Raw genomic sequence first — 56,709 nt, forward strand, 5'->3', positions numbered from 1 at the left:
CGACGACCAGGTGCGCACGCGCGTGGCGTTTGCGCTGTCGGAAATATTCGTCGTGGGGGTGCAGTCCATCACCGCGTCGTGGCCGCTGTTTGGCGCGGCGGGCTTCATGGACTTGCTGGCGGAACACGCGTTGGGCAATTATCAAACGCTGCTGACCGCCGTCACCAAGAACCTGTCGATGGGCTGCATGCTGACCTATCGCGGCAACCGCAAGGAAGACCCCAAGACCGGCCGCCACCCCGACGAGAACTATGCGCGCGAGGTCATGCAATTGTTCAGCATCGGCCTGCTGGAGCTAGCGCCCGATGGCACCGTCCGCAAAGAAAACGGCGCGCCCGTCGAAACGTACGACAACGCCGACGTGCAAGGGCTGGCGAAAGTGTTCACGGGATGGGACATCAACGGGCCAGAGACCGATGTGGAATTTCACCGGCGGCCCATGGCGCTGAACAACGCCCAGCACTCGATGGCGGAAAAGCGTTTCCTGGGCGCGGTGATTCCGCCTGGCACGGATGGGCATCTGTCGCTCAAGCGCGCCATGGACGTCATTTGTGCGCATCCGAACGTGGGGCCGTTCATCGGCATGCAGCTGATCCAGCGGCTCGTCACCAGCAACCCCAGCCCCGCTTATGTGGCGCGCGTGTCGGCTGCGTTCAATGACGACGGCAAGGGCGTGCGCGGCAACCTCAAAGCGGTGGTGCGCGCGATTTTGCTGGACCCGGAAGCGCGCAACCCCGATTTGAACGACCCCGCCTGGGGCAAGGTGCGCGAACCCATCCTGCGTTTCTCGGGCTGGGCGCGCGCCTTCGGCGCCACGTCCACCAATGGCGCGTGGGCCATGCCCGACACCACCGACAACACGATCCGGCTGGCGCAAAGCCCGATGCGGTCGGCCACGGTGTTCAACTTCTTCCGGCCCCGATATTCCCCGCCCGTCACCGAGCTGGCCAAGCGGCATCTGGTGGCGCCAGAAATGCAGATCACGGACGAGACCAGCATTGCGGGCTATCTGAACTTTTTGGCGATCTACGCCGACCGGGGGTGGGAAGACTTGCAGACGTCATACGCGCCAGAGATCGCCGTGGCCAACGACCCGCAAGCGCTGGTGGCACGCATCGTGCTGCTGTTGGCGGGCGATGCGTTCAGCGCGCAGACGGCGCGCAGCATCGCCGACGCCGTCGCCACCCTGCCCGCCAGCCGGCCGCGCGACCGCGTGCGCGCCGCGATATTGCTGGTGGCCGCCACCCCTGAATACCTGGTGCAGAAATGACGCAGCCCCACGATGCCGACCGCCGCGCGTTTCTGCTGCGCGCCTGCGCCTTGGGCGCGACGGGTGCAGCCGCCCCCCTGGCATTGAACCTTGCGGCACTGGGCGCCGCCGCAGCGCAGTCTGCACCGCCGTCGTACAAGGCGCTGGTGTGCGTGTTCCTGTATGGCGGCAACGATCCCTTCAATACGCTGGTGCCGTTTGACGATGCCGCGTACCGCGCCTACGCCGCGGCGCGCACCGACATCGCATTGCGGCGCGACACGCTGCGCGCCACCGCGCTGCGTGGCAAGGCGGCCGCGCCGGGCGGCGCGCAGTTTGCGCTGGCGCCCGCGCTGGCCCCGCTGGCACCGCTGTACGAAAACGGCCAGATGGCGGTGCTGTTGAATGTGGGGCCACTGGTGGTTCCCACCACCAAAGCGGAATACATCAGCGCCCGCGTGCCGTTGCCGCCCAAGCTGTTTTCGCATAACGACCAGCAATCGTATTGGCAGGCGCTGGCGCCCGAAGGCGCGTCATCCGGCTGGGGCGGCCGGCTCACCGACTTGTTCGCCAGCGCCAACGCGCAGCGCACGTTCACCGGCATCACGGCAGGCGGCAGCACCGTGCTGCTGGCTGGCCACAAGGTCGCCGGATACCGCGTCGGCATCAACGGGTCCACGCTGATTGAACTGCTGCACCGCGACATGTACGGCTCCAGCGCCTGCACGGCGCTGCTACGCCAACTGATCACGCAGCCGCGCGAGCACCTGATGGAACGCGAGCTATCCCGCATCGCCGCGCAATCCATTGATGCCGACACGCGTTTGCGCGCCGCGCTGGCCGATGTGGCGGTGCCGGGCGACTTCGGCTCGCCACTGGCGCAGCAGTTAAAGATCGTGGCGCGCATCATCGGCGCGCGCCAAGCCTTGGGCGCACGTCGGCAGGTGTTCTTTGTGTCGCAGAACGGCTATGACAACCACACCGGTTTGAATGACACGCACCCGGCGCTGCTGCGGGAACTGGGGCAGTCTTTGGCGGTGTTTCAGCAGGCGTTGACGACGCTGGGCGTGGCGGATCAGGTCACCACCTTCACGGCGTCCGAGTTCGGCCGCACGCTGGGGTCCAACGGCAATGGGTCAGACCACGGCTGGGGCTCGCACCATCTGGTGCTGGGCGGCGCGGTCAATGGCGGCCGCAGCTACGGCACGCATCCCGAGATCGCCCTGGATGGCCCCGGTTTCGTCGACAACGGCCGCCTGCTGCCCACGCTGGCGGTGGACCAGCTGGGCGCGTCGCTAGGCCGCTGGTTCGGCGCCGGCCGCGACGAATTGCGGCTGGTGTTTCCGAACTTGAAGCACTTTGATGCGGATGGGTTGGCGCTGCTGCCCAGTGCATGATGCGACAACACATTCCCGCCCCCGCATCACAGACGACGACGCCTGGCTACCTGGCCGCCAACTTCCGCGTGGCCGCCAGCTGTTTCCAGCGTACGGCTTCGCTTTCAATAAACGCGCCCAATTCGGCGGGCGTACTGTGGCGGACCTCGGCGCCTTGTTCGCCAATCTTCTTCACGACTGCCGGGTCCGCCAAGGCCTGATTCAACGCCTTGTTCAACGTCGTGACCACGGCGGCGTCCGCCTTGGCCGGCGCGAAGATGGCGTACCACTGCGGCACGTCCACGCCCGGCACACCGGCTTCAGCCAGCGTGGGCAAGTCGGGCAGCGCCGCCGTGCGGGTGGCACCCGCCACCGCCAGCGCCTGGATCATGCCGGACTTCAGGTGCGGATACACGCTGAACAAACTGGGGAACATCACCTGCGTGGTGCCGGACAGCGTATCCGTCAGAGCAGGCGCCGAGCCTTTGTACGGCACGTCCAGCATCTGTGTACCCGTCGCCATGTTGAAGAGTTCCCCCGCGATCGCCGGCGCGGTGCCAGGCCCGGCGGACGCAAAACTGAGCCCCTCGGGATGGTCATGGCCGTACTTCACCAGACCCGCCACATCGTGCACTGGCAAGCGGCTGGTCACGACCATGATGGTGGGGGAATCCGCCACCATGCCGATCGGCGTGAAGTCCTTGACCGGGTCGTAGTTCAGCTTCTGCATGGCGGGGTTGATGCCGTGCGTGCCGATATAGCCGAGTATCAAGGTGTAGCCATCAGCGGGCTGGCGCGCCACGTAGTCAGAGGCGATGGCCCCCTGCGCCCCAGGCTTGTTCACGACGATGACGGTCTGCCCCAGCAGTTCGCCCACCTTCTGGCCGACCACGCGTGCCAGCACATCGTTGCCGCCACCGGCTGCGGTAGGCACAACCAGCGTAATCGGGCGTTCAGGATAGGCGGCTTGCGCCGTTGCGCTCAGCGCCAGCAGCAGGGCTGCCGCGCAGGCGGTTTTCAGGGAATGGCACTTCATGATTTTGTCTCCAGAGGGATCATTGGTTTTTGTGTAAGAGGCCTTTTTGCGGGCCGCTTCAAAGGTCAGGACGTATCGCGTGCGTGGTCCGCCGCAACTAGGCGGCGGCGCGCACCTCCTGGTTGCGCTGCGCGCCTGCCAGCACATAGTGGCCCGGCACGTACAACAGGCCCTTCATGATCTTGCGCGCCGTGCGCACCAGGCCGGCCGCGCGCACAACGCCGCTTGCTGGGTCCAGTTCCACATCAATATCCATGGCGCCCGACGGGTGCTCGATCCGCACGCTGCGATAGCCCGTCTGCACGGCCGGGCCGCCGCAATCGTGCGCCACGGTGCCGGGCATGAGGAAGGCGCTTGCCACCCCCACGGCCCCCGTCGCCGCATGCGATCGATGGCACGCGCGCGGCGTGAAATAGCGGGATCGCAAGGCCAGCCCGCCGGTGGAATGTGACGGCGCCAGCAGCACGGGTTTGGGAATGACGCTTTGGGACACATCGCCCAGGCCCATCCGGCGTCCCGCCTCCAGGCGAATACGCTCCATGCGTTCCAGCAACGCGGTGTCGGCATCCAGCTGCGCGGGCGTTTCATCGCCGCGCAGGCCGAAATCACTGGCGCGCATCAGCACCATGGGCATGGCGGCGTCGATCAGCGACACCGCAACACCGTCCACCGTTTCCTGGCGCAATCCGCTGGGAAACAGCTTGCCCGTGACCGCGCCCCAGGCATCCAGAAAATTCAAACGCACGGGCGCCGCGGCGCCGGGCACGCCGTCGATACGCGCGTCGCCTTCGTAGGTCAGGTGGCCACCCGGCGTTTGCACCACCGCTTCGATGATTGCGCCCGTGTTGACGTTGTGCACCCGAACCGGGGTCACGCCTTGGCGCGCCGGGATCAAGCCTTCGTCGATCGCAAAGGGCGCGGCGCCGGACAGCATGTTGCCGCAGTTGGGGCGGGTATCGACCGTGGCGCGGTCTACCGACACCTGCGCAAACAGATAGTCGATATCGCAATCAGGCCGCGTCGAGCGCGACACAATCGCGACTTTGCTGGTCAGCGTGTTGCCGCCGCCAATGCCGTCGACCTGCAAGGCATGGGGCGAGCCCATGGCGCTCAGCAGCAGCTGGTCGCGCTGGACGGGGTCGGCCGGCAGCCAGTCGCCCAAGAAAAAGGGGCCACGCGACGTGCCGCCGCGCATCAGTACGCAAGGGATTACGGTTTCCATGGACGCCATTCTGCGACGGCACGGCTATTATTTGAATTGCAACTTACGGATGGATTAATGCATGGCACGCATCAATTTTGATTTGCAGGAATTGCAGGCTTTTGTGGCCGTGGCGGAGCGCGCCAGCTTTCGCGCCGCCGCCGACGACCTGCACCTGTCGCAACCTGCGCTCAGCCGCCGTATCGACAAGCTGGAAAGCATCCTGGGCGCGCGGCTTCTGGAACGCACGACGCGGCGCGTGGCGTTGACGCAGGTCGGGCGCGTCTTCCTTGAACGCGCGCGCACCGCCATCGACGAATTGGAAAGCGCCGTGCTCAGCATTGGCGACCTGGCCGCGCAGCGGGGCGGGCTGGTGACGGTGGCCTGCGTGCCGTCGGTGGCCTATTACTTTTTGCCGTCCGTCATCCGCGACTACACCGAACGCTTTCCCCGCATTCGCGTGCGCATCATCGACGAAACCGCCAATACCGTGCTGAACAGCGTGGTGACCGGCCGCGCCGACTTTGGCATCAGCTTTTTCGGCACCCAGGAACCCGACGTTGATTTCAAGGCGGTGCTGCGCGAGGACTTTGTGCTGGCGGTGCGCCGCGACCATCCGTTGGCCAGCCGCCGCAGCGTGTCGTGGGAAGCGCTGGCGCAGGAACGCTTCATGACGGTCGCCAAGGAAAGCGGAAACCGTCTGCTGATCGACGACGCGCTGGCCAAAAGCGGCAAACGCACGGTCAGCGCATTCGAGGTCAGCCACATCATGACGCTGCTGGGGCTGGTGGAAGCCGGCCTGGGCGTGGCCGCCGTCCCGCAACTGGCCATGCCGCAGGCGGGCCACGCCACGCTGACCAGCGTCAAGCTGGAACACCCGCGCGTCACGCGAACGCTGGGGCTGATCGCCCGCCGCCCAACAGCTCTATAACCTGATACATCAAGCCGGCAAGTCGGCCAAACGCAAGCCCGCCCCCAACCCCTAGCCTCATGACCCTGACCCACTCCCTGGCTTTACAACCCGCGTCCGACGACGATCTGCCCTTTCTGCTGGCGCTGCGCAAAGCCACCATGCAGGAACACTTGCAGCGCGCGGGTGCGCCGCTGGATGACGAGCACCATCTGGCGCGCATCCGGTACCACTTCGACGACGCCCAGATCGTCTGGCTGGATGGCCGGCCTGCCGGCCTCTTCAAGCATTACCGCGACCCGGCCGGCTGGCGCATTGTGCAGATCCAGATCGACCCGGCGTTTCAAGGCCAGGGCTTGGGCCGCCGCCTGCTGGAAGGCGTGCTGGACCAGGCCGACGCCGAAGGCGCGCCCGTCACCCTTAGCGTGCTCAAGGGCAACCCCGCCCAACGCCTGTACGCGGCGCTGGGCTTCACCCCCATCGAGGAGACCGAGCTGGAGTTTGAAATGCGATACGAGCCGGGCGCCGTCCGGCCGGTTGGCTGAACTCTGCAAATTCTTTTGGCCAGACGGGAATATTCCCGCAACGGCTGGCGTCTGTAGAGGGCAGTCTCCCCCACTTTCCTATCTACGAGGCACAACATGCGCAAACACATCGCCGCCGCCCTGGTTCTTGGTTCCGCCGCTCTGTTCTCGGCCGGCGCCCACGCCCAGGCCGTCAAAACCCAGGACGGCGTCCTGGTCAACAGCGCGGGCATGACGCTCTACACCTTCGACAAGGACGCCGGAGGCAAGAGCGCCTGCAACGACCAGTGCGCCAAGATCTGGCCGCCCGTCGCCGCCCCCGCCGACGCCAAAGCCATGGGCGACCTGACCGTCATCACCCGCGACGACGGCTCCAAGCAATGGGCCTACAAGGGCAAGCCCGTGTACCTGTACGCCAAGGACACGAAACCGGGCGACAAGACCGGTGACAACTTCAAGGACGTCTGGCACGTCATCAAGCCCTGATCCGGATCGCCCGCGCCGCCGTATCCCACCATGCGCGCCGAAGACGAAGCCCTGATCCTCGCCTGCATCCCCAGCCTGCGGCGTTATGCCCGCGGGCTGACGGGCGACCCGCACCGGGCCGATGACCTGGTTCAGGACACGCTGGAGCGCGCATGGAGCCGCTATTCGCGTTGGCAACGGCGCGGTGAACTTCGCGCCTGGATGTTCGGCATCATGCATAACCATTTCATCGACGGCGTGCGCGCCAATGGCAGGCGAGCGGATCAGGCCGCGCTGGGTGACATGCCCGATGCGCCGGTACGCGCCACGCAAACCGATCACCTGGAGGTGCGCGACCTGGACCGCTGCCTGCAAGCCCTGCCGGCCGAGCAGCGGGAAGTGCTGTTGCTGATTTGCGTGGAAGACCTGTCCTACCAGGAAGCCGCGCAGGTGCTGGACGTGCCGATTGGCACAGTCATGTCCCGGCTGTCGCGCGCCCGTGAAAAGCTGGGCGCGCTGATGCAAGGACGCGACTCGGTCAGCCGGCTGCATCGCGTGAAATGACATGAACGACAAACACCTGCATCCGATCCCGACAACGGGTTCCCCCATTACCGAAGCCGATCTGCATGCCTATGCAGACGGCCAGTTGCCCCCTGCCCGCCACGCCGAGGTTGACGCCTTTCTGGCCGCGCACCCGCAGGACCAGACCCGCGTGAACGACTGGCAGGCGCAACGCCGCGCGTTGCACGCCCTGCTCGACCCGGTGCTGGATGAGCCGCTACCGCTGCGTTTGCCGTTGAAACCGCCGGCCCGCGAATTCCCATGGCGCGCGTTGGCGGCGGGCGTGGCCATTGCCGCCGTCAGCGCCAGCGCCGCCTGGATGACGCGCGGGGCCATGGACGCGCGGCATCTGCAAACCGTGCTGGCCATCGCCAGCCCCGAGCGCGCGGCGGGCGGCTATGCCCAACGCGCGGCGATCGCGCACGCCGTGTATGCGCCCGACATGGGCCGCCCGGTCGAAGTCAGCGCCGATAACGAAAAAGGCCTGGTGACGTGGTTGACCAAGCGCATGGGCGCACCGGTGCGCGCGCCGTCCTTGTCAAAGGCCGGTTATGAACTGGTGGGCGGGCGCTTGCTGCCCGGCGGTTCCGGGCCGGTGGCGCAATTCATGTACGGCGCGGCAGATGGCCAGCGCCTGACGCTTTATGTGACGCGAGAAGCCGCAGGCGGACAGACGGCGTTTCAGTTCACGCAGGAAGGGCCGGTGCGGGTGTTTTATTGGGTAGAGGGGCAGTTCGGCTACGCGCTGTCTGGCGCGGTCAGCCGGGATGAATTGCAGCGCGTGTCAGAAGAGGTCTACAAGCAATTGCAGGGGTGAAGAACGGCGTGCGTTCGGCACCCGCGTGTTGAACGACGATTCCAGGCACGCAAGCCGTCGCTTCCGCCCCATCAGCCGCCGCCCTTCTCCCGCGCCTCATGCAGCATGTGCAGCGTAATTTTCCGCACCTCGGCCTTGCTCATCTCGATATGCGAACGCAGCATCCGCGCCGCCTCATCACCCCGGCGCGCCAGCACCGCGCGCAGGATCGCGGCATGTTCATCGTAGGTGGCATCCACGCGAAAATCCTTGGTGAAGTCCAGCCGCCGCACGATGCGGATTTTCTCCGTGACGTCGCGGTGAATCTGCGTCATCTCCGGGTTGCCGGCGGCCGCCACCAATGAACAATGAAATGCCTCATCCAGCTGCGCCACCAGCCGCCCATCCAGAATGCGTTGCGGCGGCGGCACCAGCCACACGTCTTTCAACGCGCCCAGAATGCCGGACTCATCCATGGTTTCGCGCCCACACAACTTATCCACCGCCGCCTGCTCCAGCACCACGCGCACGTCGTACAGGGCTTCGAAGCGCTCGAAGTCGAACGGCCGCACCTGCCAGCCGCTGCGCGGGCGCGCCAGCACGAAACCTTCGCGCTCAAGCCGCGCCAGGCCCAGCCGCACCGGCGTGCGGCTGACCCCAAGACGCGCCACCAGATCCGCTTCGGTGAAGCGTTCTCCGGGCAGCATGCGGAAGTCGAACAGGTCGTCCTTGATGCGCTGATAGACCTGATCCGCCAGCGACCCGGCAAGCGCTGGCGCCTGCCGGATTGCCGGGCTCACCTGCACGGATTCCAGACGCATCATCCCGCCACGGCGCAGGTCGCGTCTTCTGCCAGCACCACCAGCGGGTCGCCAGCATTGACCGGTTTACCCGGCACGCAGCGAATCGCGGTGACGATGCCCGAAGACGGCGCGATGACGGACAGCTCCATCTTCATGGCTTCCACCACCACCAGCGTGTCGCCCGCCGACACGCTCTGCCCCACCTGGACGGGAATCTTCCAGATGTTGCCGCACATGTCGGCGCTGACCAGGCGTTCGCCGTCACGCAACGCCGTCTCGGCTTCGGCTTCGGGTTCAAGGGCGGTCTGCTCCGCCGCAACATCCTCGGTTTTCCACAAGGCCACTTCCGCGTCGAACGCGCTCTTCTGGCGCTTCTGGAATATGGCGATGCTGTCCGCCTGCTCGGCCAAAAACTGCTGGTGCGCGGCGAAGTCGAACACCTCTTCTTCGATGCGCACCGTGGCGCGGCCTTCGCGGAAGTCTTCGCGCAACACGTCGAGCTCGGCTTCGGTCACCGGATAGAAGCGCACCTGATCAAAGAAGCGCAGCAGCCACGGCTTGCCGTCCTGGAACACGGGGTTCTTCAGGAATTTGTTCCAGATGGGCAAGGTGCGGCCCACCAGTTGATAGCCGCCCGGCGAATCCATGCCGTAGATGCACATGTACACGCCGCCAATACCCACCGTGCCTTCGGCCGTGAAGGTGCGCGCGGGGTTGTACTTGGACGTCAACAGACGATGGCGCGGGTCGATCGGCACCGCGCAGGGCGCGCCCAGATACACATCGCCCAGCCCCATGATCAGGTAGCTGGCGTCGAACACGATATCGCGCACGTCGTTACGGCTGGCCAGCCCGTTGATGCGCTGGATGAAGTCCACATTGTTCGGCAGCCAGGGCGCGTTGGCGCGCACGGTTTCCTGATAGCGCTGCACGGCGCCCAGCGTTGCCGAATCTTCAAATGCCATCGGCAGGTAGACGACACGCGTCGGCACCTTCAGCGTAGCCACATCGGCCAGCCCGGCTTCGATTTCCAGCAGCCGCGCAATCAGCGCGCCTTGCAGAATCTGGCGGCTGTCATAACGAATTTGCAGCGAACGCACGCCCGGCGACAGCTCATGCACGCCCGCGATGGGGTCGGCGTTCAGCGCTTCCATCAGCAAATGGATGCGCATGCGCAGCGCCAGGTCGAGCACGTTGTCGCCGTACTCCAGCAGCAGATAACCGTCACCTGCTTGCCGGTACGACACCGACGGCCGCGAGCCTTCCGCCGACAGCGCGGCAACGATCGTCTCTGACACCGTCGCCGGCACCGGTGACGGGGCCGTCGCAGCGGGCGCCACGGACGACAAGGCCGCCACGCTTTGATCCTGCGCGGCTTCCAATGCCACGGCCTGCGGATAGTCGATGCGCACAAAGCGGATGCGGTCGCCCGGTTTCACTTGGCCCACCTTCCACAGCTCGGCGCGCGCAATCGTGACGGGGCAGACAAAGCCGCCCAGGCTGGGGCCGTCGCGCGTCAGAATCACAGGGCTGTCGCCCGTGAAGTTGATGCTGCCAATCGCGTATTCGCAATCGTGGATGTTGGACGGGTGCAAGCCGGCTTCACCGCCGTTCTCGCGCGCCCAGGTGGGCTTGGGGCCGATCAATCGCACGCCCAAACGGTTCGAGTTGTAGTGCACTTCCCAGTCCGCCGCGAAGAAGGTCTCGATGGCTTCGGGCTGGAAGAAGTCTGGCGCGCCATGCGGGCCGTAGAGCACGCCGATTTCCCAGGTGTTGCCATAGACGGGAATCAAATCGGCGGGCGCGCCTTGCGGCTCCGCCACGGGCGGCGTGGCCGTCTGGCCAGCCAGCTCCGGGCGCACCCGCGGCAGCATGTCGCCCACGCGCAGCGTGCGGCCGGCGTGTCCGCCGAACTGGCCCAAGGCGAAGGTCGAGCGGCTGCCCAAATAGACCGGCACGTCCAGGCCGTTGCGCACGGCCAGATAGCTGCGGCAGCCCGACAGCGCGCGGCCGGTGGCCAGCACCTGCCCCGACTTCACCGCGATGGGCTGCCACATCGGCACCGGTTCGCCGTCCAGCGTGGCGGCGCATTCAGCGCCTGTCAGTGCCACGATGGCGTCGCCATGAAAGCGCAGCGTGGGTCCGACGAGCGTGGCTTCGATGCCTGCCGCATCTGGCGCGTTGCCGACGATGCGGTTGGCCACGCGAAACGCGTAGTCGTCCATCGGGCCTGATGGCGGCACGCCGATATCCCAATAGCCCGCACGCCCCGGGTAATCCTGCACGCTGGTGTAGGTGCCGGCTTCCAGCACTTCGATGGCCGCAGGCCGGTACGCGAAGCTTTCCAGAAAGCGCGTGGACAGCTTGCCCGCGCGGAAACGTTCGTCGTCAACGATCTGGCGCAGGTAATCCAGGTTGGTCGCAATGCCGTGCAAGCGAGTGCGCGCCAAGGCGTCCGCCAGCTTGTCCAGCGCGGCGTCGCGCGTGTCCGCGTGCACGATCAGCTTGGCCAGCATGGGGTCGTAGAAAGCAGGCACGTCGGTGCCGGTGGCCACCCAGCCATCGACCCGCACGCCGTCTGGGAAGAACACTTCCGTCAACACACCTGGCGACGGCTGGAACTGGCGCAGCGGGTCTTCAGCGTACAGGCGCACTTCAATGGAGGCGCCCTGCGGCGCGCGCGACATCGCGTCGATATCCAGCGCTTCGCCCGCCGCCACGCGCAGCATGCATTCCACCAGGTCCAGCCCGGTGACGGCTTCGGTCACCGGGTGCTCCACCTGCAAGCGCGTGTTGACCTCAAGGAAATAGAAGCTGTCGCGCGCCGGGTCGTAGATGAATTCCACAGTGCCGGCCGAGCGGTAATTGACCGACTCACCCAATTGCACGGCGGCCGCCAGCAGCGCCGCGCGGGTCGCAGCCGGCAACAAGGGCGCGGGCGTTTCCTCGATGACTTTCTGATTGCGCCGCTGCACCGAGCAATCGCGTTCGCCCAGCGCCAGCACGCGGCCCGCGCCGTCGCCAAAAATCTGCACTTCCACGTGCCGCGCGTTATCCACATACCGCTCAATGAACGCGCCGCCATCGCGGAAAAAATGTTCGCCCATGCGCTGCACGCTGTCGAACGCCACCGTCAGTTCGGCCTCGTTCTCGCAGCGCGACAAGCCAATGCCGCCCCCGCCCGCCGTGCTCTTCAACATCACCGGGTAGCCGATGCGTTCGGCCTGCGACAGCGCTTCGCCCAGGCTGGCCAACAGACCAGTGCCCGGCGTCATCGGCACGCCCGCTTCCGCCGCCAGTTCGCGCGAGCGATGCTTCAAACCAAACTCGCGAATCTGCAAGGGCGTGGGGCCGACGAACGCAATACCCGCCGCTTCGCAGGCGTCGGCGAACTCCGCGCTTTCAGACAGAAAACCGTAGCCGGGGTAGATGGCTTGCGCGCCATGCTCACGCGCGGCGGCCAGCAACAAGTCCATGCGCAGATAGCTGTCAGCGGCCTTCTCGCCGCCCAGCGCCACGGCCACGTCGGCCTCGCGCACGTGCGCGGCATTGCGGTCCGGGTCGGAATACACGGCCACGCTACGGATGCCCAACCGCTTCAGGGTGCGGATGGCGCGGACGGCGATCTCGCCGCGGTTGGCAATCAGAACGGTATCGAACACGATGCGGCTCCCAAGTGTCTTGCGTACAGGGTTATCGGAGATCAGCGGGCAACATTCAGGCTGGCCAGGTAGGCGCGCCAGCCGCCGAAAGCGGTGATGTCGCGCGCACCATCCAGGCCGCGCGGCTCGCAGATGAAGCCCTTGACCAGCCGGCCGTCTTCCAGCTCCAGCGTGCCGATGCCCAGCGGCGCGGGAATCTCGGCCACGAACGCGCCGAATGCCGTCACCGGCACATCCCAAAGCTCCACGTCAATCGGCGCGCCGGACTCGGACTTGACCAGCCCCGGCTTGGGCGGCGTGGTGTTGGCCAGCGCATACAGGCGGTAGTCATCCGCCGTGCGGGTCTTTTCCACCAGCACGGCATGGCGCGAGGTCAGTTGATGGTTCAGCGGCATGCCCGTCAGGTGCGCACCCACCACCGCCACGCGCACGGTGTCGGCAGGCGGCTTGGCGGCATCCACGCCCGCGGGCAACGGCGCACCGGTTGCGCCCAGCGGCAGGCCGCGTTGCGCTTGCCACAGGCGGCCAAACTGCGCCAGCGCGTGGTCTTGCCAGGCCAGGCCGATCAGCGTGATGCCCGACGGCAAGCCATCGGCGCGCATGCCCGCCGGCACCGCCAACGCCGACAAGTCCGCCAGGTTGGCAAAGTTGGTGTACACGCCCAGCCGCGAATTCAGCGTGACCGGGTCGGCCTGCAATTGGGCAATGGTGTAGATGGACGGCGACGTCGGCACCACCAGCGCATCGAACCCCGCCAGCGCTTGATGAATCTGGCGCGTCAGTTCCGCGCGGCGGTACTCGGCCTTGAACGCGTCCACTGCGTTGTAGTTCGCCGCCTGCTCGACAATGCCGCGCACAACGGGGTTGATGACCTCTGGCGTGGCTTTCCACAAGGCTTCAACGGCCGCGAAACGCTCGGCCACCCACGGGCCTTGATACAGCAGCGCGGCCAGTTCATTGAAGGGCGTGAAGTCAATCGCCTCCACTTCTGCGCCCGTGTCTTTCAGCGCGCGCACGGCGTCTTCGAACACGGCAGCGGCTTGGGTGTCGCCGAAGAATTCCAGCGTGGCAGGCACCGCCAGTTTGGGCGCACGCGGCCACGGCAGCGATGCGCCGGCTGGCATGGCGCGCGAATACGGGTCGCGCTCATCAAAGCCGCCCGCCACGTCGGCCACGAGTTCGGCGTCAGCCACCGTCAGCGCAAAGATCGACACGCAATCCAGCGTGCGGCACGCAGGCACCACGCCCGCCGTGCTGAGCCAGCCCTTGGTCGGCTTCAGCCCCACGATGTTGTTGAAACCTGCCGGCACGCGGCCCGAGCCCGCCGTGTCGGTGCCCAGCGAAAACGCCGCGATGCCGCGCGCCACCACCGAGGCCGAGCCCGAGCTGGAACCGCCGCTGACGTACTCGGGGTTGAACGTGTTGGCCACCGCACCGTGCGGCGAACGCGTGCCGACGAGCCCGGTCGCGAATTGATCCAGATTGGTCTTGCCGATCAGGATGGCGCCGGCCGCGCGCAGCCGCTGCACGACGGTGGCATCTTCACCCGGCGTGTACGCGAATTCGGGGCAGGCGGCGGTCGTGGGCCAGCCGGCCGCGTCGATGTTGTCCTTGATGGCGAACGGCACGCCATACAGCGGCAAGCGCGCCATGTCGCCACCCACGGCCTCCAGCATCAGCCGCAGGCCGTCCAGCTGTTCGTCCAGCGTGGCGCGGTCAACCCGCTGAATCCAGGCGTTGTCGGCGGGGCCATCGGGGGTGTCTGCATAAGCGGCCAACAGCACATCGGGCTGCGCGCCGTCTTCCCGATAGGCGGCCTGCCATTGCGCAATCGTCCAACCGACGGGGCTTTTCTGCGTTGCTGCGGCATTCATGCTGGAATCCTTTCTTGTATACAAGTACGGATACCCAAGCAATCGCCGTGCCATGTTGGCGGGCTTTTTCGCTTTCCCTCTGGAACCCCCGGGTAGACGTCACCGAACCCCGTTCCCGCACCATCGCCTCGTCGCATCGCGCGCACCGCAAACGGGCAAGCTGCGCACCTGTTTTGTGCATGCAGCACGGTTTTGAACCGCCCAGCCGCTGCGCAAACACGCCGCACGCATTCACGTAAACACCCCCTCTTCATACAGCGGCGCGCCCCCTGCCGCGCACTTGGCATGCCTTTTGCTTTGATGTCCAGGTTGTCGGGTGTTGTTCAGATCGTTCCTGCCGGCCAAGCCGGCACATTCCATCCAGGAGTCACCATGAAACGCAGACTAGCCCTTAAGCAACTGACCGCCGTGAGCCTGTTGGCCATGTCCGGATGGATGCCTCAGGTATTTGCCGCCGAAGACACCATCAAGGTCGGCATCCTGCATTCCCTGTCGGGCACCATGGCCATCTCGGAGACGTCATTGAAAGACGTCGCGCTGATGACCATCGACGAAATCAACGCCAACGGCGGCGTGATGGGCAAGAAGCTGGAAGCCGTGGTGGTGGACCCGGCCTCGAACTGGCCGCTGTTTGCCGAGAAGTCGCGTCAGCTGTTGTCGCAGGACAAGGTGGCGGCGGTGTTTGGCTGCTGGACGTCGGTGTCGCGCAAGTCGGTGCTGCCGGTGTTCAAAGAGCTGAACGGCCTGCTCTTCTACCCGGTGCAGTACGAAGGCGAAGAGCTTGAGAAGAACGTGTTCTACACGGGCGCCGCGCCCAACCAGCAAGCGATTCCCGCCGTTGAATACCTGATGAGCGAAGACGGTGGCGGCGCCAAGCGCTTCGTGCTGCTGGGCACTGACTACGTCTACCCGCGCACGACCAACAAGATCCTGCGCGCCTTCCTGCATTCCAAGGGCGTCAAAGACAGCGACATCGACGAGGTCTACACCCCCTTCGGCCATTCCGACTACCAGACCATCGTCGCCAACATCAAGAAGTTCGCCACCGGCGGCAAGACGGCCGTCATCTCCACCATCAACGGCGACTCCAACGTGCCGTTCTACAAGGAACTGGGCAACGCAGGCCTGAAGGCCACCGACGTGCCGGTCGTGGCGTTCTCGGTGGGCGAAGAAGAACTGCGCGGCGTAGACACCAAGCCGCTCGTGGGCCACCTGGCCGCGTGGAACTACTTCCAGTCGGTGAAGAACCCGGTCAACGAGGAATTCATCAAGAAGTGGAAGGCCTATGCCAAGGCCAAGAACCTGCCGAACGCCAGCACGGTCGTGACGAATGACCCGATGGAAGCCACTTACGTCGGCATCTACATGTGGAAGCAGGCGGTGGAGCAAGCCAAGACCACCGATGTGGACAAGGTGATTGCGGCGATGGGCGGCCAGAAGTTCAACGCGCCTGACGGCTACACCATCGAAATGGACAAGACCAACCACCACCTGCACAAGCCGGTCTACATCGGTGAAATCAAGGCGGACGGCCAGTTCAACGTGGTGTGGAAGAGCAAGGGCCCGATCCGCGCTCAACCCTGGAGCCCGTACATCCCGGGTAACGAAGGCAAGCAAGGCCTCTAAGCGGAAAAGCAGCCATGCACATCGCGGCAATCGCACACTTCTTGCGTCGTTCCCTTCTTGCGTGGCTGCTTGCCATGCCGCTGCTGGCCGCGCCTGCGGCAGCGGCCGGCGTGGACCCGGCCTTGCTTGCGCCGCTGGCCGGCGACGACACCGACGCCAAGCTGCAAGCGATTGCCGCGTTGGGCCAACTGCCAGAGCCCGCCGCGGCGGCGGTGCTGCAAGCGCTGGGCAATGACCAGCTCTATGCCACCGCCGACGGGCGCGTGCTGATTGGCGACGGTAGCGCACGCGCCACCGACCCCGTCACCGGCGCGGCCGTGGACCTGCCTTCGGGTTCCGGCACCGTCAGCATCAACAACCGCCTGCGCCGCGCCATCGAGGCCGCGCTGGCCGGTTCCCGCTTGTTCTCGGACAAGCCCAACGAACGTCTGGACGCCGCGCGCCGGCTGCAGCAGACGGGCGACCCCGCCCGCTTGCCCATGCTGGAAAAGGCGCTGGCGTCTGAAAAAAATGAGGCCGTACGCGATGCGTTGTTGATCGCGCAGGCCAATCTGGAATTGAAAAGCGCCGACCCCGCCAAGCGCCGCCATGCGGTCGAGCTGCTGGGCAACACACGCAACGCGGCCTTCCGCCCGACGCTGGCCGCGCTGACGCAGGAGCGCGATGGCGCATTTGCCGAACCCGACGCCAGCGTGCGCGAAGCCGCCACCAACGCGCTCAAGCAGATTGACCGGCATCTGGCCACGATCGAATGGGCCGGCAACCTTTTCTACGGCATCAGCCTGGGCAGCGTACTGCTGTTGGCTGCGCTGGGTCTTGCCATCACCTTCGGGCTGATGGGCGTCATCAACATGGCGCACGGTGAACTGCTGATGATCGGCGCCTATGTGACCTACGTGGTGCAGACGCTGTTTCGCGCGTGGCTGCCAGGCTGGCTCGACTGGTATGTGGTGGCCGCGCTGCCGCTGGCCTTCGTGGTGACGGCGCTGGTGGGCATGGCGCTGGAACGCACCGTCATCCGCTGGCTGTATGGCCGGCCGCTGGAAACGCTGCTGGCGACCTGGGGCATCAGCCTGATGCTGATGCAAGGCGTGCGCACGCTGTTCGGCGCGCAGAACGTGGAAGTGGGCAACCCCAGCTGGATGTCGGGCGGCTTCACGGTGCTGGGCGGCTTGGTGCTGACCTACAACCGGATCGTCATCATCGGCTTCGCCTTCTTCGTGGTGTTCCTGGTGTGGGTGCTGCTGAACCACACGCGGCTGGGGCTGTTCGTGCGCGCCATCACGCAGAACCGCCGCATGGCTGATTGCGTGGGCGTGCCCACCGGGCGGGTGGACATGCTGGCTTTCGGGCTGGGCTCCGGCATTGCGGGGCTGGCCGGCGTGGCGTTGTCGCAGCTGGGCAACGTGGGGCCGGACCTGGGCCGCAGCTACATCGTCGATTCCTTCATGGTGGTGGTGCTGGGCGGCGTTGGCCAGCTGGCCGGCACCGTGATCGCCGCGCTGGGCCTGGGCGGCGTCAACAAATTCCTGGAGCCCTACGCGGGCGCCGTCATGGCCAAGATCACCATCCTGGTGCTCATTGTGTTGTTCGTCCAAAAACGGCCGCAAGGCCTGTTCGCCCCCCGCGGCCGGAGCGTTGAATGAAACAGACCGCGCTGACCGATCTGAACCTGCTGGCCCGCCGCCCTCTTTTTTCGGGCCGTGTCTGGACGGCGCTGGCCGTGGCCGTGGCGCTGCTGGCCTTGCTGCCGCTGTTGAATCTTGTCTTCCCGCCCGGCCACGCGCTGCATGTGTCGGCCTATGCGGTGGCGCTGCTGGGCAAGTTCATGTGCTACGCGATGGCCGCGCTTGCGCTTGACCTGGTGTGGGGTTACGCCGGCATCCTGTCGCTGGGCCACGGCCTGTTCTTTGCGCTGGGCGGCTATGCGCACGGCATGTACCTGATGCGCGCCATCGGCCGCGACGGCGTCTACCAAAGCAACCTGCCCGACTTCATGGTGTTCCTGGACTGGAAAAGCTACCCCTGGTACTGGTCCTTCACCGAACACTTCTGGTACGCGATGCTGCTCGTCGTGCTGGTGCCAGGCGTGCTGGCCTTTGTGTTCGGCTACTTCGCCTTCCGCTCGCGCATCAAGGGCGTGTACTTCTCGATCATCACGCAGGCGCTGACGTTCGCCGCCATGCTGCTGTTCTTTCGCAATGACACGGGCTTTGGCGGCAACAACGGCTTTACCGATTTCAAGCGCATCCTGGGCTTTGACATCACCGCGCCCGGCACGCGCGCCACCTTGTACTGGATCACGCTGGCGGCGTTGGCGGGCGCGTTGATCCTGGCGCGCATGGTCACGCAATCGAAGCTGGGCCGCGTGCTGACGGCGGTGCGCGATGCCGAAAGCCGCTTGCGTTTCATCGGCTACGACCCGCTGGGCTTCAAGCTGTTCGTCTGGACCTTGTCGGCCGTGCTGTGCGGCATTGCAGGCGCCTTGTACGTGCCGCAAGTCGGCATCATCAACCCCAGCGAGATGTCGACCGAGACTTCCATTGAAATGGTGATCTGGGTGGCCACCGGCGGGCGCGGCACCTTGATCGGCCCCATCATCGGCGCGGGTGCGGTCAACGGCTTGAAGACCTGGTTCACCAGCGTGCTGCCGGAATTCTGGCTGTATGCGCTGGGCCTGATCTTCGTGCTGGTCACGCTGTTCCTGCCCACCGGCATCGTCGGCCTGGCCCGCCGCATTGCGGCACGCTTTCAGGAGAAGAAGGCATGACCAGCACGCACACCGAATCGGCCATGCTGGATGGCGGCCCCAGCGGCAACGCCGGTTATGGCCGCGTCAGCCCCAAAGGGCTGGACACGAGCCACGGCGCCATCCTGTACCTGGAAGGCATCACCGTCAGCTTCGACGGCTTCAAGGCCTTAAACGACCTGACGCTGGACATTGGCGTGGGTGAATTGCGCTGCATCATCGGCCCCAATGGCGCGGGCAAGACAACGATGATGGACGTTATCACCGGCAAGACGCGGCCCACTTCCGGCACCGCCTACTTCGGCCAAAGCATCGACCTGACTTCGCTGAACGAAGCGCAGATTGCGCACGCCGGCATCGGCCGGAAATTCCAGCGGCCCACGGTGTTCGAACAACACACGGTGTTCGAAAACCTGGAGCTGGCCATGAAGACCGACAAGCGCGTGCGCCCCACGCTGTTCTCACGGCTGACGGGCGAGCAGGCCGACAAGATCGGCGAAACGCTGGACCTGATCCGGCTGCGCCCCGAGGTGTGGCGGCCCGCTGGCCTGCTGTCGCACGGCCAGAAGCAATGGCTGGAAATCGGCATGCTGCTGATGCAAGAGCCGCAGTTGCTGCTGCTGGACGAACCGGTCGCCGGCATGACCGACGCCGAAACGGAACGCACCGGCGAACTATTGAACGAACTGCGCGGACGCCATTCGCTGATGGTGGTGGAACACGACATGGACTTCGTCAACCAGATTGCGGGCGACGGCAAAGTCACGGTGCTGCACGAAGGCTCGGTATTGGCCGAAGGACCGATGAGCAAGGTGCAGGCTGATCCGCGCGTGATCGAAGTCTATCTGGGGCGCTGAGATGCTGGACGTAAGCACAATCAACCAATACTACGGCGGCAGCCACACGCTGCGCGGCGTGTCGCTATCCGTGCGCCAGGGCGAATGCCTGGCGCTGCTGGGCCGCAACGGCGTGGGCAAGACCACGCTGCTGAAATGCGTGATGGGCGTGCTGCCGGTGGCCAGCGGCAACATCGGCTTCGATGGCGCCGACATCACCCGCCTTGCGCCGCATCAGCGCGCCGCGCGCGGCATGGCTTATGTGCCGCAAGGCCGCGACATCTTCGCGCGGCTGACGGTGGAAGAGAACATTCTGATGGGCATGGCGACCAAACCCGCTGCGCGCGCCCGCCGCATCAAGGAAGAAGTGTTCGAACTGTTCCCCGTGTTGAAGAGCATGCTGTCGCGCCGGGGCGGCGACTTGTCGGGCGGACAGCAGCAACAGCTGGCGATTGCGCGGGCGCTGGTGGCTGAGCCCAAGCTCATCATCCTGGACGAGCCCACCGAAGGCATCCAGCCGTCCATCATCAAGGACATTGCGCGCGTGATTCACATGCTGCGCGCGCGCGGCGACATCGCCATTCTGTTGTGCGAACAGTATTTTGATTTTGCGCGCGAGCTGGCGGATCAGTTCGTGGTGCTGTCGCGCGGCGAAGTGGTGGCCAGCGGCGACCGCAGCGCGATTGATGGCGATGACGTGCGCCGGCATCTGTCGGTGTAGGCGTCAGGGGGAAGAGTCGCTTCGCACCGGGGCCGCGGGCAGGCGCTTAAGCCTTCCTTGAGATTGTGCGCAGATTTCAAATCTGCTCCGATATAATCCGGCTCCATGTGCTTCGCTACTTTCCTGACCCGCCCCTCGCTGTGGATCGCGCTTGCCGCGATCCTGTGGGCGTCGTTGGCGCCGTCGATCGCGCAAGCACTGAGCCTGTCTCCGGACGGCCACCACATCCACCGCATCACCGTTGACTATTGCGCAAGCGAAGGCGACGGCAACGCGCAAGGCGCCGTCACGCTGGACGTCCCGCACGACAGCCACGACGCCCAAGACTCTACACAAGCCGACGCCCACGCCGACGGCCATCACTGCCCGCTGTGCCGCAACCCGCACGCAGACGTCGGCATCCTGCCCACCAACATGCCGGTCGTGCCCGCCCCCGTGGGCCGCGCCATCACGTATCCGCCGCTGTTCTTCCTGGCGGCCGCCCCCCTTCATGCCTGGAGCGCGGCCCAGCCGCGCGCGCCCCCCGCGAACTGACCCGGAGCACGTCTGCCGTCTGACGACGGCACGCTTGCGCCCGCCCCTCGCGTCTCCCCGCTGCACGCCCCCTGCTCGCCTCTTGCTCGCATCTTGATGCGCGGGCGGCCGTGCCGTCATCCAGACCCTTGTGGCCCGCTGTGCCTCGCCTGTGTTCAGGCCGGGCGCGGGGTCCGTGCGCCGGTCCGCCGGCTTCAGACATGAAACACACCACGATCTACACCTTGCTGCTTGGCGTGCTTGCCAGCGGCTCTGCCCACGCGCTGACCTCCGAACCCGCCGTGGAAACGCTGTCGGCCACCACCGTCTACGGCGCGGGCCACGTTGACCCCGCGCCCAACGGCCCCGTCAACCTGGATGCCCGTGACAGCACCGGCAGCCGCCTGGGCCTGACCTTGCGCGAAACGCCCGCCAGCGTCACCGTGATCTCGCGCGAGCAGATCGAAGCGCGCGGCTCGCTCAGCACGCAAGAGATTGCGCGCGGCATTCCCGGCGTGGACAACGCATCGCCCCCCGGCAACGCCGGCGCGGTCAGCTACCGGGGTTTCTCGGGCGGCCAGGTGTCGCAGTTGTTCAACGGCATCTCGGTGCAATACGACGCCATCGCCGGGCGACCGGTGGACAGCTGGATCTACGACCGCGTGGAAGCCATCGGCGGCCCGTCGACCTTCCTGTTCGGTGCGGGCGCGGTGGGCGGCGCCATCAACTACGTCACCAAGCTGCCCGAACGCGATACGTTTTACGACGGCCAGTTGCGCCTGGGTTCCTTCGACAGCCGCCAGCTGTCCGTGGGCTTGAACCAGCAGCTGGCGGGCGATGCCGGCGGGCGTGGCCACTATCTGCGCATCGACGCCAACACCGGGTCCAGCCACGGCTGGGTGGACGGCAACCGGTCGCACGCCAGCCAGATTGCGGCGTCGGTGTTGTCCGACCTGGGCAGTGACGTGACGCAAACATTCGCCTTCGAATATCAACGCGAACAAGTCGACCGCCCCTACTGGGGCACACCGCTGATGACGAATGCGCAGGGCGTTGTGCAAGGCGCGGGCCACATCATGGATGGCACGCGCTTCAAGAACTACAACGTCAATGATGGGCTGTACGAGCAGACGGTGTGGTGGGCGCGGTCCATGACCGAATGGCGCGCGAGTTCGGCCGTGACGATGAAGAACACGCTGTACTACTACCAGGCCGAGCGCGATTTCCGCAATCTGGAAACCTACCGCTTCAATACGGGCAACACGCTGGTGCAGCGTTCCGGCGCCCTGTTGCAGCGTCACGAACAACGCCTGGTGGGCAACCGTGTAGAAGGGCTGGTGCGTTCTTCCGTGGCCGGCCTGCCCAGCGACTGGTCGTTTGGCGCCGACATCAGCGTGAACAAGGTCACGCGCTTTCCCACCAGCCTGCCCGCGCAAGTCGACGCCGTCGACCCTTATGACTTTTCGCCCGGCAACTTCTACGACATCCCCGGCATGACGCGCGGCCACAAAGCCGACCGCGACAACCGCATCCGCACCTTTGCGATGACGCTGGAGAACCGCACCGAAGTGCTGCCCGGCGTGGCCATCGTGTCGGCCTTGCGCAAGGACTTCATCGACCTGGATCTGACCAACCGCCGCGCCGTCACCGCCGCCTCGCCCGCCAGCGCGTCGCGCAGCTATTCGCCGCTGACCGGGCGGCTGGGCGTGAACTGGCAGGTCAGCCCCGAAGCGTCGCTGTACGCGCAGTACGCCACGGCCGCGGACCCTCCGTCGGGCCTGCTGGCCACCGCATCGTTTGCCGACGTGCTGAACAACGACCAGCTCACAACCGGCACGCAGGCCGAAGTGGGCGGCAAGTTCGACTTCTGGGACGGGCGCGGTTCCGCCACCGTGGCGCTCTACGAGATCAAGCGCAAACACATCTCGACGACCGACCCCAACAACCCGGGCGTCAGCGTTCCGGTGGGCGCACAGTCGGCGCGCGGCGTTGAACTGGCGGGCGGTTTGCAGCTGACGTCCAAGCTGTCCTTGCAAGGCAACGTGGCCTTTGTTGACCCGCAGTACGACGACTTCTCGCAATCGGTGGGCGGCGTGTCCGTCTCGCGCAATGGCAACGTGCCGGTCAACACGCCGCGCCGTCTGGCCAACGTGTGGCTGGACTACGCGTTCGTGCCGGATTGGAACGCCAGCGTCGCCGCGCGCTACGTGGGCCGCGCCTACGCGGATGCCGCCAACACGGTGTGGGCGCCGTCGTACACGGTGTTTGACGCCGCCTTGTCGCATCGGGTGAACCGCAACCTGAACGTGACCGCGCGCGTGCGCAACCTGACCGACAAGGTCTACGCGGCCAACGCCAGCCCGACGATGTTCTACCTGGGCGCGCCGCGCACGTTTGAACTGTCGCTGCAAGCCCGCTTCTAGTCCGCCCCTAGCTCCGCCGTGTAGAGATGCCATGAGCGCCACATCGCCCCGTTCTTCCGCTCGCCCCGCCGGGCCGCCGCTGTCCACGCGCGCCAAGCGCTGGCTCTATCTGATCCATCGCTGGGCCGGCGTCGTGCTGTGCCTGTTCTTCGCCATGTGGTTCGTGAGCGGCGTGGTGATGATGTATGTGGGTTATCCCAAGCTCACCCCTCATGAACGCCTGACGCATCTGGCGCCGTTGGACGCCACGCGGATCGCCATCACGCCCGAGCAGGCGCTGGCGGCTGCCGGGAAAACGCGCGCAGACGCGCCCGGCTTGCAGCTATCTGCCAGCCAGGGCGGCGCGCCGGTGTATGTGGTGCCGGGGTCCATGCCGGGTTCCGCCTCGGGTTCAAGCCCCGCCGCGCCCAAAGTCGTCGACGCCGCCACCGGCTTGCTACTGCCCAAGGCAGACGCCACGACAGCGCAAGCCACGGCGCTTGCCTGGTTCGGTGACGCGTACGCCGCGCACTACGACGGGCTGGTGGACGAGGACGTCTATACCCACTCGGGCGCACTGGATGTGCATCGCCCTTTGCACCGCATCGACATGAGCGACCCCGCGCGCACGCGCTTGTACGTGTCGTCGGCGACGGGCGCGGTGGTGCTGGACGCCACCCGCAACGAGCGCGCCTGGAACTATGTGGGCGCGTGGGTCCATTGGCTGTACATGTTTCGCGGCAACGCGCTGGACCCGTGGTGGCATGACATCGTGGTGTGGCTGTCGGTGGCGGGCGTGGTGCTGGCGCTGACGGGCACCATCGTGGGCATGCTGCGCTGGCGGTTTTCGCGGCCTTACGCCAGTGGCAGCCGGTCGCCCTACCGCGACAACATGATGCGCTGGCATCACATCAGTGGTTTGCTGTTTGCCGCCATCACCATCACGTGGATTTTCAGCGGGCTGATGTCGATGAACCCGTGGAAGGTGTTCACCAGCACCGCCGCCCCGCTGGCGCGCAGCGCCTATGCCGATGGGTCGGCCGCTGGGTCTGCCGCTGGGTCGGCCAATGGGTGGGCCGCTGGGTCGGCCAATGCGGCGGCCAACGCGCCGCTGGCGTCGCCACGCGATCTGATCGCCGCCCTGCCCGCCGCCCCGCGTGAGTTGAGCTGGGCGCGCAACGCGGGCCAGGACGTGGTGCTGGCGCGCGGCGCGGCGGGCGCGCCGCAAGTGCTGTCGGCCACCCAAGCCACGCCTTACGCCTTTGATGACGCCAAGCTGCGTCAGGCGGCCACGCAGTTGCTGCCCGGCGCCACGCTGCGCGAGGTGCAGGTGCTGCGCCAGTACGACGTGTACTACTACGCGCGCGACGAACACGCGATGCTGGGCCATGTCGAAAAGCCGCTGCCTGTCTGGCGGCTGGTGTACGACAACCCGCAGGCAACCTGGATTTATCTGGACCCGCACACCGGCCAGATTCAGGGCCGGCAAGACCGCAGCGGACGCGTCAGCCGCTGGCTGTTCGCCTTTCTCCACAGCTGGGATTGGACGGGCCTGCTGTCGCGCCGGCCGCTCTGGGATGCCTTGCTGATTTTCCTTAGCCTGGGCGGGGCGGCGCTGAGTCTGACCGGTGTAGTGATCGGGTGGCGGCGGCTTGGCAAGAAGCTGCGCGGCTGAGGGCATCTGGCTAGGCGCCCCCGGCTGGGCGCCCCCGGCTAGGCGCCCCCGGCTGGGCGCCCCCCACCCAATGCACTATGCTCACCGTCTTGCATGACGAATCACCGCTATTCAGGAGCCTTCCATGTCAGACGTCACCATCTATCACAACCCCAAGTGCGGCACGTCCCGCAATACGCTGGCGCTGATCCGCAACGCCGGCATTGAGCCCACGGTGGTGCTGTACGTGKAAACGCCGCCGTCGCGCGCCACCTTGAAGGCCTTGTTCAAGAAGGCCGGCATTAGCGTGCGTGACGCGCTGCGTGAAAAGGGCACGCCGTACCAGGAGCTTGGCCTGGACGACACCAGCTTGTCCGATGACGCGCTGCTGGACGCCATTGAACAGCACCCGATTCTGCTGAACCGTCCCTTTGTCACCACGCCGCTGGGCGCGCGCCTGTGCCGCCCGTCGGAGCTGGTGCTGGACATTCTGCCCTCGCCCCAGCAAGGCGCGTTCACCAAGGAAGACGGCGAAGCTGTCATCGACGCCAACGGCAAACGCATCCAGAAGTAAAAGGGCGTACTCCGCCGCATTTTGTAAGCGGACTGACGGGAAACCCCTTTACCATCGCGGCTATTGATTATTACGCCGCGATGACGTGTCATGGATTTCCTGGAAAGCTTCAACCAGTCCTTTTTTCTTCTGATCAATGCCGACCCGGCCACCCCTGTATGGCGGATTCATGCCGCCATGCTGGTGGCCAATCAGCTGATCCTGCTGGTGCCCGGCGCGCTGGCGGCGATGTGGCTGTGGGGCGGGCAAGCGCAGCGCAATCTGGCCCTGAAAGTGCTGGCCAGCATCGGCGTTGCGCTGGTCGCCAGCTATGCGTGCGGCGCGCTGTTGCCGCATCCGCGTCCCTTCGTGATCGGGCTGGGGCATACGTTCTTCCCGCACAAGCCGACGTCGTCATTTCCCAGCAACCACACCATCATCATCGCCACGTTCGCCTTTGCGCTGATCTTTGATCGGCGCTGGGCGGCATGGGGCGTAGTGGCCTTGCTGGGCGCGGCGGTGGTCGGCACATCGCGCGTATACCTGGGCGTGCATTTCCCGCTGGATATCGTGGGCGGGCTGATCCTGGCGCCCGTCGCGGCGGCCATCGCGGCTCCGGTGTGGAAACGCATTGGCGCGCCGTTGACGTTGGTGGCGCAAGGCATCTATCGCAAAGTGCTGGCGCTGCCGATTGCGCGCGGCTGGATACGCGCGTAGATCAGCATCCGTAGCGCGCCATCAATTGATGGCTACCTTGGCGTCCTTGACCAGCTTGGCGTAGTTCTCGGTGTCGGCGCCGATGCGCGCACGCATCTGGTCCGGCGTATCGCCAATCGGCACCGCGCCAATCTCCGCCATGCGGCGCGAGAAATCCGGCGACTTGATGATCTTCACCATCTCGGCATTCAGCCGCGCCACCACCTCTTTGGGCGCGGCGGCCGGGGCCAGCACGCCAAACCACGTCCCCATATTGAACGGCTTGATGCCCGCCTCTTCCATCGTCGGCACGTCCGGCAAGGCCGCCGAACGCTGATTGGTCGTGACCGCCAGCGCGCGCAGCTTGCCGCTCTGAATATGCGCCAGCACGGGCGTGATGGTGTCGAACGACATGTCGATCTGGCCGCCCAGCAGATCCGTCGTCAACGGCCCGCTGCCCTTGTACGGCACATGCAGCAGCTTCACCTGCCCTTCCTGTTCAAACTGCGCGCCGATCAGATGCTGGCCGGTGCCCATGCCGTTTGATCCATAGGTGAGCTTGCCCGGCGCGGCTTTCGCCAAGGCCAGCAGCCCTTGCACGGTCTTGGCGTCCAGCTTCGGGTTGACGACCAGCACGTTAGGCACGAGCGCCACCGTCGTCACCGGCGCAAAGTCTTTCTGGAAGTCGTAGTGCAGGCTTTTGTACACGCTGGTGGCGATGGTGTGATGCACCGCGCCCATCAGCAAGGTATAGCCGTCGGGCGCCGCCTTGGCGACGTAGTCCGCGCCCAAGGTCGAGCCCGCGCCGGGTTTGTTTTCCACCACCACCGGCTGGCCCAGGCTCTTGGCCAGTTCCTGCCCCAGCGCGCGCGCCAGCACGTCGGTGGTGCCGCCCGCCGGGAACGGCACGACCAGGCTGATCGGCCGGGACGGGTACGACTGGGCCATGGCCCCGCCCGCCAACGGCAGGCTTAACACGCAGGCAACCGCCCACGTGCGCGCGCGGAAAATTCGCTTGAACATGCTTGTCTCCTTGGGATACGAATGAACTTCGCTTCTTGTTCTATGGCCGGAATTGCGCTGCGGGTCTGATGCCCGCAGTCAAGCATTCCGGTGGTCTTGCCAACCCGCCTGCTACGCCGCCTTCACCTGCTTGCCCGCCGTCAACAGCGCGCACACCGCCTCGGTCACCGCATCGGTCGTGGCGTTGCCGCCCAGGTCGCGCGTATGCAGCGCGGGCGTAGCGGTCACTTGTTCGATGGCCTGCATCAAGCGCGCTGCGGCGTCGTGTTCACCCAGATGTTCCAGCAGCATCACCACCGACCAGAAGGTGCCGACGGGATTCGCCAGGCCCTTGCCCATGATGTCGAAGGCAGAGCCGTGGATGGGTTCGAACATGGACGGATAGCGGCGCTCGGGGTCGATGTTGCCGGTGGGCGCAATGCCCAGGCTGCCGGCCAGCGCAGCGGCCAGATCGCTCAGGATGTCGGCGTGCAGGTTGGTGGCGACGATGGTGTCCAGTGACGACGGCCGGTTGACCATGCGCGCGGTGGCGGCGTCAACCAGTTCCTTGTCCCATGTCACGTCCGGGAATTCGCGGCTGACTTGCAGCGCGATCTCGTCCCACATCACCATGGCGTGGCGTTGCGCGTTGGATTTCGTGACGACGGTCAGCAACTTGCGCGGACGCGATTGCGCCAGCTTGAAGGCAAAGCGCAGAATGCGTTCGACGCCCGCACGCGTCATGATCGACACGTCGGTGGCGGCTTCGATAGGGTGGCCCTGGTGCACGCGCCCGCCCACGCCCGAATACTCACCTTCCGAGTTTTCGCGCACGATCACCCAGTTCAGTTGTTCAGGCGTGCAGCGTTTCAGCGGCGCGTCAATGCCGGGCAGGATGCGCGTGGGGCGCACGTTGGCGTACTGGTCAAAGCCCTGGCAGATTTTCAGGCGCAGGCCCCACAGCGTGATGTGGTCGGCAATGTCGGGGTCGCCCGCCGAGCCGAACAGAATGGCGTCTTTGTCGCGCAGCGCGTCCAGCCCATCGGCCGGCATCATCACGCCGTGCTGGCGGTAGTAGTCGCCGCCCCAGTCGAAGTTCTGGAATTCGAAGTGCAGGCCGCCCGCTTGCGCCAGGGCCTGCATGATGCGCTGGCCGGCCGGAATGACTTCCTTGCCGATGCCGTCGCCGGGAATGGTTGCGATGCGATAGGTTTTCATGGGCCGACAGGTTCCTTGCTGATAAGGGTCTGTCGGCAATGTACCGAGCGCTGCGCGCCGTGCGCGCAGCGCCATTCACAACATCTTCAACTTCAGGTTGAAGATCGGCTCGCTGCGATCAGCAGCGGCTCACGTTCAGGTTGTTGATCAAGTTGTTGAAGTTCTGGCGCAGGCTGTAGGCGTCGTCCACGATCGTGGGGCGCAAGCTCTTGAACGCGCCCGTGCGTTCGGCGTCTTGCTTGTAGCGTCCGCTGTCGGTGTTCTCCAGCACTTTGCGCCCCGCCGCCAGCAGGGAATTGGCCTTCATCATCGTGCTTGCGCAACCCTTGGGATCGGCTTCGCGGGTCTTCTTGTCAAAGCCCAGCGCCATTTCATTCAGCTTGTCCAGCTGCTGCGTGAACGCCTCTTTCTTGTCGCCCAGGCCGGTGCCGTCGAAAATGCCGGTCGCCTGATCCAGCGTGGATTTGGCGTAATACACCATGCCGGCGCGGTAATACGCCACGGTGTCCTTCTTGGCCTTCTCGAACGCTTCCTTGGTGTTGGCCGTGTCCTTCACCGAGATGCCGTGATAGAACGCGCTCTCGGCCTTCGCGACGGCGGTCAGCGCCGACACATAGGCGGGGCTTTTTTCACGCGCCAATGCGCCGTTATCCGACACATAGGTCTTGGCGGCAGCGTAGTTTTGCAGCTCGGTGCTCAGCGGGGCCAGCGTACCCAGCGCTTGCGAAAAATCCTTGGCGGCGGCGTCGATCTCGGGAATGGCGGGTTTCATCGCCAGCGCCTTGTCCAGCTTTTCCTTGGTGCGCAACACCATGATGTCATTGCCGATGACGTAGTCCTTCACGGGCTTCTTGTCGGCCAGCTTGGGCACCATGTACTGCTCGTACTGGGACAGCGTTTCGTCAAACGACTGCGTGATGCCGTTGGCCGCATCAACGTACTGGTTGTACTTGACGATCTCGGCCTGGGCGGTGCTGGCTTCGGGAGCCTTCGCGTCCTGCTTGGCGGTGTCATCGCCGCACGCGGCGAGCATCAACGTAGCGGCTAGAAGGGCGGACATGCACAATGGGCGCGACATAAACATCTGTTCTCCATAAAAGGGAACGCATCATATGCCCGGGCATCCGCTAACACGCTACAAAGTCATTCTGGCCTGTCACAATTGTTTTCAATACGCGACCACTTCTGTTCATGGTCGAGCAGCCAGCGCTTGCGATGCAGTCCCCCGCCATAGCCGGTCAGCGACGCGTTCGCGCCCACGACACGATGGCACGGCACCACAATGCCAATCGGATTCGCGCCGTTGGCCAGCCCCACGGCGCGCACAGCGGTCGGATGCGCAATGCGTTGCGCCAGGCCGCTGTAGCTGATGGGCGCGCCACCCGCGATGCCGCGCAACGCCTGCCACACCTGCCGTTGGAAGTCCGTGCCGCCGGTGGCGACATCCAGCGTGTCGATAGCGTGCACGTCCCCGTCGAAGTACGCCTGAAGCGCCCGGGTCGCAGAAGATGCGTGTGCGGCGTCATGCAATGTGATGGCCGCGTTGCCGTACTGCCGGCGCAGCAGCGTGTGCATGCGCGATTCAAAATCCTGCCAGTCCACCGCGCGCAGGCGCTGTTGTGCGTCGGTCAGCACCAGCATCAGGCCGATGGGCGTCGGCACGCGTTCAAGCGTGAAGTGATGAGTCGTGGCGTTCATGGAAAGCTCCATTGGCTGCAAAGGCATGCGGCCACTATAAGGGCGGGTTCCGGCGGCGTGCTGGCGGTTTTCGGACAGCAATGTCAGGCCAACAACAGTGTCCGAAAACCGCTAGATTTCCTTCAATGCGCAGCGCTAGCATGGCGGCATGAACCTTGACCACGACGCCTGCTACCGCGCCATCAGCGTGCGCGACGCCCGTTACGACGGCCGCTTCTTCACCGCTGTGAAGACGACGGGCATCTATTGCCGCCCCGTCTGCCCGGCGCGCACGCCGCTGTCCAAGAACGTCTCTTTCTTCGGCACCGCCGCCGCGGCGCAAGAGGCGGGCTTTCACCCCTGCCTGCGCTGCCGGCCCGAGACCGCACCCGAGCTCGGCCCCGCGCCCGACTTGCCTGACGGCGTGGCGCGCGCCTTGGGGCTGATTGAGCTGGGCGCGCTGGATGAGGCCGGCGTGGATGCGTTGGCCGCCCGGCTGGGCGTGGGCGAACGCCAGTTACGCCGCCAATTTCGCCAGCATTTGGGCGCGTCCCCCGTGGCCGTGGCGCAAACCCGGCGCGTGTTGTTGGCCAAGCAGTTGATCCACGAAACGCACCTGCCCATGGCCGAAATCGCCTTCGCGTCGGGGTTTGGCAGCATCCGCCGCTTCAACGAGATCTTTCTGACTTTGTTCGACCGCACGCCGGGCGACCTGCGCCGATCCGGCAAGCCCGATGTGCCCGCCGGGCCGCGTGGCGAAATCCAGTTGCTGCTGCGCTACCGGCCGCCTTATGACTGGGAGGCCATGCTGGCGTTTCTGCGGCTGCGCGCCATTCCCGGCATTGAACGCATCGATGGCAGCCGCTATACGCGCACGATCAGTCTGGACGGCATGCAAGGCACAGTCAGCGTGCAACCCGGCACCGGCAACGCGCTGCAAGCGACCGTGCGCTTTCCGCGCCTGCATGCGCTGCCGGCCATCATCGCGCGCTTGCGCCGCGTGTTTGATCTGGGCAGCGACCCGGTCGCGCTGGCCGCGCAGTTTTCGCACGACCCGGTCATGGCGGCGCTGATCGCCGCGCGCCCTGGCCTGCGCGTGCCGGGCGCGTGGGATGGCTTCGAACTCGCCATGCGCGCCGTGCTGGGCCAACAGATCACGGTGACCGCCGCGATTCGGCTGGCGGGAAAATTGGTGGCTGCACATGGCGACGCCATGGCCCAGCCGGAAGACGGTTTGACCCATGTGTTCCCCACTCCCGAGGCCGTGGCCCCGGCGGAGCTGGCTGTGCTGGGCATGCCGCGCAGCCGTGCCGCCACGTTGTCAGCGGTGGCCGCCGCCGCGGTAGCCGACCCGCATTTGTTTGACGCAGGCAGCAGCCTGGACGACGCGGTCAAACGCCTGCGCGCGATACGCGGCATTGGCGAATGGACGGCGCAATACATCGCCTTGCGCTGCCTGCGCGAGCCGGATGCGTTTCCCAGCGCCGACATCGGCCTGATCCGCGCGCTGGAGAAATTGGAATCGCGCGCGTACACGCCCGCGCAATTGCTGGCGCGTGCGGAGTCGTGGCGGCCGTGGCGTGCGTATGCTGCGCAGCATCTGTGGTCGGCGGGCTGAACGCTAACAGGGGCGGAGAGATCGGCGGCGCCATGGGCCGCACCATGGGCCGCACCATGGGCCGCGCTATGGGCCGCACCATGGGCCGCACCATGGGCCGCGCTATGGGCCGCACCATGGGCCGCGCTAGGGATCGCGCTAGGGATCGCGCTAGGGATCGCTACCAGCGCGCGTCCGCGTCCTGCTGGAAGTAGTTGACGAGAAAATCCACGAAGACGCGGACCTTGGCCGACAGGTGATGCCGTTCCGGAAACACGGCATAGATATCCGCTTGTGGCAGCGCATAGTCTTCCAGCACGCGCACCAGCCGGCCGCTGCGCAGATAGCGCGCCAGGTCCCACTCGGCGCGCTGCAAGATGCCCAGCCCCGCCAGCCCCCACGTCAGCGTCACTTCACCATCGTTGCTGCTCAAGGCCCCGCGCACCTTCACGGTTTCGCTGCGGCGTCCCTTGGTGAAGCGCCACAAGCTGTAGGCGTCTTCGTTCTGCCGCAACACGATGCATTGATGYCGCGTCAGGTCGTGCGGGGTGACCGGCACACCATGGGTCTTCAGATAACTGGGGGATGCGCACACCAGACGGCGGTTCGGCGCAATCTTGCGGGCGATCAAACGCGTATCGGGCTGGTCGCCAAAGCGCACCGCCACGTCGAAGGCGTCTTGCACGAAGTCCGCAGGGCTGTCAGTCAGTTGCAGTTGCAGCGAGACGTCGGGGTAAAGCTTCGCGAAGTCAGCAATCGCAGGCGCGATGTAGCTGCGGCCAAAACCCAGCGGCGCGTTGACTTTGAGCCGACCGCGCGGGCTGTCCTGGCGGCTGGCGATAAGCTGATCAAGGTCTTCGATTTCACCCAGAATGCGGCGGGCGCTTTCCAGGTAGACCTCGCCTTCGGCAGTGAGGCTCAGCCGTCGCGTGCTGCGGTTGAACAGCCGCACGCCCAGGCGCGCTTCGATCTGCGCCAGCCGCTTGCTGACGGCTGCCGGGGTCACGTCCAGCTGGCGGGCGGCGGCGGACATGCCGCCGGCGCGCGCCAGTTCCACCACCAGTTGCAGTTCGCTGGAATGCCCCATGGCGGCGGGCCGGGGATTAGTCGCGGAAGTTTTCGAACTGCAAGGGCAGGTCGACGTCGGTCTTCTTCAACAGCGCAATGGCGGTTTGGAGATCATCGCGCTTCTTGCCGGTAATGCGCAGCTTGTCGCCGTTGATCTGCGATTCCACCTTGAGCTTGGCGTTCTTGATGGCGGCGATGAGCTTCTTGGCCACCGGCTGCTCGATGCCCTGCTTGATGGTGACCTTCTGGCGCGCGCCGCCCAGGTTTTCCAGGGGGTCGGCCACGTCCAGGCAGCGCACGTCGATGCCGCGCGCCGACAGGCGGCCGCGCAAGATGTCGAGCATCTGCTTCAATTGGAACGCGCTGGAGGCAACCTGGGTCACGACAAAGCCTTCCAGTTCGAACTTGGCGTCGGTGCCTTTGAAGTCGAAGCGGGTAGCCAGTTCGCGGTTGGCTTGGTCGATGGCGTTGCTGAGTTCGTGTTTGTCGACTTCGGAGACGACGTCAAAAGTAGGCATGACACGGGTCCTGTAGGGGGATGAATGAAATAGGCGAAACCATAAGTTCGCCTATTTTACCGACCCGGCGGGCGCGTGCGGTTGCCTGCCGCGTTATGACGTCAGCACCAGCAGCCGGCCCGATTGCAGCGGATGCGGGATCACTTGCGCATCAATGCCATAAGCCAGGTACAGATTGGCGGGCGTCAGCACCTGCTCGGGCGTGCCCAGCGCCGTGGTGGCGCCGCCGCTAAGCAGCAGCAGGCGGTCGCACCAGCGCGCGGCCAGATTCATGTCGTGCAGAATCACCAGTACGCCCGTATTGCCGGCATGGGCCAATTCCCAGGCGCGGCGCAGCAGGTCGGTCTGGTGCTTCGGGTCCAGGCTGGCGGTGGGCTCGTCCAGCAGCAGGTAGCGCGCCTCGCCCGCTTGCCGCGCGGCATGGCACTGCACCAGCACGCGCGCAAACTGCACGCGCTGCTGTTCGCCGCCCGACAATTCGGGATAGCGGCGTCCGGCCAGATGGGCGGCATCGGCCAGCGTCAATGCTTGGGCGACCAACGCATCGACGGCGGCGGGTGGCAGTTCTGGAAACGGATAGGCGCCCATGGCGACCACTTCATTCACATCCAGGTCAAAGGTCAGCCCGGGCTTTTGCGGCAGCACGGCGCGCTGGCGCGCCTGCTCCCGAAACGGCATGCCGGCTAGCGGCTCGCCGCCCAGATGCACCTGCCCCGAATCGGGTGACAGCTCGGCCGCCAGCGCGCTGAGCAACGTGGACTTGCCCGCGCCATTGGCGCCCAGCAAACCGACGACTTCGCCTGGGCGGACCTCAAGCGATATCTGGGAAAGAATGCGTTTGCCGCCCCGCGACAACGTCAGGTTCTGTGCGGCAAGCATCAGCCTATCCTCCGGCCCCGGGCCAACAGCCACAGAAAAAATGGGCCGCCCACCAAGCCCGTCACCAAACCAATCGGCAATTCAGCTGGCACGACGACGGTACGCGCCGCCCAATCCGCCAGCACCAGCGCCAAACCGCCCGCAATGACGGTGGCCGGCAACAGCCAGCGGTGGTTCGCGCCCAGCGTCATGCGCACCAGATGCGGCACCACCAGCCCGACGAAGACGATGGTGCCCGTTGCTGCGACCAGCGGCCCGACAATCAGCGCGCTGGCCAGCACCAGCCGCGCCCGCACGCGCGCAAGCGAATAGCCCAGATGCTGGGCCTCGCGGTCCCCCAGCAGCAGGGCGTTCATGACGCGCCACTGGCTGATCAGCCAGGCGCTCATCAGCAATACCCAAGGGCCAAGGAACGCCAGCATTTTCCAATTTGCGCCGCCCAGGCTGCCCATGTTCCAGAAGGTCAGGTCGCGCAGCTGCGCATCGGTCGCAACGAACGTGAACAGGCCGATCAGGCTGAACGACATCGCCGTGATGGCCACGCCGGCCAGCAGCAACCCGGCCACGCCTGGCACGCGCCGGCCCACGGCGTACGCGCACATCGTCGCAATCAGACTACCGGCGAAGGCCGATGGCGCCGTGATCCAGAAGCCGCCCGAGGTCAGCACAATGGCGGCCACCGCCCCCAGCGCGCCGCCCGCCGAAATACCGATCAGGCCGGGTTCGGCCAGCGGGTTGCGAAACAGCGCCTGCATGGCCGCACCCGATATCGCCAGCCCCGCCCCCGTCACCACGGCGAACAGCACGCGTGGCAGACGGATGTCGATCAGCACGTTGCGCCATAGCGCGTTGTCGGGCGTGGGCGCGCCCCACAACAGCGACGGCAGTTCGCGCAACGGAATGCTGACCGCGCCGCTGGCGGTGGCGGCCAACATCGCCAGCGCCAACGCCGCCGTCAACAGCCCCAATGCCAAGGGCGCGCTAACGCGCCATGACATTCGCGACCTCCTGCTTAAGCTGGGTCAGCGCCAACGGCAGGCGCGGCCCCATGCCCAGAATCAGCAGGTCATCCATGACCACCACGCGGCGCTTGGCCGCCGCCTGCGTCGAGGCGATGCCGGGCAGGCTGAGGAATTTCTCCATGCCGCCACCCGCCTCCAACGACGCCTGCGTCACCACGATCAGGTCGGGCGCCAGCGCGCCCATGGCCTCGGCCGACAAGGGCTTGTAGCCCTGCTGGTCGTGCAACACGTTATCCAAGCCAGCCAGATGCATGACTTCGTTGGCGGCCGTGTCGCGGCCTGCGCCTTGCGGCGAGCCCGTGCGGTTGATCAGCAACAGCGCCCGCGCGCGCGTGGCCGGAATGGCCTCGGCGCGCGCGAGTTCTTGCGTCACGTCTTCGACCATGCGCTCGCCGGCCGCCGCCACGCCCAATGCGCCGGCAATGGCGCGGATGCGCGACTTCAGGGAATCCACCGAGGGCGCGTCCGACACTGTGACAACGCGCACGCCCACGCCCGCCAGCCGCTTGAGCGCCTCGGGCGGGCCGGCCTGCTCTGACGCCAACACCAGATCTGGCTTAAGCGACAACACGCCTTCGACCGGCACGGCGCGGTAATAGCCCACGCGTGGCAGCTTGGTGGCGGCTTCGGGGTACAGGCTGGACTGATCATCCCCCACCAGCCTGTCGCCCTGCCCCAAGCCATAGACGATTTCCGTCACGCTGCCGCCCAGCGTCACCACCCGGCTGGGTTCGGCGGCGTGCACACTTGCCGCCATCGCCCAGCCCAACGCAATTGCCAACCATTTTTTCATCGCAGATTCCCGAAGATTTCTCAGGCCGCCAGCGGCGCGTCGCACAAGCTGACCATCAGCTCGCGCCAACCGGCAAGCTCCGGCTTGCCCGGTTTGCGCTCGCCGAAGAACTGCACGATCAGGTCGCCGTTGGCCGCGTAGACCTCAAGCGACGTCACCCAGCCATCGGACGTGGGCTTGTTCACCACCCAGGCCGAGGCGATGGCGGTGGTGTCCAGGTGCAGGTTGAACGTCGGGTCGAGCACGTTGAACCAAGGGCCGGTGCGGCGCAACTGCTCAACGGGGCCGGTGTGAATCTGGATCATGCCGCGGTTGCCCACGAAGCACATGATGGACAGGCCCGACTCCGCCGCCGATTGCAGCATGCGTTCAACGGCGTCCGCCGGCACCGGCTGCGCCAGGTCTTCACCGGCCGCAGCCAGCGCCGCCAGGCGCGACACCTTGAACTTGCGCAGCAGCGGGAAGAATTCGTGCGTGTCCTTCATACCGAGCCACGCCTCGCGCCATGCTGCGGCGTCGTCGACGTGATGGGCGTCGGTAGCGGCGGCATACGCGGTGGTCTCGGGCCATTGCGCGTCGCCCGCAAACTTTGCGACCAGCGCATCGTAGGCGGCCGCATCGGTGGCGTCGGTGCGGTAGACCTTGTGCACGGCCACGCCCGCGGCATCAAAGAATTGCAGGCTGTGGCGGCCGTCTTGCTCAACCGCCCACGCTGATTTCCATGCAGTGAAGAACACGCGCAGATCAATGTCGGGCCCCAACACAATGCCCACCGGGCCGTCGGCCTGGATGTCCAGGTAAGCGCCATGGCGCTCGTGCACGCACCAGTCGTTGCGCGTCAACGCCATCACTTCGCCCAACGTGCCCAGCTCGCGGAAAATTTCTTGCGGCGTGCCATGCAGCGCCGTGGACTTCACACCGGCACAGCCCGCGGCAATCCACTCCGCTTCGGACACGCCCAGCGCCCGCGCCAGATTGCGCGCACGCAGATTCGGTTGCGTCGAGGCCAGCGCGTCGTTGCGGGTGCGCAGGGCTTCAGCGCGGCTGTTGAAATCAAGATTCGTCATCGTAGGCCTCCGGCCAATGGGTTCTTCAGTGAAGCCGCCGCCGGCCCCGGAACTTATCCGGGCGGCGGCGGCGCGAGATCAATACTGGTAGGTCAGCGACACGCGCACGCTGCGCCCCGGCTCGGTGTACCAATCCACCGTGCGCGGCAGCGCGATCGAGCCTGCGGTCGGCACGTTGATGGCCTCCCAGTACTTCTTGTCGAACAGGTTGAACACGCCAGCCTGCACTTGCAGCCCCTTCACCGCGGCGGGGCGCCAATAGCCCATCACGTCCACGACACCATAGCCCGGTGCCTGGAAGTCGGCATAGCCGGCGGCCGGCGGGCCATCGGGGTACTCAACCTTGTCACGCTTCAAGGCGGTGGTGAGCATGGCGTCCACGCCCCACACATCGCGGCTGTAACCCACGCCCAGCACGGCTTTCAGCGGCGCCACCGAATTCAGGTATTGCCCGGTGTTTTCATCTTTGCCCACGGCCCATGCCAGCGAGCCCCACGTGCGCCAACCCGGCGAGAACTTCCAGTGTGCGCTGGCTTCGGCGCCATAGATGCGGACCTTGGCGCGGTTCACGTTGCCGGTAATGCCCAACGGATATTGCCCCGCCCAACCGGGCTGCCACTGCGGCGAATTGGCGTCCAGCGGTTGATTGCTATCGATAAAGTTCTGATAACGATTATCAAACAACGATACCGCAGCACCCAGGTCGTCGGAACCGATCTTGGCGCCCAATTCCCAGCCCTTGCTGGTTTCCGGCTTCAGGTAGGGATTGCCCACGCGCAGATAGGTGCCTGGGCCGCCGTAGTTGGTGTAGAGCTGGCTGGCGCTGGGGGCCTTGAAGCCATAGGCGTACTGGGCGTAGACGCTCAGTGATTCCATGGCCTTCCACGTGCCAAGCAGCTTGGGCGAGAAGCGGCTGCCGCTGTTGGACGGCGGCAAGGCGCCTGCGTTGGGATTGCTTTCGTAGCTGGCGGTGGACTGCGGCTTTTGCTCGTAGTGGTCGTAGCGCAGCGCTGGCGTCAGCGTGTAGCGGCCGTCGGCAAAACTGAATTCGTCTTGCACCCACAACGCCCATTGGTTGCCCTTGGACTCCGGCACGTCAGCCTGGTTGGTGTGCAGCATGTCGCACGAGCGCGGGCCAAACGGCGCGGGCAAACCCGGACGAATGGCAGGGCAGTTGTCATAGCCGGTGGAGTTCTGCTCGGTCTTGTTGCCGTACCACTCGCCGCCCACCGTCCACAACTGCGACACGGACTCGCCACCCAGCCGCTTGGTCAGTTCGCCGTTTACGCCGAACAAGGTCTGTTGGATGGAGTTGCTGCGGCCATACGGGCCGCTTGGGAAGCCGTATCGGAACGGATCGCCCGGGATGATGCCCGCGCGCGAATCCACGCTGCGCACGCCATCCAGCGCGTTGTCCAGCCGCAGCCGCGTCCAGTAGACGACGGCGGTGGCGGTGTCGATCAGGCCGCCTTCGCTGGGCGCCTTGTACGAATAGTCGAACGACACGCGCTCGCGCTCGGTTTCTTTCTTCGTGCTGTTTTCGCCGTACAGGTAGGACGTGCCAGCACCCTGTTCGTACATGTTGTCGATGTCGGCGCGGCGCTTGAAGTATTCGCCCGTCAGGCCAAAGCGGTGGCCGCCGTCGGCGCGCTGCTGCAACTTCAACAGGAAGCTTTGCTGGTCGTAGTCTTCGGGGCTGGGCTGGCTGCGCTTGGGGCCATAGCCGCCCACGTCGCCACGGTTGTCCAGGTCGTGCCCGTTGCGCACGCCCGCTTGCACCAGCCAGAACGTATTGCTGTGAATCTGGCCCGCCAGCGCTGCGTTCGCGCCCCAGCTGGCGTCGGCGGAATCGTAGTCGGTCTTGGCGAGTGCGCCGAACGTCTTGCCGTCGGTCAGCAGGTCGGACGGGTCCAGCGTATACAGGTCGGCAATGCCCGAGATGGCGCCGGAGCCACCGCCCGTCGCATCCGCGCCGCGCACGATGTCCAGCCGCGACAGGCTGTTGAAGTCCACGGATTCCAGGCCGCCCTTCACGCCGCGCGCGCCGTCATCCAGCCACGGCAGGCGGATGCCATCCACGCGGGTCAGCACGCGGTCTTGATCCAGGCCGCGGATGTTGATGCTGTTGTTTGACCGGTTGAAGCTCACGCCGGGTTCGGCGCGCTTGCCCAGATCGCTCCAGTTGCGGATTTGCAGATCGTCCAAGCGCTTGCGGTCGGTGCTGGTTTCCCAAGCGGGCGTCACGACAGCGCCTTCGCCTTCCACTTTCACCGGCGCCAGCTGCGTCACGCCCGGCTGCGGCGCGGCTTGCAGAACGAACACGCCGGCGCTGCGCTGTTGCACCGCCAGGCCGCTGCCATCGAGCAAGCGCGTAAAGCCCTCGCCCACCGAGTACGTGCCATCCAGCCCCGCCGTGCGGCGCTGGCCCACCAGCCGGGCGTCAAACAGAATCGTCACGCCCGCGCTGTCGGCAAAGCGCGGCAGGGCTTCCGCCAGCGTGCCGGCCGGAATGCGATAGCTGCGCGCCGCGCCCTGGCTGACCGATTGTGCGCTGGGCGAAGCCTGCGCCTGCGCCACCGCAAGCGGCAGCATCGCGGCGGAGACGGCGGCAAGCGCCAGCGCGGCATGCACCGCGCCGTTCAGGCGGGTCAAGCGGGGCGGCGCGTCCGGGGGGGGTGGGGAGCCGCTTGCGCGGCCGGCGGGGAGATAAGCCATGGTCGTCCTTTCGATCCAACGGGTATCGGCATTCGTTTGCCTATACAGACCATGACCCTCGTGATTCGCGAATCGGACAGCTTCGATGCCGGTTTTTTGTAACGGCGAAAAAATCATGCCGCTGACGCGCGCGGCCCGATGGTGACCCAGTACGGCGTGCGGGTGCGCACTTGCACCGGCAAGGTGGCGGGCAAGGCCGCCAGCACCGCGTCGGTATCGCTTAGCTGGAATGCGCCCGAGATGCGCAGGTGCGCTATCTCGGGGTCGCAGCGCAGGACGCCCGGGCGATAACGCCCAAGCTCAGACGCGAACGCATCCAGGCGGAGTTGATTGGCGTAGAGCACCCCGCGCATCCAGTCGCTGGCGTGCGGGTCAGCGGGCGCCGCGTCCGAGACACCGGCCGCGGTCAAACTGCCCTGCTCGCCCGCCGACAGACTCAGCACGCGCCCGGGGTGCGCGCCGCTTGCAAGGCGAACCTGCCCTTCTTGGACGCTGACGTGGCATTGCCCACCCATTTGCCGGACGCAGAAACGCGACGGCGGGGCTTCAATGTCGCCCAGGCTCGTGCGCACGACGAAGGGCCGCGGATGCAGCGATGCCTCGGCCACGGCGTGGACGGCGATCTCACCCGAGCGCAGGCGCACCAGCCGCGTCGTCGCGTCAAACGCCACATCCACCGCGCTGCCGGTATTCAGGTGCAAAGACGATCCATCGGCCAGCATCACGTCGCGCCGTTCGCCGGCCGCGCTGCGATAGTCGGCCGTCCAGTTCAACGGGTCTGCGCGCCAGGCGGCCCAGCCCACCGGGCCTGCCACCACCAGCGCCACCAACGCCTTCAAGGCCGCGCGGCGCTGCGTCAGTTCGGGCCGGTTCAGCGTCGCCATGCCAAGCGCCGTGGGGATCAGGCCGAAGCGTTCATTCACGCGTTGCGCGCGCTGCCAGGCGGTTTCGTGTTCGGCCTTGCTGGCGCGCCATTGGTCGCAGGCATGCACGTCGGCATCGGTTGCGCGGCCGGAACTCAGCCGCAACAGCCAACGCGCGGCAACGCGCGCCACATTGCGTTCAACGGCGGGCAGCTCGCCCGTCTGCGTGCTCACGTCACCGCCATGATGCATTGCTCGAACCCCCGGGCGATGTAGCGGTGCACCGACCGCAACGACACGTTCAGCCGCTGCGCGATTTCGCCATGGCTCAGGCCTTCCAGCTGCGCCATCAGAAACGCCTGACGCGCGGGCAAGGTCAAGCCCGCCAGCATTTCGTCGATTTCCTGCAAGGTTTCCAGAATGATCAGCCGTTGCTCGGCCGACGGCGCCACCGCTTCGGGCATCAGCGCCAGCGCTTCCAGATACGCGTTTTCGACCGAACGGCGGCGATGGTGATTCATCAGCAGCCGCTTGGCGATCGTTGTCAGGTAGGCGCGCGGTTCACGCAGCGCGTCCAGCTCGTGGCGATGGCGCAGCACCCGCACGAACGTGTCCTGGGCCAGGTCCGCCGCGTCGAAGGTGTTGCCGAGTTTGGCGCGCAACCAGTTATGAAGCCACCCATGGTGGCTTCGGTACAAAAGTTGCACGGTGTCGCCTGAAGCGAGCACAGGGTTAGACACGACAGGCTCCCGGAACGCAAAAATACAAATAGCAATCAATCTCATTCTAAATGCAAAACCATGATTCTGGTCAAGTCCGCGCGGGATTGTGTTGCGGCGATATCATGGGGACAGACCGGCCGCAATCCGCGGCCATTCACTACCCGGACCTCGCCATGTTCTATAGCGTCTTGAAATTCATCCACGTGATCGCCGTGATCCTGTGGGTTGGCGGCATGCTGTTCGCGCACTGTTTCCTGCGGCCGGCGGCCGCGAAGTTGGAACCGCCCGTGCGCTTGAAGCTGATGGCGTCCGTGCTTGGCCCCTTTCTGAACGCCGTGCTGGTGGCCATCGTGCTGATCCTGCTGACCGGCATGTCGATGATCGGACAAGCAGGCAGCATGGCCACACAATCTGGCGGCACGTTCTTCATGCCGCGCAGCTGGACGCTGATGGCCGGTGGCGGCATCGTGATGATGGTGATCTTCGGCCACATCCGCTTTGCGCTGTACAAGCGCCTGGCCGCCGCGGTGGCCGCGTCTGATTGGCCCAAAGGCGGCCAGGCCATGGCCGGCATCCGCCGCTGGGTGGGCGTGAACCTGATCCTGGGCATCGCCATCGTGGCGATCGCCTTCCTGGCCTAGCCGGATACCAGCCGCGCCGGCCAGCTATCGGCCAAGTGGCGGCTGGTATCGGAATTCTTTTGACTGGTGCAATACCCCGTACATCCGCGGCACCCACACTGCGGATGACTCTCGCGGGTCACGTCAACAACGATAAGGGATTCCCCATGATCAAACGTGCATTGCACCTGGCCGCCCTCGGCCTGTTCGCCACCTCGTTCGCCGCCCACGCCGCCGCGCCTATCGACAACAGCGCCCTGGAAAAACCCGAGTTCCGCGCCCACAAGGCGACCTATGGCGTGGTCTACCGCCTGCCGCAAGACGTCAACGCCGTGCTGGACGCCAAGATCAACGGCACGCTCAAGCAAGACCTGTTGGCGCTGGGCCTGAAGACCGAGGCCGAAACGCCCAACATGCCGCACGTGACCGTGATGCACCTGCACAGCGCCGACCCGGAAACACCCGCCCGCATGCTGAAGGCGCTGCCCAAGCCGCCCGCGCCGTTGCAGGTGACGCTGAAAACCTTCTACCCGACCGAAGCCGCCAAGGGCGCGGGCCATCCGTGGTGGCTGGACCTGGGCGTCGTCAAAAGCGGCCAGGGTTTTGAAGACATGATGCGCTACAACACCGTGACCACCGCGGCGCTGGCCCCCTTGCGCGACGGCCCTCTGCCGCGCGTGACCGGCCCCGTCTACGCCAAGATGAGCGACGCGGGCAAGGACCTGGTCAAGACGATGGGTGTCAGCGGCGTGAACATCATGCAGGACGGCAAAGAGGTGCGCGCCCACAACCCGCACACCACGCTCGTCTACAGCATGGCGATGTACGACACCCGCCTGCAGGACGCCATGAAGCAGGAGTCCGACAAGTTCAACGCCGTGCTGCCTGAAGGCATCAACACCACCTTCAAGGACGTGTCCATCGTCGAGATCGGCTTTGCCGGCAACGTGGTGCGTGAAATCTACCGCGTCAGCCTGGAAGACGGCTCGGCCATTGATGTGGCCACCGGCAAGAAGGTCGGCGGCTAACGTCCCCGGCGCGGGCGAGGCGCACGGCTTCCCGTCAGCTGCCACTTTATGGCAGCATTGCGCGAATCCTCTCTCTGACTGCACGGGCGCTGTCCGCCCGCCCCGCCCCATGTCCCGCACTGAACGTCTCCTGGACTTGCTCCAGACCTTGCGCCGCCACCGCCTGCCCGTCAGCGGGCAGCGGTTGGCGACGGAAATGGGGATCAGCCTGCGCACCCTGTATCGCGACATTGCCACGCTGCAATGCCAGGGCGCTGAAATCGAGGGCGAGCCGGGCGTGGGCTATGTGCTGCGGCCCGGCTTCATGCTGCCGCCGCTGATGTTCAGCACGGAAGAGATCGAAGCGCTGGTGCTGGGCACGCGCTGGGTGGCGGGCCGCACGGACGAACGGCTGGGGCTGGCGGCGCGCAATGCGCTGGCGAAGATTGGCGCCGTGCTGCCGCAAGAGCTGCGCGACGAGCTGGACGCCATTCCCTTGCTGGTGGCCCCTAGCCCCTATGCGGTGATCGACCGGGTTGATGTGGCGCTGATCCGTCAGGCGATTCGCTCGGAGCTCAAGCTTGAAATCAATTATCGCGATGACAAGGGCGCGGAATCCGCGCGCGTGATCTGGCCGTTTGCGCTGGGGTTTTTCGATAGCGTGCGCATCGTCATGGCCTGGTGTGAACTACGCGGCGACTTCCGCCATTTCCGCACCGACCGCATCGCATCCCTTGCCGCCAGCGAGCGCTATCCGCGGCGGCGCCACCAGTTGTTGAAAGAGTGGCGCGCGATCAATCACGAGCCCAAGAAATGCTGATGCACACTACTGCCAAAAACTGACAGTACCCCTGCCTACCATGAGCGCATTACCCACCAGGAGCGCATCATGTCCGAATCGAACTACGTCCTTTTTTACGTCGAAAATCCCCAAGCCAGCGCGGCGTTCTACAGTGCGTTGCTGCAACGCCAGCCGGTTGAAAACTCGCCCACGTTTGCCCTCTTTGTGCTGGACTCCGGCCTGAAGCTGGGCTTGTGGTCACGCTACACGGTAGAGCCGGCGGCGGCCGGTCGCGGCGGCGCATCCGAACTGGCCTTCTCGGTTGCCGATGCTGACTCCGTCAACCAGCGTCATCTGGAATGGAGCCTGCGCGGGCTGCCCATTCTGCAAGCGCCCACCGATATGGATTTCGGCCGCACCTTTGTGGCGCTGGACCCGGACGGGCATCGGCTGCGTGTGTTCTCGCCGGCCCCGGCCAATGCCCCCGCAGAACCCAACGAACGCGCCGCAGCCGCCTACGCCGCGTAACGCCAACGCGGGCTTGTCCCATGGCGCACGAGCCCGCGCGTTCGATCAAGCCGCTGCTGAAAACAAGTCCGTCATGAACTGCGTGGACTTGATGCCGGTGCCTGTCAGCAGCACCACCGTGCGTTCGCGGGCGTGAATGGCGCCGCGTGCTTGCAGCACGTCCAGGGCCGCAGCGGCCGTGGCGCTGGTGGGCTCTGCATACAGGCCCGAGAGCGCCAGCTTTTTCACGGCGGCCACGATATCGGCTTCCGGCACCGCCACCGTCTGGCCGCCACTGGCGCGCACCGCCTGCAATACCTCGCGCAAGCGCACGGGATGCTTGATGGCCGTGCCTTCCGCCACCGTAGGCAACACCTCGCGCGGCACCGCGCCGTCTGCGCCCGCCTGAAAACTGGCGTCCACCGGCGAACAGTTCAGCGGCTGCGCCACGAACAGCTTGGGCAGGCGGCGGATTTGTCCGGCCGCCAGCAGCTCGGCGAAACCGATGGCGCAGCCCAGCACATTACTGCCCGCGCCCGCCGGGATGACCACGTTGTCAGGCGCCTCGAAGCCGAAGTCTTCCCACATCTCGTAGGCGATCGACTTGGTGCCTTGCAGGAAAAATGGCTGCCAGTTGTGGCTGGCGTAGAAGATAGCTTGCGACGCGCGTATGGCTTCGGTCTGCGAGTTCTCGCGCGGGCCTTCGATCAGGCGCACGTCGGCCCCGAACGCGCGTATCTGCGCCACCTTTGCCTGCGACGTATAGGCCGGCGCAAAAATGGTGACGCCCATGCCCGCCGCCGCGCCAAACGCCGCAATGGCGGCCCCGCCGTTGCCCGAGCTATCTTCCGCCACGGCGTGGATGCCAATCTGCCGCAACCACGACAGCATCACCGCCGCGCCACGGTCCTTGAAGCTGCACGTCGGGTTGAACCATTCCAGTTTGAAATGAGGCCGCAGGCCGCCCCAGGCGCGCTCGACCATCGGCGTGCAGCCTTCCCCCATCGACACGGGCTGCGCGATATCGGCGGGCAAGGCCGCGCGATATCGCCAGATCGAACGTTCGCGCGTATCGATGTCACCGCGCGAAATACCCGGCAGCGGCGACATCATCAACGGCGTTTGCGCGTCGGAACACCAGCGCGCATCGGTAATGGGATATTGGCCGCCGGTCAGCGGGTCAACGTAGCAAGGCTGGGACATGATGAAGGCAACGGGGAACGGGAAAGCGCCAGTCTAGGGTGAACGGCCGCCATCGCGTTGCAATATCATGTTGCGATAAACGCAATGGAAAACTCGAACGGAGAACCCGCATGGAACGAGGCGCGCTATGGGAATACCAGGTGTTTTGCGCCGTGGCCGAACGCCAGAGCTTTGTCGTGGCCGCGCGCGCGTTGGGCGCGTCACCCAGCGCCGTGACCCGCGCGGTGCAAGCGCTGGAACGCCAGGTGGGCGCACAGCTGCTATTGCGCAGCAAGAGCAGCGTGGTACTGACCCCGCAAGGTGAAAGCTATTTTCAGTCTGCGCGTGAGCTGCTGCGCCTGGAGGCGCAGGCGCGCGATGATTTGCAGGACGCGCAAGGCGGCGTGCAAGGCCGGCTGCGTTTTTCAGCGCCCGACCTGCTGGGCGTTGCCCTGCTGCCCGCCGTGTTGCGCCGCTATGCGGACGCGCACCCCGGCGTCAGCATGGACATTGTCTATACCGACAAGGGCATCGACCCCATCGCCGAAGGCCTGGACTTTGCCATACGCGGCGGCTTCCCGGCGTCCAGCGAGCTGCTGGGCGCGCGGCTTTGGCCGTATGAGCGGCTGCTGTGCGCCAGCCCCGACTACGTGCAACGCATGGGCTTGCCGCGTGAACCCGAAGAGCTGAAGCAGCATCGGTTGGTGATGCATACCGGGCCGCGCGTGCTGAAAGACTGGCATTTGCGGCAAGACAAACGCATCGTCCGCCTGCATGCCGAGCCCGCGGTGCGCGCCAGCAGCGGCAGCGGCGTGATGGCGATGGTGCTGCAAGGCATGGGCATCGCGCGGCTGGCGGATTGGGCGGCACAACCAGAGATTGACCGCGGCGCGCTGGTGCGCGTGTGTCCGGCCTACACCGTGACGTCCGCGCAAGGCACCGCGCCGCAGATGCATGCCGTGTACGGGTCGCGTTCGCTGCCGGCGCGCGCCCGCGCAATGCTGGCGGCCATTCGGCAAAGCATAAGCGGGCCGGGGCGTTAAGCCCCGGCCCGCTCGTTGTGCTGTCGAACTTGCTGTCGATCCGGCTGTCAGCCCCGCTGACTGCGCGTCTGCAACATCACCGTTTCGCCGCGCTTCTTGAACAGCAGGAAATACAGCGCAGCCAGAATCAGCAGGAACGGCACGCCAAACACCAGCGTCATCTTGAACACGTTGGTGAAGTACGTCGTGACCAGAATTGCCAGCATGGCCACCGCGCCCAACAAGGTCAGCACCGGAAAGCCGGGCATCCTGAATGACAGCGCCGCGCCACCCTCACGCGCCCAGCGGCGGCGGAAGAAGTAGTGCGTGATGAAGATCATCATCCATGTGAACAGCGCGCCGAACATCGAGATGGCCATCATCAGCGTGAACGCCGTGTCGGGATACAGCACCTTCAGCACCACGGCAATTGCAATGCCGCTGGTGGACAGCAGCAGCGCGTTCAACGGCGTGCCGCTACGCGTCAGGCGGCCAAACAGCGACGGCGCGTGACCGGCGCGCGACAAGCTGAACATCATGCGCGTCGTGATGTAGAGCTGGCTGTTCATGGCCGACAGCGCCGCCACCAGCACGATGAAGTTGATGACGCCCGCCGCGCCCGGAATCTCAAGCGCCAGCATCACCTTCACGAAAGGGCTGCCTTCCTTGCCCGCTTCGTTCCACGGCACAATCGCCAGAATCAGCGCCAGCGTCAGCAGATAGAAGACGACGAGCCGGACGATGGTGGCGCGAAACGCCTGCTTCACCGCGCGTTCGGGGTCTTCGGCTTCGCCCGCCGCCACCGCGATCATCTCTACGCTCAGGTAGCTGAAGATCGAAATCACGACCGCAATCCACATGCCCCACAGGCCATTCGGGAAGAAGCCGCCATGCGACGTGTACTGCGCGACGCCATATTGCGGATTGCCCCAGACCACATACGCGCCCAGGATGATGAACGCCACGATGGCGGTGATCTTGATCGTCGAGAACCAGTATTCGATGGTGCCAAACGCCTTGACGCTCATGGCGTTGATGACAATCAGCGCCCCCGAAAACACGCACACCCATTGCCAGCCTGGCACGTTGGGAAACCAGAAGCTCATGTACTCGGCCACCGCCGTGACTTCGGTGCCCACCGCCAGCACCACGCACGACCAGTAGGCGTAGCGCACCAGAAAGCCCGCCAGCGGGCCGATGTAGTGCTCGGCGTAGGCGCCGAATGAACCCGAGGTGGAATGCGCCACGGTCATTTCGGCCAGGCAGCCCATCAGCAACAGCGTGATCAGCCCGCCGATGGCGTAGCTGATGATCACGCTGGGCCCGGCAAAGCCGATGGCGAACTTGCTGCCCAGAAAGAGGCCCGTGCCAATGGCGCCCCCAATGGCGATCATGCTCATCTGGCCCGAGGTCAAGCGCCGCTTGAGCCCCTGTTCACGTTCGGCGATCTTGCCGAATCCTTCTTGTTTTTGCATTGTCTCCTCCTGTCCTGCGCTCTCTGTATTTATAGATATGTGGCCGATAGGGCCTGCGCGATAAGGCAACGCTTAGCCGTTCAGGTCACGGCAGACCGTTGCTTGAATTCGGGCGCGTCCCAGGCGCGGCTGTCCAGCACGTCTTTCAGGATATCCACAGCATCCCATACGTCGGCGTAGCCGAAGTACAGCGGCGTGAGGCCAAAGCGCAAGACTTCGGGCTCGCGGTAGTCGCCGATGACGCCGCGTGCGATCAGGGCCTGCATCACCTCGTAGCCATTGGGATGGCGGAAGCTGACGTGGCTGCCGCGTTCGGCGTGGTTGCGCGGCGTGACGAGCGTGAGCGGATGGCCTTCGCAACGTTCTTCGACCAGCGCGATGAACAGGTCGCCCAAGGCCAGCGACTTGCTGCGCACTTGCGCCATGTCGGCGGCGTGGGCGACGTCCAGGCCGCATTCCACCAGCGACAAGGACACGATGGGCTGCGTGCCGCACAGGTAGCGGCGGATGCCGCCCGCCGGTTCGTAGGCCACGGCCATGTCGAACGGGCGCGTGTGGCCCCACCAGCCGGACAGCGGCTGCCAGAAGTCCTTGGTGTGGCGCGGCGCCACCCAGATGAAGGCGGGCGAACCGGGGCCGCCGTTCAGATACTTATAGGTGCAGCCCACGGCAAAGTCGGCGTTGGCGCCGTTCAAATCCACCGGCACCGCGCCGGCCGCATGCGCCAGGTCCCAGATGGTCAGCGCGCCGCGCTCGTGCGCCAGGGCGGTCACAGCGGCCATGTCGTGCATCTGGCCACTGCGGTAGTTCACATGCGACAGCAGCATCACGGCGACGGAATCGTCCAGCGCCTTGTCCAGCGGCAGGTCGTCGTCGATCAGGCGCATCTCGTAGCCCTGCTCGAGCAGGTCGATCATGCCCTGGATCATGTAGAGATCGGTCGGGAAGTTGTCGCGCTCGGACAGGATGACGCGGCGTGCGGGTTGCTGCTTTTGCTGAATGCGCAAGCCGGCGGCCAGCGCCTTGAAGATGTTCAGCGAGGTGGTGTCGGTGACCACCATTTCGCCTTCGCGCGCCCCCAGCAGCGCACCCAGCTTGTCGCCCAGACGGGCGGGCAGTTCAAACCAGCCGGCCGTGTTCCAGCTGCGGATCAGGCCGGTGCCCCATTCGTTCTTGATGACGCCGGCTGCGCAGGCGGCCGCGGTCTTCGGCATGACGCCCAGGGAATTGCCGTCCAGGTAGAGCACGCCGGGCGGCAGCTCGAAGCGGTCTTTCAGGGGGGCCAGGGGGTCGTTGCGGTCGGCGGCGACGCAATCTTCGCGGGTAGTCATGCAATGCTCCTTCGGGGCAAAATTCAACAAACAGGATAGCAGCGTGGTCAGGCCTGAAAATTGCAAACCCGGGCGTGGCTTACCCTAAGTTTTCGCAGTAAATTGCTTCCATATCAAAATTTTCGAATTGGATTGCACGATGCTTTTAGACGCGATTGACCAGCGCATCCTGTACCGCTTGCAGGAAAACGGGCAGCTCAGCAATCAGGATCTGGCCGAACAGGTGGCGCTGTCGCCCTCGGCCTGCCTGCGCCGCGTGCGGGCGCTGGAGGAAGCGGGGTTCATTCGCAACTACCGGGCGGTGCTGGACGCCGACAAGCTGGGCTTTGAGCTTGAGGCCATTGTGCATGTGTCGCTGGACCAGTCGCGCCCCGGCTGGCACGAAGCGTTCCTGGCCGGCATCGCCGCGCATGACGAAATCACCGAGGCCAGCATCGTGACCGGCGCGTCGAACTACATCCTGACCGTGCGCACACGCAATTTATCGGCGTTTTCGCAGTTCGTGGAAGACAAGCTCAGCAAGATCGCGGGCGTGCGCGACCTGTGCTCGCATATCGTCATGCGGAAAGTGAAAGACCGCGGCGGCATGCTGCCGCTGGCCAGCTGGCGCTAAGCGGGGCTGCCCTAGGCATCAAGCCGCCGAGCCGTAGCGCAAAAACCCAAACACCGTCACGAAATGGCAGGCTGATCCGCCCATCACGAACAAATGCCAGATGCCGTGGGCATGCCGCCAGCGTTTGTCGTTGACGTAGAACAGTGTGCCGACGGTGTAGGCCACCGCGCCCGCCAGCAGCCAGGCCAACCCCGCCGAGGACAAGGCGCCCGCAATCGGCGCGGCGAACATCACGCCCAGCCAGCCCATCGCCAGATACAGCGGCAAGGCGGGCGCCGCGCCGCGCGCCCACCAGAGTTCGCGGCTGATGCCGATGGCGGCCAGCACCCAGATCGCCACGCCCATGACGCCGCCCCAGGCGTGCTGCACCGGGCCAAACGCCAGCGGCGTATATGTGCCGGCAATCAATAGGTAGATGGCGCAATGGTCGGCCTTGGCCCAACGCGCCTTGTTCGGGCCGCGCGTGCAGTGATAGAGCACCGACGAGGCATAGACGGCAATCATCGACGCCGCGAATACGGCGCAAGAGATGATCTGGCGCGTGGCGACGTTCAGTTCGGCCGCCCGGGTGATGAGCACGCTTGAGGCGGCCACGGCCATGGCCAGCCCCGCCAGATGCGTGGCGCCGTTGAAGCGTTCGCCTTTGTACATACGTCCTCCTTGGACACCGGCGAACCGCCGGCGTCTGCCATCTTGGGCCCGGCCTGTGACAAGCTGACGTCAGAGGCCAACACCCATGGCCGCATCTGACGTCAATGGCTCACGCCAGGCCGCAATGGCGACCGGAGGTCAGGCGATGAAATCCACCGCCGCGGGAAAACCTTCCACCGCACGCGCCGCCAGAATGGCGCGTTGCACGGCAATGGCCATGGCTTCGGCCGCCATGACGCCCAGCAGCATCACGTTGCCCGGCTTGCCGGACGTGCCGGTGCCAAGCGCGAAGATCGTGTCGCCGTCCATCATGGTGTGTATCGGGTTGATCGTGCGGGCCAGGCCGTCATGCGCCATGCCCGCAATTTTCTGCGCCTGCGCCTTCGTCAATTGCGCGTCGGTGGCCACGACGCCAATGGTGGTGTTGGTGCCGGCGCGCATCGACTTGGGCAGATCGCCCGCAAGAATGGCTGCGCGCGTGTCCAGCAGATGCTTGCCATCGGCCGTGCGTGCGCCCGCCAGGATGCGCCCGGTGGCCGGGTCCAGCACATCGCCCACCGCGTTGACGGCAACGATGGCGCCCACCGTCACGCCCGCCACGGTCAGCGACGCGCTGCCGATGCCGCCCTTCATGGCGCGCTGCGGTCCATAAAGCTTGCCGACGGTAGCGCCCGCCCCTGCGCCGACGTTACCTTCCTTGGGCGCATCGGTGGTGGCGGATTTGCACGCCTGATAGCCCGCCGCCGCATCCGGGCGGATGGATGCATCACCCACGCCCAGATCAAACAGAATGGCCGACGGCACAATCGGCACGTGCGCCACGCCCACGTCAAAACCAATCTTCTTTTCTTCCAGATAGCGCATGACGCCGCTTGCGGCATCCAGCCCGAACGCGCTGCCGCCCGACAGCACAATGGCGTGCACCTTTTCCACCATGTTCACGGGGTTCAGCAGATCCGTTTCACGCGTGCCGGGCGCGGCCCCGCGCACATCGACGCCGCCGGTTGCGCCCGCTTCCGCAATGATGACCGTGCAGCCGGTGGGGCGGCGGGTATCGGTGTAATGGCCCACCCGCAAGCCCGACACCTGCGTGATGCTGCCCCCGCCCGGGGTCAGCCGCAAGCCGCTGGCGCCTTGTGCCGGCATCACGCCCGCAAACGCCGCCGACCCTGCCGCCGCCATCATGAAAGCCCGCCTGTTCCATTGCTGTTCCACACCGATCTCCGTCCCGTTGCCGATTGAATGAAACCCCCGCCGGCTGGCCGCCAAACGAGGGCAAGTTATGACTGGCAGTTATATTTTTACTATTCCTTATGCTTTGTGGAAAAATAGGCGCGTTGATAGAGTGCGGCTACGTCTGAGGGCATTGCACATCCCCATGCTCTCAAGAATGACACCGATCATCCGTGGAGCCTTGCCATGAAACTCTTCCGCTCGTTGTTCATCGCCGGCCTTATCCAGGCCGCAGCCCTTTCCGCCGCGCACGCCCAATCGGGCCTGGACCAGATCAAGTCCGCCGGCACCTTCAAGATTGGCACCGAGGGCACGTACGCGCCCTTCACCTTCCACGACGCATCGGGCCAGCTTACCGGTTTTGACGTGGACATTGGCCGCGCCATCGCCGAACGCCTGGGCGTGAAGGCCCAATTCGTCGAAGGCAAATGGGACGGCCTCATTGCCGGCCTTGACGCCAAGCGCTATGACGCCGTGATCAACCAGGTCGGCATCACCGACGCGCGCAAAGCAAAATACGACTTTTCTGATCCGTACATCTCATCGGCCGCCGTGCTGATCGTGCGCGACGACAACACCAGCATCAAGTCGTTTGCCGATCTGAAGGGCAAGAAGTCGGCCAACACGCTGACCAGCAACTTCGGCAAGCTGGCGCAAAGCCATGGCGCGGAAGTGGTTGCGGTGCAAGGGTTCAACGAAGCCATCGATCTGTTGACGTCCGGCCGCGTGGAAGCCACGGTGAACGACAACCTGTCGTTCCTGGACTTCAAGAAGCAAAAGCCCAACGCCAAAGTCAAAATCGCCGCCACTGACAAGACTGCTGAATTCAGCAATTCCGGCGTGCTGATCCGCAAGGGCAACCCCGAGCTGCAAGCGGCCATCAACAAGGCGCTGGCCGACATCAAGGCCGACGGCACCTACAAGACGATTTCGGTCAAATACTTCGGCACGGACCTGTCGTCGGCGCAATAAGCGGCGGAGACGCTCATGACGCTCCCTTCCTGGCTGCAAGCCGTCATGCCCGATTGGCTGCTGGCGCAAATCGGGTCGTGGACGGTGCCAGCCTGGGTGCAGTTGATGGCCGATTCGTTCTGGCCATTGCTGCATGCCGGCTTGGTGTTCACCGTACCGCTTACGCTGATGTCGTTTGCGCTGGGGCTGGCGCTGGCGTTCGTGGTGGCGCTGATCCGCTTGTTTGGCCCCGCGCCGTTGGTGGCCGTGGTGCGCTTCTATGTGTGGCTGATCCGCGGCACGCCATTGCTGGTGCAGCTGTTCGTGATCTTCTACGGCTTGCCCAGCGTGGGCATTGTGCTGGACCCGCTGCCCGCTGCGCTGATCGGCTTCACGCTGAACGTGGGCGCGTACAACTCGGAAGTGATTCGGGGCGCCATCGAGTCCATCACCAAGGGCCAGTGGGAAGCGGCGTACTCGCTGAGCATGACGCGCGGCCAGGCGCTGCGCCGCACGATCCTGCCGCAAGCCGCCCGCGTGGCGGTGCCGCCGTTGTCGAACTCGTTCATTGCATTGGTTAAAGACACGTCGCTGGCGGCCGTGCTGACCGTGCCCGAAATCTTCCAGGCGGCGCAGCGCATCGCGGCGGTCACGTATGAACCGCTGATCCTCTATACCGAGGCCGCGCTGATCTATCTGGTGTTCAGTTCCGTGTTGTCGGCCGCGCAGGTTCGCCTGGAACGGCGCTTTGGCCAGCACGCCGTGTTTTCCGAGAAAAGCCGATGATCCGCCTGCAAAAAATCGAGAAATCTTTCGGCGGCAATCCCGTGCTGAAGCAGGTGGATGTGAGCATCGCCGAAGGCAGCGTCACCGCACTGATCGGCCCATCGGGCAGCGGCAAGAGCACCTTGCTGCGCTGCGTGAATCTGCTGGAAGTGCCAGACCGCGGCACGCTGGCCATCGGGCCGGAAACGGTTGAATTCGAGCCAGGCAAAAAGCTGTCGCGCGATCAGGTGCAGCGCGTGCGCAAACAAACCGGCATGGTGTTCCAGAACTTCCAGCTGTTTCCGCATCAGACGGTGATGGGCAACGTGATGGAAGGCTTGCTGACCGTGCAGAAATGGCCGCTGGACCGGGCCCGCGCACGCGCCGAAGAGCTGCTTAAGAAAGTGGGCATGTCGGAAAAGGCTGACGCCTGGCCCGCCAATCTGTCAGGCGGCCAGCAACAGCGCGTGGCGATTGCCCGCGCGCTGGCGCCCGCGCCGCGCGTCTTGCTGTGCGATGAGCCGACGTCGGCGCTGGACCCGGGCCTGGCGGCGGAAGTGGTCGACGTGCTGCGCCAGTTGGCCACCGAAGGCATGACGATGCTGATGGCCACGCACGACCTGCGCCTGGCCGCCAGCGTGTCGCGCGAGGTGGTGTTTTTGCTGGATGGCGTGGTGGTGGAATCGGGCGAATCGCGGTCGATCTTTTCGCGCCCGGCTGATCCCCGCACGGCGACGTTTATCTCGACGCTGACGCAGGACGCAGCGCTGGGGCCGTAGCCCGCCGCTGGGGTCGTAGCCCGCCGATGGGGTCGTAGCCCGCCGCTGGGGTCGTAGCCAGCTTCAGGCGCGCCCACCGCGCCAGCAACGCCCCATTTTTAATCGGCCTCTTCAGACACCTTTGATCATTTCGGCGGTAAATTCCCCGCTGGATCGACGGCCTGGCCGTCATAGCGCAGCTCAAAATACAGACCCACCTGCTTGCTGTCGCTGTTGCCCATTTCGGCAATCTTCTGGCCCTGCTTCACGCTCTGGCCTTCCTTGACCAGCAGCTTGCTGTTGTGCGCGTAGATGCTGAGGAAGCTGGCGTTGTGCTTGACGATGACCAGGTGGCCGTAGCCGCGCAGCCCGCTGCCCGAGTACGCCACGGTGCCGCCTGCCGCGGCCACCACGGGGGTGCCTGCGGAATTCGAGATGACGATGCCGTTCGAGCCGCCGCCGTCGTAGCCGCGCGTGACCTTGCCTTGTGCGGGCCAAACCAATGAAATCGCACCCGGCGGCGCCGTGCGCCGCTTGCCGGAAGACGAGGACGATGCGCGCGACGTTGCAGCGGGTTTTGATGCCGCCTTGCTGGGCGTGGACGTCCTGGCTTGACCGTCCGGCGGGTCCACCCGCAAGACTTGTCCGACTTCGATCGAATTCGAATTCGACAACTTGTTCCACCGCACCAGATTGCTGACGCTAGTGCCTTGCTTGCGCGCAATCTGCGTCAGCGTGTCGCCCGACTGCACCCGGTAATAGCCGGGCTGGACTTTGGTGGTGCCGCAAGCGGACAACAACGCCAGCAAGGCCACGATGCAAGCCAGCATCCAGAATCGGCCAAGCGGCCGAAGCCGGGTCTGGCCAGAGGCGGTTGCGCGGGCGGACTGAGACAGGGTCGGGGCGGGCAAGGAAAGCACTGAAACCTGGGGCACTGAGTTGGCGGTTGGATGGAAGTGCGTTCAAGGGTACCAAGATTTTCGCGCGCCGGAGTGCGCGAATGCTTCACACCCACTTCGCACCCACGCCACAGGCGTGTATAACCCGCTCATCAAGACGCCCCCGTGGCGCCACGAAACCATGCGCTTGCAAGGACAATTATGGTGAAGCCCGACACAGTTAGAAGAAATCCGCTCTGCCTGCTTTGGACGCTTCCGTACCTGCTGTGCGGCGTGTTCTCGCACCTGCTGAGCGATCCGGTCAGCCACGCCTTGTTCGTCTGGCTGCCGCCCGGCGTGGCGGTCGCGGCCTATCTGCTGACGCCGCGCCGCAATTGGCTGCTGCTGATGCTGGGCTTTTTCGCCGCGCAGCTCGTCCTGACGCTGATCTGGCGCGGACAGCCCGCCACGGCAATCGTGTTTGCGGTGACGGGCACCGTCTCGTCGCTGCTGGCCGCCTGGACCGTGCAACGTTTGTCACCACGCTCCGAAGGGCTGGGATTCGTCGCCGCCCTGTTGGCCGGCGCGGTGGCGGGCGCCGCCGCCAGCGCGTTGCTGGGCGGCGGCTGGCTGTGGCTGACGCAGGAAGCGCATGCGGCGGTCCGTTTGCGCACCTGGGTCACCGCCTATCTGGCGGGTGTGCTGATCCTGGCGCCGGCGCTCACCGGCTGGTCGCAATTCCGGCCGCGCCGCTCCGGTGGCGCGCGCCTGCGTGAACTGGTGATCGGCCTGGTGGCTTATGTGCTGATGATCGTCTCGACCTTCATGACGTTCGACGGCGACATGATCCAGCACCTGCCTTACGTGGTGTCGTTCGAGCTGACCTATCTGCCCCTGGTGTTCGCCGTGCTGATCGCGCTGGTCTGGGGCACACCCGGCGGCACACTGGCCATGGTGACGCTGATGCTGATGGCGCTGTACCAAAGCGCGCAGGGCGAAGGCCCCTTCCTGCAAGCCAATGACCCCTGGCAAGTGCTGTTGGCCACGCAGGTCTATCTGGTGGTCACGGCGCTGCTGCTGTTGCTGGTCAACACCTTGCGCGGCGCGCGGGCGCAAGCGCTGGAAAACGCCGAGCAATGGCGGGGCCGCTTTGATCTGGCGCTGGCCGGCAGCCACCAGTTGATGTACCGCTACAACCCCTATGACGGCACGCTGGAACTGGCGGGCGACGTGCAAGACGCCTTCGGCCTGCCGCCTTCCGCCATCGCGAACCTGGAAGCGCTGATCGCCCACGCGCACCCGGACGACCGTGCACGTCTGTCCTTGCACTGGGCGGCCCGCCGCGCGGGCGCCCAAGACCGCACACCCTTGCTGTTTCGCGTCGCCCACGCAGCAGGCGGCTGGCGGCTGATCAGTGACCGAGGCTCGCCCCTGTCCGACTTCGATGGCAGCGTCGCCGTCGTGGCCGGCATGTGGCGGCTAGGCGACATCGAGGTCGAGCCGGCCAATGTCAACTAACTTACCCGTTCGCGCCGGCACAGGCGCCCTGCTCATTCACGGGCTCGGCGGGACCGAGTACGACCT

At 65.5% G+C, this 56,709-nt stretch carries 53 protein-coding genes (2 of these 53 running past the window's edge); 29 read left to right on the forward strand and 24 right to left on the reverse strand.

The genetic code is table 11. The annotated features are described in order from the left end of the window. Positions 1-1,270, forward strand: partial view of a DUF1800 domain-containing protein gene (locus AC1DB0_RS17785; protein WP_476757980.1) — the 3' portion only. The gene continues 245 nt to the left of window position 1, outside the view; only the last 1,270 of its 1,515 coding nucleotides appear in the window; its start codon lies off the left edge, out of view; the stop codon is at positions 1,268-1,270. Beyond that, complete coding sequence (locus AC1DB0_RS17790) at positions 1,267-2,646, forward strand: DUF1501 domain-containing protein (protein ID WP_476757979.1); 1,380 nt, start codon at positions 1,267-1,269, stop codon at positions 2,644-2,646. The genes AC1DB0_RS17785 and AC1DB0_RS17790 overlap by 4 nt, the downstream gene beginning before the upstream one ends. 46 nt (positions 2,647-2,692) lie before the next feature. Here AC1DB0_RS17790 and AC1DB0_RS17795 read toward each other — a convergent pair whose 3' ends face one another. Together AC1DB0_RS17795 and AC1DB0_RS17800 are read right to left on the reverse strand one after the other, a co-directional pair. Next, on the reverse strand, positions 2,693-3,661 hold the full coding sequence (locus AC1DB0_RS17795; protein ID WP_476757978.1) for a tripartite tricarboxylate transporter substrate binding protein: 969 nt from the start codon (positions 3,659-3,661) through the stop codon (positions 2,693-2,695). Between the two features lie 97 nt (positions 3,662-3,758). After that, entirely contained in the window at positions 3,759-4,883 is a 1,125-nt protein-coding gene (locus AC1DB0_RS17800; protein WP_476757977.1) for a 4-oxalomesaconate tautomerase, read from the reverse strand. 61 nt (positions 4,884-4,944) lie between these two features. Here AC1DB0_RS17800 and AC1DB0_RS17805 point away from each other — a divergent pair, with 61 nt between their 5' ends. The 5 genes from AC1DB0_RS17805 (at position 4,945) to AC1DB0_RS17825 (ending at position 8,142) form a co-directional block, all read left to right on the forward strand. Then, positions 4,945-5,793 (forward strand): LysR family transcriptional regulator, encoded by an 849-nt coding sequence (locus tag AC1DB0_RS17805; protein WP_476757976.1) that lies wholly within the window; start codon positions 4,945-4,947, stop codon positions 5,791-5,793. Positions 5,794-5,852: 59 nt separating this feature from the next. Next, positions 5,853-6,317 carry a GNAT family N-acetyltransferase gene (locus AC1DB0_RS17810; RefSeq protein ID WP_054422604.1) on the forward strand — a complete coding sequence of 155 codons (465 nt, stop codon included), beginning with the start codon at positions 5,853-5,855 and terminating at the stop codon, positions 6,315-6,317. Positions 6,318-6,413: 96 nt separating this feature from the next. Continuing rightward, complete coding sequence (locus AC1DB0_RS17815; RefSeq protein ID WP_054422605.1) at positions 6,414-6,782, forward strand: COG4315 family predicted lipoprotein; 369 nt, start codon at positions 6,414-6,416, stop codon at positions 6,780-6,782. Positions 6,783-6,812: 30 nt separating this feature from the next. Continuing rightward, positions 6,813-7,325, forward strand: coding sequence for an RNA polymerase sigma factor (locus AC1DB0_RS17820; RefSeq protein ID WP_054422606.1), 513 nt, complete (start codon positions 6,813-6,815; stop codon positions 7,323-7,325). Position 7,326: 1 nt separating this feature from the next. Next, entirely contained in the window at positions 7,327-8,142 is an 816-nt protein-coding gene (locus AC1DB0_RS17825; RefSeq protein ID WP_476757975.1) for an anti-sigma factor family protein, read from the forward strand. A gap of 71 nt (positions 8,143-8,213) precedes the next feature. Here AC1DB0_RS17825 and AC1DB0_RS17830 read toward each other — a convergent pair whose 3' ends face one another. The 3 genes from AC1DB0_RS17830 to atzF are packed head-to-tail and all read right to left on the reverse strand — an operon-like array spanning position 8,214 to position 14,460. Further along, on the reverse strand, positions 8,214-8,945 hold the full coding sequence (locus AC1DB0_RS17830; RefSeq protein WP_054422608.1) for a GntR family transcriptional regulator: 732 nt from the start codon (positions 8,943-8,945) through the stop codon (positions 8,214-8,216). Further along, positions 8,942-12,586, reverse strand: coding sequence for an urea carboxylase (gene uca / locus AC1DB0_RS17835; protein ID WP_476757974.1), 3,645 nt, complete (start codon positions 12,584-12,586; stop codon positions 8,942-8,944). The genes AC1DB0_RS17830 and uca overlap by 4 nt, the downstream gene beginning before the upstream one ends. Positions 12,587-12,627: 41 nt before the next feature. Beyond that, on the reverse strand, positions 12,628-14,460 hold the full coding sequence (gene atzF / locus AC1DB0_RS17840) for an allophanate hydrolase (protein ID WP_476757973.1): 1,833 nt from the start codon (positions 14,458-14,460) through the stop codon (positions 12,628-12,630). 372 nt (positions 14,461-14,832) lie between these two features. Between atzF and urtA the strand changes: the two genes are divergently transcribed. From urtA to AC1DB0_RS17890, 10 genes are all read left to right on the forward strand, one after another. Continuing rightward, positions 14,833-16,086 (forward strand): urea ABC transporter substrate-binding protein, encoded by a 1,254-nt coding sequence (gene urtA, locus AC1DB0_RS17845; RefSeq protein WP_054422611.1) that lies wholly within the window; start codon positions 14,833-14,835, stop codon positions 16,084-16,086. Between the two features lie 14 nt (positions 16,087-16,100). Then, the gene (gene urtB, locus AC1DB0_RS17850; protein ID WP_476757971.1) at positions 16,101-17,732 is read left to right on the forward strand and encodes an urea ABC transporter permease subunit UrtB; all 1,632 of its coding nucleotides are present in this window, start codon (positions 16,101-16,103) and stop codon (positions 17,730-17,732) included. Continuing rightward, positions 17,729-18,856 (forward strand): urea ABC transporter permease subunit UrtC, encoded by a 1,128-nt coding sequence (gene urtC / locus AC1DB0_RS17855; protein ID WP_175170058.1) that lies wholly within the window; start codon positions 17,729-17,731, stop codon positions 18,854-18,856. The genes urtB and urtC overlap by 4 nt, the downstream gene beginning before the upstream one ends. Next, positions 18,853-19,692 carry an urea ABC transporter ATP-binding protein UrtD gene (gene urtD / locus AC1DB0_RS17860; protein ID WP_054422614.1) on the forward strand — a complete coding sequence of 280 codons (840 nt, stop codon included), beginning with the start codon at positions 18,853-18,855 and terminating at the stop codon, positions 19,690-19,692. Before urtC ends, urtD begins: the two co-directional genes overlap by 4 nt. 1 nt (position 19,693) lies before the next feature. Further along, positions 19,694-20,392 carry an urea ABC transporter ATP-binding subunit UrtE gene (urtE, locus tag AC1DB0_RS17865; RefSeq protein ID WP_054422615.1) on the forward strand — a complete coding sequence of 233 codons (699 nt, stop codon included), beginning with the start codon at positions 19,694-19,696 and terminating at the stop codon, positions 20,390-20,392. 105 nt (positions 20,393-20,497) lie between these two features. Continuing rightward, positions 20,498-20,926: a DUF2946 domain-containing protein gene (locus AC1DB0_RS17870; protein ID WP_054422616.1), complete on the forward strand. Its 429-nt coding sequence runs from the start codon at positions 20,498-20,500 to the stop codon at positions 20,924-20,926. Between the two features lie 200 nt (positions 20,927-21,126). Next, positions 21,127-23,328, forward strand: coding sequence for a TonB-dependent receptor (locus AC1DB0_RS17875; RefSeq protein WP_427945448.1), 2,202 nt, complete (start codon positions 21,127-21,129; stop codon positions 23,326-23,328). 31 nt (positions 23,329-23,359) lie between these two features. Further along, positions 23,360-24,982: a PepSY domain-containing protein gene (locus AC1DB0_RS17880; protein ID WP_476757970.1), complete on the forward strand. Its 1,623-nt coding sequence runs from the start codon at positions 23,360-23,362 to the stop codon at positions 24,980-24,982. A gap of 124 nt (positions 24,983-25,106) precedes the next feature. Next, a complete protein-coding gene (gene arsC, locus AC1DB0_RS17885; RefSeq protein ID WP_476758714.1) occupies positions 25,107-25,535 on the forward strand; it encodes an arsenate reductase (glutaredoxin) in 429 nt (142 codons plus the stop codon). 90 nt (positions 25,536-25,625) lie between these two features. Continuing rightward, the gene (locus tag AC1DB0_RS17890; RefSeq protein ID WP_447982444.1) at positions 25,626-26,231 is read left to right on the forward strand and encodes a phosphatase PAP2 family protein; all 606 of its coding nucleotides are present in this window, start codon (positions 25,626-25,628) and stop codon (positions 26,229-26,231) included. Between the two features lie 21 nt (positions 26,232-26,252). On the opposite strand, the gene AC1DB0_RS17895 is transcribed toward AC1DB0_RS17890, so the two are convergent. The 4 genes from AC1DB0_RS17895 to AC1DB0_RS17910 all read right to left on the reverse strand — a co-directional run bounded on the left by AC1DB0_RS17895 (position 26,253) and on the right by AC1DB0_RS17910 (position 30,128). Further along, the gene (locus AC1DB0_RS17895) at positions 26,253-27,233 is read right to left on the reverse strand and encodes a Bug family tripartite tricarboxylate transporter substrate binding protein (protein WP_054422620.1); all 981 of its coding nucleotides are present in this window, start codon (positions 27,231-27,233) and stop codon (positions 26,253-26,255) included. A gap of 111 nt (positions 27,234-27,344) precedes the next feature. After that, a complete protein-coding gene (locus AC1DB0_RS17900) occupies positions 27,345-28,430 on the reverse strand; it encodes a tartrate dehydrogenase (RefSeq protein ID WP_476757969.1) in 1,086 nt (361 codons plus the stop codon). Between the two features lie 118 nt (positions 28,431-28,548). After that, on the reverse strand, positions 28,549-29,490 hold the full coding sequence (locus tag AC1DB0_RS17905; RefSeq protein ID WP_245636303.1) for a DUF3829 domain-containing protein: 942 nt from the start codon (positions 29,488-29,490) through the stop codon (positions 28,549-28,551). 83 nt (positions 29,491-29,573) lie between these two features. Beyond that, the gene (locus AC1DB0_RS17910) at positions 29,574-30,128 is read right to left on the reverse strand and encodes a methylated-DNA--[protein]-cysteine S-methyltransferase (RefSeq protein ID WP_476757968.1); all 555 of its coding nucleotides are present in this window, start codon (positions 30,126-30,128) and stop codon (positions 29,574-29,576) included. Positions 30,129-30,276: 148 nt separating this feature from the next. Here AC1DB0_RS17910 and AC1DB0_RS17915 point away from each other — a divergent pair, with 148 nt between their 5' ends. Further along, entirely contained in the window at positions 30,277-31,725 is a 1,449-nt protein-coding gene (locus AC1DB0_RS17915) for an AlkA N-terminal domain-containing protein (RefSeq protein WP_054422623.1), read from the forward strand. Between the two features lie 160 nt (positions 31,726-31,885). Here the strand turns inward: AC1DB0_RS17915 and AC1DB0_RS17920 are convergent, their stop codons facing one another. From AC1DB0_RS17920 to AC1DB0_RS17960, 9 genes are all read right to left on the reverse strand, one after another. Next, entirely contained in the window at positions 31,886-32,791 is a 906-nt protein-coding gene (locus AC1DB0_RS17920; RefSeq protein ID WP_054422624.1) for a LysR family transcriptional regulator, read from the reverse strand. A gap of 16 nt (positions 32,792-32,807) precedes the next feature. Then, a complete protein-coding gene (locus AC1DB0_RS17925) occupies positions 32,808-33,290 on the reverse strand; it encodes a YajQ family cyclic di-GMP-binding protein (RefSeq protein ID WP_054422625.1) in 483 nt (160 codons plus the stop codon). A 93-nt stretch (positions 33,291-33,383) separates the two neighbouring features. Next, a complete protein-coding gene (locus AC1DB0_RS17930; RefSeq protein WP_054423299.1) occupies positions 33,384-34,172 on the reverse strand; it encodes a heme ABC transporter ATP-binding protein in 789 nt (262 codons plus the stop codon). Next, positions 34,169-35,167 carry a FecCD family ABC transporter permease gene (locus AC1DB0_RS17935; RefSeq protein WP_346551124.1) on the reverse strand — a complete coding sequence of 333 codons (999 nt, stop codon included), beginning with the start codon at positions 35,165-35,167 and terminating at the stop codon, positions 34,169-34,171. Before AC1DB0_RS17935 ends, AC1DB0_RS17930 begins: the two co-directional genes overlap by 4 nt. Next, positions 35,151-35,984, reverse strand: a complete 834-nt coding sequence (locus tag AC1DB0_RS17940; protein ID WP_175170068.1) for a heme/hemin ABC transporter substrate-binding protein — start codon at positions 35,982-35,984, stop codon at positions 35,151-35,153. Before AC1DB0_RS17940 ends, AC1DB0_RS17935 begins: the two co-directional genes overlap by 17 nt. A gap of 20 nt (positions 35,985-36,004) precedes the next feature. After that, positions 36,005-37,051: a hemin-degrading factor gene (locus tag AC1DB0_RS17945; protein ID WP_476757967.1), complete on the reverse strand. Its 1,047-nt coding sequence runs from the start codon at positions 37,049-37,051 to the stop codon at positions 36,005-36,007. A gap of 78 nt (positions 37,052-37,129) precedes the next feature. Next, complete coding sequence (locus AC1DB0_RS17950) at positions 37,130-39,766, reverse strand: TonB-dependent receptor (RefSeq protein WP_476757966.1); 2,637 nt, start codon at positions 39,764-39,766, stop codon at positions 37,130-37,132. Between the two features lie 113 nt (positions 39,767-39,879). Further along, positions 39,880-40,863, reverse strand: coding sequence for a FecR domain-containing protein (locus tag AC1DB0_RS17955; protein ID WP_476757965.1), 984 nt, complete (start codon positions 40,861-40,863; stop codon positions 39,880-39,882). Further along, entirely contained in the window at positions 40,860-41,369 is a 510-nt protein-coding gene (locus AC1DB0_RS17960; RefSeq protein WP_054422631.1) for a sigma-70 family RNA polymerase sigma factor, read from the reverse strand. The genes AC1DB0_RS17955 and AC1DB0_RS17960 overlap by 4 nt, the downstream gene beginning before the upstream one ends. A 155-nt stretch (positions 41,370-41,524) precedes the next feature. Between AC1DB0_RS17960 and AC1DB0_RS17965 the strand changes: the two genes are divergently transcribed. The 4 genes from AC1DB0_RS17965 (at position 41,525) to AC1DB0_RS17980 (ending at position 44,287) form a co-directional block, all read left to right on the forward strand. Beyond that, positions 41,525-41,992, forward strand: coding sequence for a CopD family protein (locus AC1DB0_RS17965; protein ID WP_054423300.1), 468 nt, complete (start codon positions 41,525-41,527; stop codon positions 41,990-41,992). A 146-nt stretch (positions 41,993-42,138) separates the two neighbouring features. Next, on the forward strand, positions 42,139-42,999 hold the full coding sequence (locus AC1DB0_RS17970; RefSeq protein ID WP_175170072.1) for a hypothetical protein: 861 nt from the start codon (positions 42,139-42,141) through the stop codon (positions 42,997-42,999). Positions 43,000-43,108: 109 nt separating this feature from the next. Then, a complete protein-coding gene (locus AC1DB0_RS17975) occupies positions 43,109-43,798 on the forward strand; it encodes a helix-turn-helix transcriptional regulator (protein ID WP_054422633.1) in 690 nt (229 codons plus the stop codon). Positions 43,799-43,867: 69 nt separating this feature from the next. Further along, the gene (locus AC1DB0_RS17980) at positions 43,868-44,287 is read left to right on the forward strand and encodes a VOC family protein (RefSeq protein ID WP_476757964.1); all 420 of its coding nucleotides are present in this window, start codon (positions 43,868-43,870) and stop codon (positions 44,285-44,287) included. A gap of 45 nt (positions 44,288-44,332) precedes the next feature. Here the strand turns inward: AC1DB0_RS17980 and AC1DB0_RS17985 are convergent, their stop codons facing one another. Further along, on the reverse strand, positions 44,333-45,469 hold the full coding sequence (locus tag AC1DB0_RS17985; RefSeq protein ID WP_054422635.1) for a threonine synthase: 1,137 nt from the start codon (positions 45,467-45,469) through the stop codon (positions 44,333-44,335). A 110-nt stretch (positions 45,470-45,579) separates the two neighbouring features. Between AC1DB0_RS17985 and AC1DB0_RS17990 the strand changes: the two genes are divergently transcribed. Next, entirely contained in the window at positions 45,580-46,491 is a 912-nt protein-coding gene (locus AC1DB0_RS17990) for a LysR family transcriptional regulator (RefSeq protein WP_447578538.1), read from the forward strand. A gap of 47 nt (positions 46,492-46,538) precedes the next feature. Here the strand turns inward: AC1DB0_RS17990 and AC1DB0_RS17995 are convergent, their stop codons facing one another. Next, the gene (locus AC1DB0_RS17995) at positions 46,539-47,945 is read right to left on the reverse strand and encodes an amino acid permease (protein ID WP_454669643.1); all 1,407 of its coding nucleotides are present in this window, start codon (positions 47,943-47,945) and stop codon (positions 46,539-46,541) included. Between the two features lie 80 nt (positions 47,946-48,025). Next, positions 48,026-49,276: a kynureninase gene (gene kynU, locus AC1DB0_RS18000; protein ID WP_175170076.1), complete on the reverse strand. Its 1,251-nt coding sequence runs from the start codon at positions 49,274-49,276 to the stop codon at positions 48,026-48,028. Between the two features lie 139 nt (positions 49,277-49,415). On the opposite strand from kynU, the gene AC1DB0_RS18005 reads away from it, so the two are divergent. Next, the gene (locus AC1DB0_RS18005; RefSeq protein WP_054422639.1) at positions 49,416-49,889 is read left to right on the forward strand and encodes an Lrp/AsnC family transcriptional regulator; all 474 of its coding nucleotides are present in this window, start codon (positions 49,416-49,418) and stop codon (positions 49,887-49,889) included. Positions 49,890-49,907: 18 nt separating this feature from the next. Here the strand turns inward: AC1DB0_RS18005 and trhA are convergent, their stop codons facing one another. Both trhA and AC1DB0_RS18015 read right to left on the reverse strand, forming a co-directional pair. Beyond that, positions 49,908-50,540 (reverse strand): PAQR family membrane homeostasis protein TrhA, encoded by a 633-nt coding sequence (gene trhA, locus AC1DB0_RS18010; protein WP_476757963.1) that lies wholly within the window; start codon positions 50,538-50,540, stop codon positions 49,908-49,910. A gap of 138 nt (positions 50,541-50,678) precedes the next feature. After that, a complete protein-coding gene (locus AC1DB0_RS18015; RefSeq protein WP_054422641.1) occupies positions 50,679-51,725 on the reverse strand; it encodes a P1 family peptidase in 1,047 nt (348 codons plus the stop codon). A 234-nt stretch (positions 51,726-51,959) separates the two neighbouring features. Between AC1DB0_RS18015 and AC1DB0_RS18020 the strand changes: the two genes are divergently transcribed. The 3 genes from AC1DB0_RS18020 (at position 51,960) to AC1DB0_RS18030 (ending at position 54,268) form a co-directional block, all read left to right on the forward strand. Continuing rightward, positions 51,960-52,745, forward strand: a complete 786-nt coding sequence (locus tag AC1DB0_RS18020) for an amino acid ABC transporter substrate-binding protein (protein ID WP_054422642.1) — start codon at positions 51,960-51,962, stop codon at positions 52,743-52,745. 84 nt (positions 52,746-52,829) lie between these two features. Continuing rightward, a complete protein-coding gene (locus AC1DB0_RS18025; RefSeq protein ID WP_054423301.1) occupies positions 52,830-53,510 on the forward strand; it encodes an ABC transporter permease subunit in 681 nt (226 codons plus the stop codon). Beyond that, positions 53,507-54,268: an amino acid ABC transporter ATP-binding protein gene (locus AC1DB0_RS18030; RefSeq protein WP_175170078.1), complete on the forward strand. Its 762-nt coding sequence runs from the start codon at positions 53,507-53,509 to the stop codon at positions 54,266-54,268. The genes AC1DB0_RS18025 and AC1DB0_RS18030 overlap by 4 nt, the downstream gene beginning before the upstream one ends. Positions 54,269-54,393: 125 nt before the next feature. Here the strand turns inward: AC1DB0_RS18030 and AC1DB0_RS18035 are convergent, their stop codons facing one another. Then, positions 54,394-55,077 carry a peptidoglycan DD-metalloendopeptidase family protein gene (locus AC1DB0_RS18035; protein ID WP_054422644.1) on the reverse strand — a complete coding sequence of 228 codons (684 nt, stop codon included), beginning with the start codon at positions 55,075-55,077 and terminating at the stop codon, positions 54,394-54,396. 270 nt (positions 55,078-55,347) lie between these two features. Here AC1DB0_RS18035 and AC1DB0_RS18040 point away from each other — a divergent pair, with 270 nt between their 5' ends. Together AC1DB0_RS18040 and AC1DB0_RS18045 are read left to right on the forward strand one after the other, a co-directional pair. Beyond that, the gene (locus tag AC1DB0_RS18040; RefSeq protein WP_476757962.1) at positions 55,348-56,643 is read left to right on the forward strand and encodes an MASE1 domain-containing protein; all 1,296 of its coding nucleotides are present in this window, start codon (positions 55,348-55,350) and stop codon (positions 56,641-56,643) included. Further along, positions 56,633-56,709, forward strand: the start of a protein-coding gene (locus tag AC1DB0_RS18045; RefSeq protein WP_476758715.1) for an acyl-CoA-binding protein. 1,489 nt of this gene lie beyond the right edge of the window; only the first 77 of its 1,566 coding nucleotides appear in the window; the start codon lies at positions 56,633-56,635; its stop codon lies beyond the right edge, outside the window. The genes AC1DB0_RS18040 and AC1DB0_RS18045 overlap by 11 nt, the downstream gene beginning before the upstream one ends.

The organism is Achromobacter sp. 10T422, assembly GCF_056394065.1.

Bases quoted from the DNA above. Each gene is read 5' to 3' on its own strand.
- AC1DB0_RS17790 (WP_476757979.1), top strand. From the start codon at position 1,267: ATGACGCAGCCCCACGATGCCGACCGCCGCGCGTTTCTGCTGCGCGCC.
- AC1DB0_RS17795 (WP_476757978.1), bottom strand. From the start codon at position 3,661: ATGAAGTGCCATTCCCTGAAAACCGCCTGCGCGGCAGCCCTGCTGCTG.
- AC1DB0_RS17800 (WP_476757977.1), bottom strand. From the start codon at position 4,883: ATGGAAACCGTAATCCCTTGCGTACTGATGCGCGGCGGCACGTCGCGT.
- AC1DB0_RS17805 (WP_476757976.1), top strand. From the start codon at position 4,945: ATGGCACGCATCAATTTTGATTTGCAGGAATTGCAGGCTTTTGTGGCC.
- AC1DB0_RS17810 (WP_054422604.1), top strand. From the start codon at position 5,853: ATGACCCTGACCCACTCCCTGGCTTTACAACCCGCGTCCGACGACGAT.
- AC1DB0_RS17815 (WP_054422605.1), top strand. From the start codon at position 6,414: ATGCGCAAACACATCGCCGCCGCCCTGGTTCTTGGTTCCGCCGCTCTG.
- AC1DB0_RS17820 (WP_054422606.1), top strand. From the start codon at position 6,813: ATGCGCGCCGAAGACGAAGCCCTGATCCTCGCCTGCATCCCCAGCCTG.
- AC1DB0_RS17825 (WP_476757975.1), top strand. From the start codon at position 7,327: ATGAACGACAAACACCTGCATCCGATCCCGACAACGGGTTCCCCCATT.
- AC1DB0_RS17830 (WP_054422608.1), bottom strand. From the start codon at position 8,945: ATGATGCGTCTGGAATCCGTGCAGGTGAGCCCGGCAATCCGGCAGGCG.
- atzF (WP_476757973.1), bottom strand. From the start codon at position 14,460: ATGAATGCCGCAGCAACGCAGAAAAGCCCCGTCGGTTGGACGATTGCG.
- urtA (WP_054422611.1), top strand. From the start codon at position 14,833: ATGAAACGCAGACTAGCCCTTAAGCAACTGACCGCCGTGAGCCTGTTG.
- urtB (WP_476757971.1), top strand. From the start codon at position 16,101: ATGCACATCGCGGCAATCGCACACTTCTTGCGTCGTTCCCTTCTTGCG.
- urtC (WP_175170058.1), top strand. From the start codon at position 17,729: ATGAAACAGACCGCGCTGACCGATCTGAACCTGCTGGCCCGCCGCCCT.
- urtD (WP_054422614.1), top strand. From the start codon at position 18,853: ATGACCAGCACGCACACCGAATCGGCCATGCTGGATGGCGGCCCCAGC.
- urtE (WP_054422615.1), top strand. From the start codon at position 19,694: ATGCTGGACGTAAGCACAATCAACCAATACTACGGCGGCAGCCACACG.
- AC1DB0_RS17870 (WP_054422616.1), top strand. From the start codon at position 20,498: ATGTGCTTCGCTACTTTCCTGACCCGCCCCTCGCTGTGGATCGCGCTT.
- AC1DB0_RS17875 (WP_427945448.1), top strand. From the start codon at position 21,127: ATGAAACACACCACGATCTACACCTTGCTGCTTGGCGTGCTTGCCAGC.
- AC1DB0_RS17880 (WP_476757970.1), top strand. From the start codon at position 23,360: ATGAGCGCCACATCGCCCCGTTCTTCCGCTCGCCCCGCCGGGCCGCCG.
- AC1DB0_RS17890 (WP_447982444.1), top strand. From the start codon at position 25,626: ATGGATTTCCTGGAAAGCTTCAACCAGTCCTTTTTTCTTCTGATCAAT.
- AC1DB0_RS17895 (WP_054422620.1), bottom strand. From the start codon at position 27,233: ATGTTCAAGCGAATTTTCCGCGCGCGCACGTGGGCGGTTGCCTGCGTG.
- AC1DB0_RS17900 (WP_476757969.1), bottom strand. From the start codon at position 28,430: ATGAAAACCTATCGCATCGCAACCATTCCCGGCGACGGCATCGGCAAG.
- AC1DB0_RS17905 (WP_245636303.1), bottom strand. From the start codon at position 29,490: ATGTCCGCCCTTCTAGCCGCTACGTTGATGCTCGCCGCGTGCGGCGAT.
- AC1DB0_RS17910 (WP_476757968.1), bottom strand. From the start codon at position 30,128: ATGAACGCCACGACTCATCACTTCACGCTTGAACGCGTGCCGACGCCC.
- AC1DB0_RS17915 (WP_054422623.1), top strand. From the start codon at position 30,277: ATGAACCTTGACCACGACGCCTGCTACCGCGCCATCAGCGTGCGCGAC.
- AC1DB0_RS17925 (WP_054422625.1), bottom strand. From the start codon at position 33,290: ATGCCTACTTTTGACGTCGTCTCCGAAGTCGACAAACACGAACTCAGC.
- AC1DB0_RS17935 (WP_346551124.1), bottom strand. From the start codon at position 35,167: ATGTCATGGCGCGTTAGCGCGCCCTTGGCATTGGGGCTGTTGACGGCG.
- AC1DB0_RS17940 (WP_175170068.1), bottom strand. From the start codon at position 35,984: ATGAAAAAATGGTTGGCAATTGCGTTGGGCTGGGCGATGGCGGCAAGT.
- AC1DB0_RS17945 (WP_476757967.1), bottom strand. From the start codon at position 37,051: ATGACGAATCTTGATTTCAACAGCCGCGCTGAAGCCCTGCGCACCCGC.
- AC1DB0_RS17950 (WP_476757966.1), bottom strand. From the start codon at position 39,766: ATGGCTTATCTCCCCGCCGGCCGCGCAAGCGGCTCCCCACCCCCCCCG.
- AC1DB0_RS17965 (WP_054423300.1), top strand. From the start codon at position 41,525: ATGTTCTATAGCGTCTTGAAATTCATCCACGTGATCGCCGTGATCCTG.
- AC1DB0_RS17970 (WP_175170072.1), top strand. From the start codon at position 42,139: ATGATCAAACGTGCATTGCACCTGGCCGCCCTCGGCCTGTTCGCCACC.
- AC1DB0_RS17975 (WP_054422633.1), top strand. From the start codon at position 43,109: ATGTCCCGCACTGAACGTCTCCTGGACTTGCTCCAGACCTTGCGCCGC.
- AC1DB0_RS17980 (WP_476757964.1), top strand. From the start codon at position 43,868: ATGTCCGAATCGAACTACGTCCTTTTTTACGTCGAAAATCCCCAAGCC.
- AC1DB0_RS17985 (WP_054422635.1), bottom strand. From the start codon at position 45,469: ATGTCCCAGCCTTGCTACGTTGACCCGCTGACCGGCGGCCAATATCCC.
- AC1DB0_RS17990 (WP_447578538.1), top strand. From the start codon at position 45,580: ATGGAACGAGGCGCGCTATGGGAATACCAGGTGTTTTGCGCCGTGGCC.
- AC1DB0_RS17995 (WP_454669643.1), bottom strand. From the start codon at position 47,945: ATGCAAAAACAAGAAGGATTCGGCAAGATCGCCGAACGTGAACAGGGG.
- kynU (WP_175170076.1), bottom strand. From the start codon at position 49,276: ATGACTACCCGCGAAGATTGCGTCGCCGCCGACCGCAACGACCCCCTG.
- AC1DB0_RS18005 (WP_054422639.1), top strand. From the start codon at position 49,416: ATGCTTTTAGACGCGATTGACCAGCGCATCCTGTACCGCTTGCAGGAA.
- trhA (WP_476757963.1), bottom strand. From the start codon at position 50,540: ATGTACAAAGGCGAACGCTTCAACGGCGCCACGCATCTGGCGGGGCTG.
- AC1DB0_RS18015 (WP_054422641.1), bottom strand. From the start codon at position 51,725: ATGATGGCGGCGGCAGGGTCGGCGGCGTTTGCGGGCGTGATGCCGGCA.
- AC1DB0_RS18020 (WP_054422642.1), top strand. From the start codon at position 51,960: ATGAAACTCTTCCGCTCGTTGTTCATCGCCGGCCTTATCCAGGCCGCA.
- AC1DB0_RS18030 (WP_175170078.1), top strand. From the start codon at position 53,507: ATGATCCGCCTGCAAAAAATCGAGAAATCTTTCGGCGGCAATCCCGTG.
- AC1DB0_RS18035 (WP_054422644.1), bottom strand. From the start codon at position 55,077: ATGCTGGCTTGCATCGTGGCCTTGCTGGCGTTGTTGTCCGCTTGCGGC.
- AC1DB0_RS18040 (WP_476757962.1), top strand. From the start codon at position 55,348: ATGGTGAAGCCCGACACAGTTAGAAGAAATCCGCTCTGCCTGCTTTGG.